The organism is Pseudalkalibacillus sp. Hm43 (assembly GCF_054170705.1).
In genome coordinates, this window is sequence record NZ_CM135129.1 from 2,700,399 (window position 1) to 2,758,069 (window position 57,671).

At 44.8% G+C, this 57,671-nt stretch carries 57 protein-coding genes and 1 riboswitch (2 of these 58 cut by a window edge); of the genes, 44 read left to right on the forward strand and 13 right to left on the reverse strand.

The features are described 5' to 3' along the window. From atpA to ACXQIQ_RS14375, 27 genes are all read left to right on the forward strand, one after another. Positions 1 to 470, forward strand: partial view of a F0F1 ATP synthase subunit alpha gene (atpA, locus tag ACXQIQ_RS14245; protein WP_439301699.1) — the end only. The gene continues 1,039 nt to the left of window position 1, outside the view; only the last 470 of its 1,509 coding nucleotides appear in the window; its start codon lies off the left edge, out of view; its stop codon occupies positions 468 to 470. Positions 471 to 551: 81 nt separating this feature from the next. After that, entirely contained in the window at positions 552 to 1,412 is an 861-nt protein-coding gene (locus ACXQIQ_RS14250; protein ID WP_439301698.1) for a F0F1 ATP synthase subunit gamma, read from the forward strand. Positions 1,413 to 1,475: 63 nt separating this feature from the next. Next, positions 1,476 to 2,879 (forward strand): F0F1 ATP synthase subunit beta, encoded by a 1,404-nt coding sequence (gene atpD / locus ACXQIQ_RS14255; RefSeq protein WP_439301697.1) that lies wholly within the window; start codon positions 1,476 to 1,478, stop codon positions 2,877 to 2,879. Positions 2,880 to 2,905: 26 nt separating this feature from the next. Beyond that, entirely contained in the window at positions 2,906 to 3,310 is a 405-nt protein-coding gene (locus ACXQIQ_RS14260; protein WP_439301696.1) for a F0F1 ATP synthase subunit epsilon, read from the forward strand. Positions 3,311 to 3,638: 328 nt separating this feature from the next. Next, positions 3,639 to 5,249: a gamma-glutamyltransferase family protein gene (locus tag ACXQIQ_RS14265; RefSeq protein WP_439301695.1), complete on the forward strand. Its 1,611-nt coding sequence runs from the start codon at positions 3,639 to 3,641 to the stop codon at positions 5,247 to 5,249. Beyond that, positions 5,243 to 5,830: a chromate transporter gene (locus tag ACXQIQ_RS14270; RefSeq protein WP_439301694.1), complete on the forward strand. Its 588-nt coding sequence runs from the start codon at positions 5,243 to 5,245 to the stop codon at positions 5,828 to 5,830. The genes ACXQIQ_RS14265 and ACXQIQ_RS14270 overlap by 7 nt, the downstream gene beginning before the upstream one ends. Then, complete coding sequence (locus ACXQIQ_RS14275; protein ID WP_439301693.1) at positions 5,830 to 6,357, forward strand: chromate transporter; 528 nt, start codon at positions 5,830 to 5,832, stop codon at positions 6,355 to 6,357. Before ACXQIQ_RS14270 ends, ACXQIQ_RS14275 begins: the two co-directional genes overlap by 1 nt. A 275-nt stretch (positions 6,358 to 6,632) precedes the next feature. Beyond that, positions 6,633 to 7,007, forward strand: coding sequence for an NADH-quinone oxidoreductase subunit A (locus ACXQIQ_RS14280; RefSeq protein ID WP_439301692.1), 375 nt, complete (start codon positions 6,633 to 6,635; stop codon positions 7,005 to 7,007). Further along, positions 6,998 to 7,516, forward strand: coding sequence for a NuoB/complex I 20 kDa subunit family protein (locus ACXQIQ_RS14285; protein WP_439301691.1), 519 nt, complete (start codon positions 6,998 to 7,000; stop codon positions 7,514 to 7,516). Before ACXQIQ_RS14280 ends, ACXQIQ_RS14285 begins: the two co-directional genes overlap by 10 nt. Then, positions 7,513 to 8,733, forward strand: a complete 1,221-nt coding sequence (locus tag ACXQIQ_RS14290) for an NADH-quinone oxidoreductase subunit C (RefSeq protein ID WP_439301690.1) — start codon at positions 7,513 to 7,515, stop codon at positions 8,731 to 8,733. The genes ACXQIQ_RS14285 and ACXQIQ_RS14290 overlap by 4 nt, the downstream gene beginning before the upstream one ends. Before the next feature lie 3 nt (positions 8,734 to 8,736). Continuing rightward, positions 8,737 to 9,837 carry an NADH-quinone oxidoreductase subunit D gene (locus ACXQIQ_RS14295; RefSeq protein ID WP_226547456.1) on the forward strand — a complete coding sequence of 367 codons (1,101 nt, stop codon included), beginning with the start codon at positions 8,737 to 8,739 and terminating at the stop codon, positions 9,835 to 9,837. Beyond that, positions 9,837 to 10,838 (forward strand): NADH-quinone oxidoreductase subunit NuoH, encoded by a 1,002-nt coding sequence (gene nuoH, locus ACXQIQ_RS14300; RefSeq protein WP_439301689.1) that lies wholly within the window; start codon positions 9,837 to 9,839, stop codon positions 10,836 to 10,838. Before ACXQIQ_RS14295 ends, nuoH begins: the two co-directional genes overlap by 1 nt. 13 nt (positions 10,839 to 10,851) lie before the next feature. Further along, positions 10,852 to 11,271 carry an NADH-quinone oxidoreductase subunit NuoI gene (nuoI, locus tag ACXQIQ_RS14305; protein WP_226547454.1) on the forward strand — a complete coding sequence of 140 codons (420 nt, stop codon included), beginning with the start codon at positions 10,852 to 10,854 and terminating at the stop codon, positions 11,269 to 11,271. Continuing rightward, the gene (locus ACXQIQ_RS14310; RefSeq protein ID WP_226547453.1) at positions 11,268 to 11,786 is read left to right on the forward strand and encodes an NADH-quinone oxidoreductase subunit J; all 519 of its coding nucleotides are present in this window, start codon (positions 11,268 to 11,270) and stop codon (positions 11,784 to 11,786) included. Before nuoI ends, ACXQIQ_RS14310 begins: the two co-directional genes overlap by 4 nt. Further along, entirely contained in the window at positions 11,779 to 12,093 is a 315-nt protein-coding gene (nuoK, locus tag ACXQIQ_RS14315; protein WP_439301688.1) for an NADH-quinone oxidoreductase subunit NuoK, read from the forward strand. Before ACXQIQ_RS14310 ends, nuoK begins: the two co-directional genes overlap by 8 nt. A 15-nt stretch (positions 12,094 to 12,108) precedes the next feature. After that, positions 12,109 to 13,971 carry an NADH-quinone oxidoreductase subunit L gene (gene nuoL / locus ACXQIQ_RS14320; RefSeq protein ID WP_439301687.1) on the forward strand — a complete coding sequence of 621 codons (1,863 nt, stop codon included), beginning with the start codon at positions 12,109 to 12,111 and terminating at the stop codon, positions 13,969 to 13,971. Continuing rightward, entirely contained in the window at positions 13,971 to 15,497 is a 1,527-nt protein-coding gene (locus ACXQIQ_RS14325) for a complex I subunit 4 family protein (protein WP_439301686.1), read from the forward strand. The genes nuoL and ACXQIQ_RS14325 overlap by 1 nt, the downstream gene beginning before the upstream one ends. Next, complete coding sequence (gene nuoN / locus ACXQIQ_RS14330) at positions 15,494 to 16,987, forward strand: NADH-quinone oxidoreductase subunit NuoN (protein ID WP_439301685.1); 1,494 nt, start codon at positions 15,494 to 15,496, stop codon at positions 16,985 to 16,987. Before ACXQIQ_RS14325 ends, nuoN begins: the two co-directional genes overlap by 4 nt. 234 nt (positions 16,988 to 17,221) lie before the next feature. Beyond that, positions 17,222 to 17,452 (forward strand): DUF1146 family protein, encoded by a 231-nt coding sequence (locus tag ACXQIQ_RS14335; RefSeq protein ID WP_439301684.1) that lies wholly within the window; start codon positions 17,222 to 17,224, stop codon positions 17,450 to 17,452. A gap of 188 nt (positions 17,453 to 17,640) precedes the next feature. After that, entirely contained in the window at positions 17,641 to 18,390 is a 750-nt protein-coding gene (locus ACXQIQ_RS14340) for a YwmB family TATA-box binding protein (RefSeq protein ID WP_439301683.1), read from the forward strand. A gap of 33 nt (positions 18,391 to 18,423) precedes the next feature. Then, entirely contained in the window at positions 18,424 to 19,746 is a 1,323-nt protein-coding gene (gene murA, locus ACXQIQ_RS14345; RefSeq protein ID WP_439301682.1) for a UDP-N-acetylglucosamine 1-carboxyvinyltransferase, read from the forward strand. Positions 19,747 to 20,313: 567 nt separating this feature from the next. After that, entirely contained in the window at positions 20,314 to 21,345 is a 1,032-nt protein-coding gene (gene spoIID / locus ACXQIQ_RS14350; RefSeq protein WP_439301681.1) for a stage II sporulation protein D, read from the forward strand. Positions 21,346 to 21,658: 313 nt separating this feature from the next. After that, entirely contained in the window at positions 21,659 to 22,477 is an 819-nt protein-coding gene (locus tag ACXQIQ_RS14355) for a peptidoglycan DD-metalloendopeptidase family protein (RefSeq protein WP_439301680.1), read from the forward strand. Between the two features lie 310 nt (positions 22,478 to 22,787). Then, positions 22,788 to 23,588: a hypothetical protein gene (locus tag ACXQIQ_RS14360; RefSeq protein WP_439301679.1), complete on the forward strand. Its 801-nt coding sequence runs from the start codon at positions 22,788 to 22,790 to the stop codon at positions 23,586 to 23,588. A gap of 3 nt (positions 23,589 to 23,591) precedes the next feature. Continuing rightward, a complete protein-coding gene (locus ACXQIQ_RS14365; protein WP_439301678.1) occupies positions 23,592 to 23,972 on the forward strand; it encodes a GntR family transcriptional regulator in 381 nt (126 codons plus the stop codon). Further along, positions 23,972 to 24,661: an ABC transporter ATP-binding protein gene (locus ACXQIQ_RS14370; RefSeq protein WP_439301677.1), complete on the forward strand. Its 690-nt coding sequence runs from the start codon at positions 23,972 to 23,974 to the stop codon at positions 24,659 to 24,661. Before ACXQIQ_RS14365 ends, ACXQIQ_RS14370 begins: the two co-directional genes overlap by 1 nt. 206 nt (positions 24,662 to 24,867) lie before the next feature. After that, positions 24,868 to 25,767, forward strand: a complete 900-nt coding sequence (locus ACXQIQ_RS14375; protein WP_439301676.1) for a DUF1028 domain-containing protein — start codon at positions 24,868 to 24,870, stop codon at positions 25,765 to 25,767. Between the two features lie 18 nt (positions 25,768 to 25,785). On the opposite strand, the gene ACXQIQ_RS14380 is transcribed toward ACXQIQ_RS14375, so the two are convergent. The 3 genes from ACXQIQ_RS14380 to ACXQIQ_RS14390 are packed head-to-tail and all read right to left on the reverse strand — an operon-like array spanning position 25,786 to position 29,043. Continuing rightward, complete coding sequence (locus tag ACXQIQ_RS14380; protein ID WP_439301675.1) at positions 25,786 to 26,655, reverse strand: transglutaminase family protein; 870 nt, start codon at positions 26,653 to 26,655, stop codon at positions 25,786 to 25,788. Beyond that, positions 26,652 to 27,593: an alpha-E domain-containing protein gene (locus ACXQIQ_RS14385; protein WP_439301674.1), complete on the reverse strand. Its 942-nt coding sequence runs from the start codon at positions 27,591 to 27,593 to the stop codon at positions 26,652 to 26,654. The genes ACXQIQ_RS14380 and ACXQIQ_RS14385 overlap by 4 nt, the downstream gene beginning before the upstream one ends. A 19-nt stretch (positions 27,594 to 27,612) precedes the next feature. Further along, positions 27,613 to 29,043: a circularly permuted type 2 ATP-grasp protein gene (locus ACXQIQ_RS14390; RefSeq protein ID WP_226547437.1), complete on the reverse strand. Its 1,431-nt coding sequence runs from the start codon at positions 29,041 to 29,043 to the stop codon at positions 27,613 to 27,615. Between the two features lie 883 nt (positions 29,044 to 29,926). Between ACXQIQ_RS14390 and spoIIID the strand changes: the two genes are divergently transcribed. From spoIIID to ACXQIQ_RS14440, 10 genes are all read left to right on the forward strand, one after another. Then, positions 29,927 to 30,193 (forward strand): sporulation transcriptional regulator SpoIIID, encoded by a 267-nt coding sequence (gene spoIIID, locus ACXQIQ_RS14395; RefSeq protein WP_221567262.1) that lies wholly within the window; start codon positions 29,927 to 29,929, stop codon positions 30,191 to 30,193. Positions 30,194 to 30,341: 148 nt separating this feature from the next. Then, the gene (locus tag ACXQIQ_RS14400; RefSeq protein WP_439301673.1) at positions 30,342 to 31,343 is read left to right on the forward strand and encodes a rod shape-determining protein; all 1,002 of its coding nucleotides are present in this window, start codon (positions 30,342 to 30,344) and stop codon (positions 31,341 to 31,343) included. Positions 31,344 to 31,410: 67 nt separating this feature from the next. Beyond that, positions 31,411 to 32,232, forward strand: a complete 822-nt coding sequence (locus ACXQIQ_RS14405) for a flagellar hook-basal body protein (protein WP_439301672.1) — start codon at positions 31,411 to 31,413, stop codon at positions 32,230 to 32,232. Between the two features lie 27 nt (positions 32,233 to 32,259). Next, a complete protein-coding gene (locus ACXQIQ_RS14410; RefSeq protein ID WP_439301671.1) occupies positions 32,260 to 33,090 on the forward strand; it encodes a flagellar hook-basal body protein in 831 nt (276 codons plus the stop codon). A gap of 22 nt (positions 33,091 to 33,112) precedes the next feature. Further along, positions 33,113 to 33,433, forward strand: a complete 321-nt coding sequence (locus ACXQIQ_RS14415; protein WP_439301670.1) for a DNA-directed RNA polymerase subunit beta — start codon at positions 33,113 to 33,115, stop codon at positions 33,431 to 33,433. A gap of 323 nt (positions 33,434 to 33,756) precedes the next feature. Then, positions 33,757 to 34,344 (forward strand): transposase, encoded by a 588-nt coding sequence (locus tag ACXQIQ_RS14420; RefSeq protein WP_439301669.1) that lies wholly within the window; start codon positions 33,757 to 33,759, stop codon positions 34,342 to 34,344. A gap of 79 nt (positions 34,345 to 34,423) precedes the next feature. Then, positions 34,424 to 34,858, forward strand: a complete 435-nt coding sequence (gene fabZ / locus ACXQIQ_RS14425; protein WP_226547426.1) for a 3-hydroxyacyl-ACP dehydratase FabZ — start codon at positions 34,424 to 34,426, stop codon at positions 34,856 to 34,858. Between the two features lie 27 nt (positions 34,859 to 34,885). Then, positions 34,886 to 35,503: an arylformamidase gene (kynB, locus tag ACXQIQ_RS14430; protein WP_439301668.1), complete on the forward strand. Its 618-nt coding sequence runs from the start codon at positions 34,886 to 34,888 to the stop codon at positions 35,501 to 35,503. A gap of 152 nt (positions 35,504 to 35,655) precedes the next feature. Then, positions 35,656 to 35,814: a hypothetical protein gene (locus ACXQIQ_RS14435; protein WP_439301667.1), complete on the forward strand. Its 159-nt coding sequence runs from the start codon at positions 35,656 to 35,658 to the stop codon at positions 35,812 to 35,814. Positions 35,815 to 36,137: 323 nt separating this feature from the next. Continuing rightward, positions 36,138 to 36,225: riboswitch (cyclic di-GMP riboswitch) on the forward strand. A gap of 129 nt (positions 36,226 to 36,354) precedes the next feature. Next, positions 36,355 to 37,626, forward strand: coding sequence for a hypothetical protein (locus ACXQIQ_RS14440; protein ID WP_439301666.1), 1,272 nt, complete (start codon positions 36,355 to 36,357; stop codon positions 37,624 to 37,626). Positions 37,627 to 37,671: 45 nt separating this feature from the next. Here ACXQIQ_RS14440 and ACXQIQ_RS14445 read toward each other — a convergent pair whose 3' ends face one another. Next, positions 37,672 to 38,205, reverse strand: coding sequence for a DUF2569 domain-containing protein (locus tag ACXQIQ_RS14445; RefSeq protein WP_439301665.1), 534 nt, complete (start codon positions 38,203 to 38,205; stop codon positions 37,672 to 37,674). Positions 38,206 to 38,391: 186 nt separating this feature from the next. Here ACXQIQ_RS14445 and ACXQIQ_RS14450 point away from each other — a divergent pair, with 186 nt between their 5' ends. After that, positions 38,392 to 39,438 (forward strand): acyltransferase, encoded by a 1,047-nt coding sequence (locus ACXQIQ_RS14450; RefSeq protein WP_439301664.1) that lies wholly within the window; start codon positions 38,392 to 38,394, stop codon positions 39,436 to 39,438. Positions 39,439 to 39,445: 7 nt separating this feature from the next. Here ACXQIQ_RS14450 and ACXQIQ_RS14455 read toward each other — a convergent pair whose 3' ends face one another. Further along, the gene (locus tag ACXQIQ_RS14455; protein ID WP_439301663.1) at positions 39,446 to 40,243 is read right to left on the reverse strand and encodes a GNAT family N-acetyltransferase; all 798 of its coding nucleotides are present in this window, start codon (positions 40,241 to 40,243) and stop codon (positions 39,446 to 39,448) included. A gap of 134 nt (positions 40,244 to 40,377) precedes the next feature. On the opposite strand from ACXQIQ_RS14455, the gene ACXQIQ_RS14460 reads away from it, so the two are divergent. Beyond that, entirely contained in the window at positions 40,378 to 42,396 is a 2,019-nt protein-coding gene (locus tag ACXQIQ_RS14460) for a penicillin-binding transpeptidase domain-containing protein (protein ID WP_439301662.1), read from the forward strand. Positions 42,397 to 42,422: 26 nt separating this feature from the next. On the opposite strand, the gene ACXQIQ_RS14465 is transcribed toward ACXQIQ_RS14460, so the two are convergent. The 3 genes from ACXQIQ_RS14465 to ACXQIQ_RS14475 all read right to left on the reverse strand — a co-directional run bounded on the left by ACXQIQ_RS14465 (position 42,423) and on the right by ACXQIQ_RS14475 (position 44,974). Next, positions 42,423 to 43,115, reverse strand: a complete 693-nt coding sequence (locus ACXQIQ_RS14465) for an OmpA/MotB family protein (protein ID WP_439301661.1) — start codon at positions 43,113 to 43,115, stop codon at positions 42,423 to 42,425. A 5-nt stretch (positions 43,116 to 43,120) separates the two neighbouring features. After that, positions 43,121 to 44,692, reverse strand: a complete 1,572-nt coding sequence (locus ACXQIQ_RS14470) for a hypothetical protein (protein ID WP_439301660.1) — start codon at positions 44,690 to 44,692, stop codon at positions 43,121 to 43,123. Positions 44,693 to 44,797: 105 nt separating this feature from the next. Beyond that, positions 44,798 to 44,974: a Spo0E family sporulation regulatory protein-aspartic acid phosphatase gene (locus ACXQIQ_RS14475; RefSeq protein WP_439301659.1), complete on the reverse strand. Its 177-nt coding sequence runs from the start codon at positions 44,972 to 44,974 to the stop codon at positions 44,798 to 44,800. Between the two features lie 260 nt (positions 44,975 to 45,234). Here ACXQIQ_RS14475 and ACXQIQ_RS14480 point away from each other — a divergent pair, with 260 nt between their 5' ends. After that, positions 45,235 to 48,567: a 5'-nucleotidase C-terminal domain-containing protein gene (locus ACXQIQ_RS14480; protein ID WP_439301658.1), complete on the forward strand. Its 3,333-nt coding sequence runs from the start codon at positions 45,235 to 45,237 to the stop codon at positions 48,565 to 48,567. A 232-nt stretch (positions 48,568 to 48,799) separates the two neighbouring features. Beyond that, positions 48,800 to 50,248 (forward strand): phospholipase D family protein, encoded by a 1,449-nt coding sequence (locus tag ACXQIQ_RS14485; RefSeq protein ID WP_439301657.1) that lies wholly within the window; start codon positions 48,800 to 48,802, stop codon positions 50,246 to 50,248. A gap of 65 nt (positions 50,249 to 50,313) precedes the next feature. Here the strand turns inward: ACXQIQ_RS14485 and ACXQIQ_RS14490 are convergent, their stop codons facing one another. From ACXQIQ_RS14490 to ACXQIQ_RS14510, 5 genes are all read right to left on the reverse strand, one after another. Continuing rightward, positions 50,314 to 51,195 carry a diacylglycerol/lipid kinase family protein gene (locus tag ACXQIQ_RS14490; RefSeq protein ID WP_439301656.1) on the reverse strand — a complete coding sequence of 294 codons (882 nt, stop codon included), beginning with the start codon at positions 51,193 to 51,195 and terminating at the stop codon, positions 50,314 to 50,316. A 98-nt stretch (positions 51,196 to 51,293) separates the two neighbouring features. Beyond that, complete coding sequence (locus ACXQIQ_RS14495; protein ID WP_439301655.1) at positions 51,294 to 51,803, reverse strand: hypothetical protein; 510 nt, start codon at positions 51,801 to 51,803, stop codon at positions 51,294 to 51,296. 92 nt (positions 51,804 to 51,895) lie between these two features. Beyond that, positions 51,896 to 52,336 (reverse strand): hypothetical protein, encoded by a 441-nt coding sequence (locus tag ACXQIQ_RS14500; RefSeq protein ID WP_439301654.1) that lies wholly within the window; start codon positions 52,334 to 52,336, stop codon positions 51,896 to 51,898. Positions 52,337 to 52,546: 210 nt separating this feature from the next. Further along, positions 52,547 to 54,061, reverse strand: coding sequence for a cell wall-binding repeat-containing protein (locus ACXQIQ_RS14505; protein ID WP_439301653.1), 1,515 nt, complete (start codon positions 54,059 to 54,061; stop codon positions 52,547 to 52,549). Positions 54,062 to 54,579: 518 nt separating this feature from the next. Continuing rightward, entirely contained in the window at positions 54,580 to 55,527 is a 948-nt protein-coding gene (locus ACXQIQ_RS14510; protein ID WP_439301652.1) for an LCP family glycopolymer transferase, read from the reverse strand. Between the two features lie 140 nt (positions 55,528 to 55,667). On the opposite strand from ACXQIQ_RS14510, the gene ACXQIQ_RS14515 reads away from it, so the two are divergent. The 3 genes from ACXQIQ_RS14515 to ACXQIQ_RS14525 all read left to right on the forward strand — a co-directional run. Continuing rightward, positions 55,668 to 55,952, forward strand: coding sequence for a YhdT family protein (locus ACXQIQ_RS14515; RefSeq protein WP_439301651.1), 285 nt, complete (start codon positions 55,668 to 55,670; stop codon positions 55,950 to 55,952). Then, positions 55,949 to 57,415: a sodium/pantothenate symporter gene (gene panF / locus ACXQIQ_RS14520; RefSeq protein ID WP_439301650.1), complete on the forward strand. Its 1,467-nt coding sequence runs from the start codon at positions 55,949 to 55,951 to the stop codon at positions 57,413 to 57,415. The genes ACXQIQ_RS14515 and panF overlap by 4 nt, the downstream gene beginning before the upstream one ends. A 226-nt stretch (positions 57,416 to 57,641) precedes the next feature. Beyond that, positions 57,642 to 57,671: the beginning of a sigma-70 family RNA polymerase sigma factor gene (locus tag ACXQIQ_RS14525; protein ID WP_439302017.1), read on the forward strand. 498 nt of this gene lie beyond the right edge of the window; only the first 30 of its 528 coding nucleotides appear in the window; the start codon lies at positions 57,642 to 57,644; its stop codon lies beyond the right edge, outside the window.

Here is a 57,671-nt window from a genome sequence, read left to right on the forward strand (position 1 = left end):
ATCTCTTCTTCTCCGGTGTACGTCCAGCGGTAAACGCAGGTCTATCCGTATCCCGTGTTGGAGGATCCGCACAAATCAAAGCGATGAAGAAAGTATCCGGTACGCTACGTCTTGACTTGGCATCTTACCGTGAGCTAGAAGCATTCGCACAATTTGGATCTGACCTTGATAAAGCGACTCAAGCGAAATTGAACCGTGGTGCTCGTACGGTTGAAGTATTGAAGCAAGGCCTTCACAAGCCACTTGCTGTTGAAAAGCAGGTTGCCAGCCTTTATGCGTTGACGCGCGGCTTCTTAGACGATATTCCAGTTGAAGATATCACACGTTTCGAAGCAGAATACCATACTTGGTTAGATCATAACCGTAAGGAATTGCTTGCTGGAATCCGTGAAACTGGAAACCTTCCTGAAGAAGACGACTTCAATAACGCAATCAACGAATTCAAGAAAACGTTCGTTGTATCTGAGTAATTTTTAGATCAACCGACGCTTTCAAACGGATCATAATGGGACGGACACCATTTCGTCCCCTTTATAAAGGTGGTGAAACGAGTGGCATCGTTACGTGATATAAAAACGCGTATTAATTCTACGAAAAAGACGAAACAAATTACGAAAGCGATGGAGATGGTTTCAGCTGCGAAATTGAACCAGGCTGAAAACAATGCGAAATCCTTCGTACCTTACATGGATAAAATCCAAGAGGTCGTATCTGGTATTGCAAGTGGCAGCTCAAATGCCCGTCACCCAATGCTTCAATCTCGACCTGTCAAAAAGACTGGATACCTCGTCATCACTTCAGACCGAGGCCTAGCCGGTCCATACAACAGTAACGTCCTTCGTCACGTGTTCCGTACGATCAAAGAACGACATAAGTCGACTGATGAGTATACGATCATCGTCGTCGGTAAAGTCGGACTCAGCTTCTTCAAAAACCGCAACATGCCTGTCCTTGACAGCATTGTAGGAATTGATGACCAACCTGAATTTGCGGAAATCAAATCCATTGCAAGTGAAGCTGTGAAACGATTCGCGGACGAAGAGTACGATGAGCTGTACATGTACTACAACCATTATGTGAGTGCGATCCAACAGGACCTCACAGAAAAGAAGTTGTTGCCACTTTCTGACATCGCAGGAGAGGAAAAGGCGAAAAGCTCCTATGAATACGAGCCATCTGAAGAAGAAATTCTTGAAGAATTGCTTCCTCAGTATGCGGAAAGCTTGATTTATGGTGCTTTACTGGATGCGAAAGCAAGTGAACATGCTTCTCGTATGACAGCGATGAAGAGTGCGACGGATAATGCAGACGATATTATCGGCAGTCTTACGCTTTCCTACAACCGTGCACGTCAGGCAGCGATCACACAAGAGATCACCGAGATCGTTGGTGGAGCAGCTGCGCTTGAATAGACCTTTCGACCATGTGGTCAGAAACATAAAAGCATCCTCAAAAGGACGTTAGGAGGGAAAAACATGAACAAAGGACGCATCACTCAAGTCATGGGTCCAGTTGTCGACGTACAGTTCGAGAGCGGGAACCTGCCTGAGATTTACAATGCACTTAGAGTCCAAACCACTGAGGGCGAAAAGAACATCGAGTTGACGCTTGAGGTTTCACTTCACCTTGGTGATGATACTGTTCGTACCGTCGCGATGGCTTCCACCGACGGACTCGTAAGAGGAACGGAAGCAATTGATACTGGATCACCGATCTCGGTACCAGTAGGTGACGCAACATTAGGTCGTGTTTTTAACGTATTAGGTGAGAAAATCGACCTTGATGAGGAAATCGGCGCAGACGTACAACGCGATCCGATTCACCGCGAAGCTCCAAAATTCGACCAATTAACAACAAAGACTGAAATCCTTGAAACAGGAATTAAAGTCGTTGACCTTCTTGCACCATACGTTAAGGGTGGTAAGATCGGATTGTTCGGAGGAGCAGGAGTTGGTAAGACGGTATTGATCCAGGAGCTTATCAACAACATCGCTCAAGAGCATGGTGGTATTTCCGTATTCGCAGGTGTTGGAGAGCGTACACGTGAAGGTAATGACCTTTACCACGAAATGACGGATTCCGGCGTTATCAAAAAGACAGCGATGGTATTCGGTCAGATGAACGAACCACCAGGAGCACGTCAACGTGTTGCCCTGACTGGATTGACAATGGCGGAATACTTCCGTGACGAGCAAGGACAAGACGTATTGTTCTTCATCGACAACATCTTCCGTTTCACACAAGCAGGTTCTGAGGTATCAGCCCTACTAGGCCGTATGCCTTCAGCGGTTGGTTACCAGCCGACACTTGCTACTGAAATGGGTCAATTACAGGAGCGTATCACATCTACGAAGAAAGGTTCCGTAACGTCTATCCAGGCGATCTATGTACCTGCCGATGACTACACTGACCCGGCTCCAGCGACGACGTTCGCCCACTTGGATGCAACAACGAACCTTGAGCGTAAGCTTTCTGAAATGGGTATCTACCCAGCGGTTGACCCGCTTGCTTCAACATCTCGTGCACTTGCACCTGAAATCGTTGGAGAAGAGCACTACAACGTTGCGCGTCAAGTACAGCAAACGCTTCAACGTTATAAAGAACTTCAAGACATCATCGCAATCCTTGGTATGGATGAGTTGAGTGACGAAGACAAGATGACGGTATCTCGTGCACGTCGTATCCAGTTCTTCTTATCTCAAAACTTCCACGTTGCTGAACAGTTCACTGGTCAAAAAGGATCTTATGTACCTGTTAAAGAAACGATCAAAGGATTCAAAGAAATTCTTGAAGGTAAGCATGACGATCTTCCTGAAGACGCATTCCGTCTTGTAGGACGTATCGAAGAAGTAGTAGATAAAGCGAAACAAATGGCTTAAAGATATTTGGCCCGAGGAGGGGTTTCATGAAGACATTCGCAGTAAGTGTCGTCACCCCTGATGGCCCTGTGTATGACGAGACAGGCGCAGAAATGGTCAGCGCGAAAGCCACCAGCGGTGAGCTTGGAATCCTGCCAGGCCACGTTCCGCTTGTAGCACCGTTAACCATTAATGCGATCCGCATCAAGAAGGAAAACAATACACAGATCTTGGCTGTTAGTGGTGGATTTATAGAAGTACGACCTGAAAAGGTTACCATTCTTGCTCAAGCTGCTGAGCTTGCGAACGACATCAACGTCGATCGTGCTCAAGCTGCGAAAGAGCGTGCAGAACAACGTCTGCAGAAATCCAAGCAAGAAGGTGTTGATTTTGCGCGTGCAGAGCTTGCTCTGAATCGTGCAGTCAACCGTATCAACATCGCAGGAAAATAAATGAGGAAGACCCTTTCGGAGACGAAAGGGTCTTTTTTCTATTCAGATTATGTAGTAAAAAAAGTGCTGAGTTCCCCAAGTAAGCGTCAAAGTTCCACAAGTTCCCCAAAAAGTTCCCTAAGTCAGCATGAAAGTCCACAAGACGGAAGGAAAGTTCCCCAAGTCTTCCTAAACATACATCTAAAAGGAAGGATTTTTAGGAAAATCCTTTCCAAATTGATTTGTTTCGACCTTTCAAAACAGAATTTTCAGACAAAATAATTGAACGCTCGCTCATTCTCGATATAATGGAAATAACGTGATTTGGAAATGAGAGGATGAAGTACGCATGAATCAGGACTATTTACATAACCCGTATCCATCGCAAAGAATGACGACATTCGCTAAAAAAGGAATGGTTGCGACATCGCAACCACTCGCGGCACAAGCTGGTTTGGATATTTTAAAAAAGGGAGGAAATGCAGTTGATGCGGCGATTGCGACAGCTGCATGCCTGACTGTTGTGGAACCGACCTCCAACGGAATCGGAGGGGATGCTTTTGCACTCGTTTGGATGAAGGGGAAACTGCACGGGCTGAACGCGAGTGGACCGTCTCCAAAGTCGATTTCTATTGAGGGTCTGAAAGAAAAAGGAATGGAGGAGATCCCGAAATTCGGATGGACGCCGGTCACTGTACCAGGTGCACCGAGTGCATGGGCTACTTTATCTGAGCGATTCGGAAACCTTCCGTTAACCGAAGTGCTGGCACCTGCAATCGAGTACGCGGAGAATGGATACCCGGTCTCCCCGACGCTCGGAAAGTTTTGGAAGTCTGCAGCTGACCACTTCAAAAAAGCACTGACGACAGATGAGTTCAAGCACTGGTTCGACACATTCGCACCAGAAGGAAAAGCACCTGAAATCGGTGAAGTGTGGCGCTCGGAAGGCCACGCAGCCACACTGAGAGAAATCGCTGAAACGAAAGCGGAATCTTTTTACCGTGGGAAAATAGCCGATCAAATCGATGCATTCTCGCGAAAATATGATGGCTTCATAAGAAAAGAGGACCTAGCAGACTATGAGCCTGAATGGGTCGATCCGATCGGGGTGGACTACCGAGGATATAAAGTTTGGGAGATTCCTCCGAACGGACAGGGAATCATTGCGCTTATGGCACTCAATATCCTCAAAGGCTATGAGTTTACGAGTCGGGAGGATGCCGATACGTTCCACAAACAGATTGAAGCAATGAAACTTTCATTTACGGACGGTCTCCACTATGTAACAGAAGGAAGGAAGATGGAACGCTCCGTCCAAGGACTATTATCCGATACATATGCTGAAGAACGTCGAAAGCTCATCGGCGAGCAAGCGCTCCAACCAGAACCGGGTGAACCTCCAAAAGGAGGAACGGTTTACCTGGCAACAGCAGACGGTGAAGGCAACATGGTCTCGTTCATACAGAGCAATTACATGGGCTTCGGATCCGGCCTCGTGGTACCGGGTACTGGAATTGCCCTACAAAATAGAGGACACAATTTTTCGATGGATCCGGATCACGATAACCGTTTGGAAGGCGGTAAAAAGACATTCCATACGATCATTCCAGGCTTTCTGACAAAAGGGGACCAGGCTGTCGGACCGTTCGGCGTCATGGGTGGATTCATGCAACCACAAGGACACCTCCAAGTCGCTATGAACACAATCGACTTCCACCTCAACCCGCAAGCGGCACTTGATGCTCCGAGATGGCAATGGATGGAGGATAAAAAAGTACTCGTTGAACCCAACTTCCCGAACCATATTGCTCAAGCGCTCGCTAGAAAAGGGCATCACATCCAGGTTGCACTAGACGGTGGACCTTTCGGACGTGGACAGATCATCTGGCATGACCCTGAAACAGGTGTGCTAGCTGGAGGGACCGAATCCAGGACAGATGGAAGTGTTGCTGCTTGGTAGAAGGAAACGAGGCTACTCAACCAGAAAAGAAGCACAATAAACAACTTGCCTTATTCCTAGCATTTTTCAGAGTAGGCATTTTTGGGTATGGAGGAGGTCCTTCTTCCATCCCTCTTGTTCATAAAGAAGTCGTTGAGCATTATCGTTGGTTTACGGATGACGAATTCGGAGATTTGCTCGCGCTCGGTAACACTCTCCCAGGACCGATCGCCACGAAACTCGCAGGCTACATCGGGTATCGGGTAGCAGGACCAATCGGTATAATTAACGCTGTGTTAGCGACGATTTTACCTTCGATCATTGCGATGATTGCCTTGCTGACGACGCTCAGCATGTACAAAGACAAGCCGTGGGTGCAAGGGATGACGAATGCGGTTGTTCCGGTCGTCGGGTTCATGCTCGCACAGCTCACCTGGCAGTTCACGAAAAAGTCGAAGGAAGGCATGGGATGGACAGTAGCCATCGTGTTTATTGTCATCTCTCTGATTGTGATGGAATTTCTTCATATACACCCTGGAATCTTAATTGCCATCTTACTGCTGTATGCACTTTTTGGCGGTAAAAGAAGGAGGGAGGAGTAATGCTTTATTGGAAAATCTTCCTTGCTTTCTTCATTCCGGGTGTGCTCGGATATGGCGGTGGACCCGCTTCCATTCCGCTCGTTGAAAATGAAGTCGTCGACCGGTATGAATGGATGACGACCGAGGAGTTCAGTGAAGTGCTCGCACTCGGAAATGCACTGCCAGGACCGATTGCTACGAAGATGGCGGGATACATCGGGTACGCCGAGGGCGGTTGGCTAGGAGCTGTGGTCGGTGTTTTCGCAACCGTTGCGCCATCCTTACTTTTGATGATCATCCTGTTAAAAGTATTGATGAAATATAAAGAATCGGAAAAAGTGAAGCGTATGACGATTACCGTACGACCTGCGATTGCGGTGTTGCTTGGGGTGATGGCGTTCCAGTTTTTCCAAAGTTCGTACGCCAACAGCGGAATCTTGCAAACCATCATACTATTGGCTGCGAGTTATCTGACGCTCGTCCGTTTCCGTATCCATCCCGCGATTGTCATCGCAGGGGCGCTCGTTTACGGAGCACTATTTCTATAAAGAGAACCACAGCTTACTGCAGCTGTGGTTTTTTGTGAGGCCAGCGTATCTTTTTTAGGGTCATTCCTCTTTTATATGAAAAAAGAGGTAAAAAAATGAGGAAAATAACCGATACTGAAAAGGGATAAATCCTACGCTTGTATCATTTACTTATTATGGTATTGTTTATTCCACACCGTGTCGACACCCAAAATGGTATTTGGTATAATTGATAACGATTACAATTTTTAAAACTTTCTAACAATAACGTTGAATGACAGATTCGGGAGGTACATATGGAGCTCTATCACCTGTATCAAAACAATTATCTGGTCGTCCTCATGTTCCTGCTTTTAGGGATACTGTTGCCTGTGGTCGCATTGACAGCCGGGAAAATTCTTCGGCCGTCAAAACCGAACAAAGAGAAACAGACAACCTATGAAAGTGGGATAGAGCCCTTTCATCAAAGCTGGGTGCAATATAACGTACGCTATTATATCTTCGCGTTATTGTTCGTCATTTTTGATGTAGAGACCGTCTTCCTATATCCATGGGCTGTGGCCTATGAGAAACTAGGAATTTTTGCATTGATTGAAATGACAATCTTCATTGTGATGCTGTTGATCGGACTCATCTATGCGTGGAAGAAGAAGGTGTTAAAATGGATGTAAGATTACAAGATATCTCCCCGCAAGACCATCAGGAACTCCAGAAAAATGTATTCTTTGTCACGCTCGAACAAGTGAAAGCGTGGGCTCGAAGCAACTCCCTATGGCCCCTCACGTTCGGGTTGGCTTGTTGTGCCATTGAAATGATGGGAACTGGAGCTTCCCACTATGACCTGGACAGATTCGGATCTATATTCCGTACATCACCGCGTCAATCGGACGTGATGATCGTTTCCGGCACGGTTACGAAAAAAATGGCGCCAGTCCTGAAGCGTCTTTATGACCAAATGCCAGAACCGAAGTGGGTCATCGCCATGGGTTCATGCGCGACTGCCGGTGGACCATACATAAAATCGTATGCTGTTGTAAAAGGAGTCGACCAGATCGTACCGGTCGACGTCTATATTCCTGGCTGCCCGCCAAACCCGGCAGCACTCATCTATGGAATTAATAAACTACAAGAAAAAATCCGCTATGAAGCTAAGACAGGAAAGCGGGTGACCGATAAATGAGCGATCAAGACAAACCGTTCTCCGAGATGACGCCAGAAGAGAAGGCGGAAGCGAAGCGTAAAGCCGTGGAAGAGGCGAAACGCAAGGCTGCCGAGAAGAAGGCGGCGAAGGAAGCGGCTGAAACCTCTGAAGCCCCCGCCGAAAAACCTTTTTCTGAAATGACCGAAGAAGAGAAGGCGGAAGCGAAACGAAAAGCCGTCGAAGAAGCAAAGCGCAAGGCTGCAGAAAAGAAGGCAGCGAAGGAAGCGGCTGAAACCTCTGAAGCCCCAGCCGAAAAACCTTTTTCTGAAATGACCGAAGAAGAGAAAGCGGAAGCGAAGCGTAAAGCTGTGGAAGAGGCGAAACGCAAGGCTGCCGAGCGCAAAGCTGCTAAAGAAGCCGAAGAGTCGTCTGCTCAAGCAGACTCACCAGCTGACGAAAAAGCCAAAGCTGCAGCCGCTGCCAAGGCTAAGGCCGCAGCTGCCGCTAAAGCCAAAGCTGCTGCCGCTGCAAAAGCGAAAGCTCAAGCGTCTGGTGGAGCTTCTGACGATGAAAAAGCAAAGGCGATTGCCGCTGCGAAGGCCAAGGCTGCCGCTGCTGCTAAGGCAAAAGCTGCAAAATCCGGTGGCGGAGACGGCGATGACGAAAAAGCGAAAGCAATCGCTGCCGCAAAGGCAAAAGCGAAAGCCGCTGCTGCTGCCAAAGCAAAGCAAGCGTCCGGTGACCAAAAGGAAGAAGCACCGGTCGAAGAAAAGCCATCACCTAATCAACCCCTCCTAGACAAGTACGTCAAGGTCATCCAAGACAATCTTGGCGACGACATCCTAGAAGATTCATATATTAACCGTTTGGCAAAAGATGTGCCAACGCTTGTTGCGAAACATGAAAACTACTATAAATTGGCTGAGTTCATGAAATACAACGAACAGCTCTGTTTTGAATATGTAAGCGAATTGCATGGAACCGATTTTGAGACCCATATGGAAGTCTATACCCATATGTATTCCTTCAAAAACAACCAGCCTGTCGCACTGAAAGTGAAAGTCGATCGGGACAAACCTGAAGTCGCTTCACTTGCACCTCTATGGCCTGGTGCAAACTGGCCGGAGCGGGAAGCGTACGACTTGCTCGGCATTCATTTTACAGGTCATCCGAACTTGACGCGGATCCTGATGCCGGATGATTGGGTCGGCTACCCGATGCGCAAAGACTATGAACCTTACGATGTGGAGGTGTAACCTATGATCCGTACAGAAGAAATGCTCCTCAATGTTGGACCTCAGCATCCGAGTACGCACGGTGTTTTCCGTATTGTCCTGAAAATTGATGGAGAAATCATCAAGGAAGCGAAGCCGGTCATCGGTTACCTCCATCGTGGAACCGAGAAACTAGCAGAAGACCTGCAATATACGCAGATCATCCCTTATACAGACCGGATGGATTACTTATCTGCGATGACGAACAACTACATCATCTGTCATGCGGTAGAGACGATGATGGAGATGGAAATCCCGGAACGCGCGGATTACTTACGTATTCTCGTCATGGAGCTTGGTCGGGTTGCGAGTCACCTCGTCTGGTTCGGTACATATTTACTCGATATCGGGGCGATGAGCCCGTTCCTGTATGCGTTCCGCGAACGTGAAATGATCATCAACATGTTGAACGAAATTTCAGGTGCCCGCCTGACGTTCAACTATATGCGTGTCGGCGGTGTGAAATGGGATGCCCCAGAAGGATGGATCGAGAAAGTCCGTGACTTCGTACCGCACATGCGTAAACAACTAGCAGGTTACCATGACCTGATCAGCGGAAACGAAATCTTCTTGAACCGTGTAAAAGGAGTTGGCTATTACACGAAGGAAGACGCCTTCGCTTATTCCTTGAGTGGCGCAAACCTCCGTTGTACAGGAGTCGATTGGGATCTTCGTAAAAAAGAACCGTATTCACTGTACGACCGATTTGACTTCGATGTTCCGGTCTTCGACGGTGGCGATGCGTGGACACGTTACCAATGCCGAATGGCGGAAATCGAAGAATCGTTGAAGATCGTCGAACAAGCTGTCGAGCAGTTCCCGGCTGAAGGGGACATCATGGCGAAGGTTCCACGGATCATCAAGCCACCGGCGGGAGAAACTTACGTACGAATCGAATCCCCTCGTGGTGAAATTGGTTGTTATATCGCTTCACAAGGCAAAAAAGAGCCATACCGGTTGAAATTCAGAAGACCGTCGTTTTATAACCTGCAAATATTACCGAAGCTGTTGGAAGGCGAAAACATCGCGAACCTCATCACGATCCTTGGCGGCATCGACATTGTACTCGGGGAGGTTGACGGCTGATGATTGAAGAACTGCTTTATTCAGCACCTTCATACTTGAGTACATTGATCTTTTTTGCACTTGGCGCAGGCTTACTGATGATGGTACTCGGATTCGTAACGTACGCCATCTTAGCAGAGCGTAAGGTCATCGGGTTCATGCAGCTCCGTGTCGGACCGAACCGAGTCGGTGGACCGCTTGGACTCCTGCAAACCGTAGCTGACGTTCTGAAGCTTTTATTAAAAGAAGATACCATTCCGAAAGCGGCGGATCGACCGCTATTCATATTGGCACCGATCATCGCTTTTGCACCCGCATTTATGGTGCTTGCGGTCATTCCATTTTCCGAGTCACTCCGATTTTCTGACATCGGAATCGGACTTCTCTACTATATCGCGATTTCTGGAATCTCAACCGTCGGAATCCTGATGGGTGGATGGGCATCGAACAACAAATACGCCTTGCTCGGTGGCATGCGTTCGGCGGCCCAAATGATTTCATATGAAGTACCACTTGTCATGTCGGTCATCGGAATCATCCTGCTGACAGGAAGCTTGAACCTTGTGGAAATCGTTGAAGCGCAACAAAATCTGGCGTACTTGTTCGTCCAGCCACTTGCGTTCTTCATCTTCCTCGTCGCTTCAGTTGCTGAGTTGAACCGTACACCGTTTGACTTACCAGAAGCCGAGTCTGAGCTTGTCGCAGGTTACCATGTCGAGTATTCCGGATTCCGCTGGGCGTTCTTCATGCTCACAGAGTACGTGTACTTGTTTGCAATGGCTTCGATTACGACGATTCTTTTTCTCGGAGGATGGAACCCGGTTCCGTTCCTTGAATTCATACCAGGGGTCATCTGGTTCGCAATCAAATTCAGCATCATCGTGTTTATTATGATCTGGCTCCGTGCGACGTTACCGCGTCTCCGTGCCGATCAGCTCATGTCATTTGGATGGAAAGTACTATTACCGTTAGCCTTGCTCAACATTTTTATCAGCGCGGTGATCAAGGAAATCTGGTTCTAACGGAGGGATTGCAATGAAAGGACTCGTAAAAGGGTTAAAATACACACTGAAAAATTTGACCAAACAGAACGTGACGTATTCGTACCCGGATGAACCGATCGATATGCCAGACCGATTCCGCGGAATCCAGAAGTTTTATCCGGAGAAATGTATCGTTTGTAACCAATGTGCCAACATCTGTCCGACCGATTGCATCGAGCTGACAGGGAAGAAGCACCCTGACCCGAACAAAAAGGGGAAAATCATCGATACGTATGACATCAACTTCGAAATTTGTATCCTTTGCGACTTATGTACAGAGGTTTGCCCGACAGAGGCGATCGTCATGACGAACAATTTCGAGCTTGCGGAATATAGCCGTGATGAGCTGTTCAAAAACCTGGAATGGCTCGATGAAAACGACACGAATGTTCGAAGGGAGAATAAGGCATGAATGGTGAACTGATCTTATTCTTCATCCTCGCGCTCGTCGCGATCGGTAGCGGTGTGCTGATGCTGAACCTGACGAAGGTCGTGCACATGGTCATCGCTCTCGTGTTTACATTTTTATCAATTGCAGGATTATACATCATGCTGTCAGCGGAATTCCTCGCATTCGTGCAAATCCTGATCTACTCGGGCGCAATCACGATCATCATGCTGTTCGGAATCATGCTCACGCGGCATGACGATAAGACGGAGTCGAAAATCGGGCTCCCGAAATTGATTCTGGTGCTTACCGGAATCGGTGTCTTTTTCGCGATCATGTTCTTCCAGATCAATGACTTGAGCTTTGGAGAGCAGGCGACGGAGCTGCATGTTGATAACGCTGAGAAAATCGGTATTGAACTTTATTCAAAATACGTCATTCCATTTGAATTGACATCCGTCCTGTTGTTGGTCGCATTAGTCGGTGCGATTGTACTGGCGAAGCGGGATGATGAAAAGGAGGCGGAGGACAATGAGTAGTGTCCCTTTATCGGTTTATCTTGTCCTTGCTTTAATCCTCTTTTGCATCGGATTGTACGGGGCACTGACGAAACGAAATGCCGTTATCGTCCTGATCTCGATTGAATTGATGCTGAATGCAGTGAATATCAACCTTGTTGCGTTCGCGAAGTATGGTATCAACCCAAGTATCACGGGACAAATTTTTTCCTTGTTTACGATTACCGTCGCAGCTGCTGAAGCAGCGGTAGGACTTGCAATCCTCATTGCACTCTACCGTAACCGCAAGACCGTAAACGTAGATGAGATGGATATATTGAAACGATAAGGAGGAGGCCGAAACATGAATCCCATCATCTGGATCATACCCGCACTACCGCTTCTATCCTTCGTCCTTCTCTTATTGTTTGGTCGTAGGTTGAAAGAAGCGTCCGCACTGGTCGGCTCATTGCTGACTTTCGGTTCGCTCATCCTCTCACTCGTCATTTTCGCAGGGCAGTGGGGTGGAGAATCGGTAAAAGCAACGATGGAATGGCTTGCGATCGGCGATACGGTTCTGACCGTCGGATATCTGGTCAACCCGTTGAATGCCTTGATGCTCGTCATCGTATCGCTTGTCAGCTTTTTAGTACAAGTGTATTCGAAAGGCTATATGCACAAAGATGAAAGGTTTCCGATCTTTTTCGCCTATTTGGGCTTGTTCACATTCGCGATGCTCGGATTGGTCATATCGCCGAACTTGCTTCAGTTGTACATTTTCTGGGAGCTCGTTGGAGTCGGATCGTTCCTATTGATCGGATACTACTTTTATAAAAGAGATGCGCGTGAAGCCGCGAAGAAAGCGTTCATCATGACGCGTATCGGGGACGTCGGCTTGTTCATCGGGATGATTCTCCTGTTCTGGCAAGTCGGAAGCTTCGAGCTTGATGTCATTTTCGATGCCGTATCGGGTGGCGATATATCAGAAGGATGGATCACACTCACAGCCATTCTGATCTTTGTCGGCGCAATCGGAAAATCAGGTCAATTCCCGTTACATACATGGTTACCGGACGCGATGGAAGGTCCGACACCGGTTTCCGCATTGATTCACGCCGCTACGATGGTAGCAGCCGGGGTCTATTTGGTCGCTGCGATGTTCCCGTTGTTCGAAGCATCTGAAACGGCGATGACGACGGTTGCGGTCGTAGGTGGCTTCACCGCGATTTTCGCCGCGACGATCGGTCTTGCTCAAGCGGATATCAAGCGGGTTTTAGCCTATTCAACAGTCAGCCAGTTAGGCTACATGATGCTTGCACTCGGATCATCTGGATATGTCGCAGGAATTTTCCACCTGACGACACATGCCTTTTTCAAAGCATTGCTGTTTCTGGCAGCAGGTAGCGTCATCCACGCGGTACATACCCAAAACATCCACGAGATGGGTGGCTTATGGAAAAAGATGAAATGGACCGCTCCGCTCTTCTTGATTGGAGCGATGGCAATTTCAGGCGTGCCTCTGTTATCCGGATTTTTCAGTAAGGATGAAATCTTAGCTTCGACTTATGCAGATGGTCGTTACGGACTGTTCTGGGTCGCAGTCGTTGCAGCATTCCTGACCGCCTTTTATATGTTCCGACTGTTTTTCCTCGTCTTCACAGGCGAGTCGCGCAGCTCGGATAAGAAACTGAAGGTGCACGAATCTTCTGGCGTGATGGTGTTCCCGATGGTTGTTCTCGGTATTCTTGCGATTGTTGCCGGATATATCAATACACCAATGGCGACCGTGTTAGGAGACTACCTGGCACAAAATCAGTATTTGGACATTCATCACCATGAAACGCACTGGTGGATTCCGGTCGTCGCAACCGGCGTATCGTTGCTCGGTATTTTCATGGCATGGCTCGTCTATGCAAAGAAAAAGGTCGCTCGACTTTCAGAGTCCGCACCGGATTTCCATTACATCTTATTAAATAAATATTTTATCGATGAAACATATGATTATAGCTTTGTTAAAGGAACGAGAGGCTTCAGTTATTTATGGTACTATGTCGATCGGTTCGTCGTTGAAGGCTTAGTCCAGTTGGTTGCTTCAGTGGTCAGCTGGTTCAGTAAAATCGGCTCCAAAGTACACAACGGACAGGTTCAAATTTACGGGTCCGTTGCATTCGCCGGCATGGCGATCCTGTTGCTGATCGTCGCCTGGTTAGGGGGGTACTTGACGTAATGGATTCTATACTTCTATCAGCACTCATTTTCTCCCCGTTACTCGGTATTTTGGTTTTATTATTCGTCCCGAAAACGGATGAAGTTCTTATCAAGTGGATTGGTTTATTGGCAACCCTTTTACCATTAGTATTGGCGTTCTTCGTCTATTTCGGTTTCGACACAGCGAAAGAAACGCTTCAATTCGCTGAACAGTACAAGTGGATCGATTTCAATATTCAGGGACAGCCGAACGGGAATGATTTCACGATCAAGTATGACCTCGGCGTCAATGGATTGTCGGTTGTGTTGATGTTGTTGACGGCGATCGTTTCAACTTTGGCCGCAGCAACGTCGGTTTGGATCAAAGACCAGTGGAAAGGATACTTCATGTTATTCCTTCTCCTCGAGGTAGGAATGCTCGGCGTCTTTGCTTCTCAGAACCTATTGCTCTTCTTCATCTTTTTTGAAATTACGTTGATCCCGACGTTTTTCCTGATTGGAAAATGGGGTTATCTTGATAAGGAAAAGGCCGCTTACAGCTTTTTGATTTATAACGGATTAGGCTCAGCGATCTTGCTGATCGTCTTCATCATTCTGTACATGAAGTCAGGTACGATGAATTTTACGGGGTTATCAGCGTTCCTGAGTCAACCCCCGGAAATGCTCGAACGTTACTATTTAGGTGATAACTTCCGCATGGGACTGTTGATTGCCTTGCTTGTAGCGCTCGGTGTAAAGCTGCCGATTGTACCGCTACATTCGTGGATGCTACAAGTACACGTGCAAGCACCACCATCCATCGTGATGATCCACTCAGGCATCCTTTTGAAAATCGGTGCTTATGGACTGTATCAATTCGGACTCGGTTTCTTCCCGGGTGAATTTGAACAGATCGCATTCTGGATCGCATTGCTCGGCGTCATCAACTTGTTGTACGGCGCATTCATCGCGTTCGTTCAGATTGATTTTAAAAAGGTGCTCGCCTATTCCAGTGTGTCTCACATGGGGATAGTGTTGATCGGACTTGGGAGTTTGACTGAAGCCGGAATCCAGGGTGCGATGTTCCAAGTGATCTCTCACGGATTGATTTCCGCGCTGCTGTTCTTCCTCGTCGGGTTGATATATCAGCGCACGGGCACATCACTCATCACCCATCTCGGTGGGCTGGCGAAGATGATGCCGATTACTGCTGGATTCTTACTTGCTGGAGGATTGGCGTCACTTGGATTGCCGGGTATGTCCGGATTCGTCAGTGAATTCATGGCCTTTTTCGGATTGTTCAAGACGATGCCAGTTTTAGCCGCAATCGGAACACTCGGTATCATCCTGACAGCTGTCTATATTTTACGAGCTGTGTTGACGATCACGTTCGGTGAAACGAAAGAAGCGCTCGGCACGATTAAAGAAGGCCGTTTCGTCGAATGGCTGCCAGCGTTGATTCTCACCTTTTTCATCATCTTAATCGGTGTCTATCCGGCAGTGCTGTCTGATATGTTGCACCTTACGATTGAAGCCATGATGGCAGGTAAGGGGGCGATCACATGACATTAGAAAAATTACTCAGCTACGACTGGGGCATCATGGCTCCGGAATTTACGATTTTGATCGTCGCGACTCTGTTATCGTTGATCGATTTGTTCATGCCGGCCAAGGCTAGCCGCAAACCGCTCGCACTTCTCGGATTGCTTGGTGTCGTGGTGGCGATCGTTTTCGCCGTTTTTCAGATTGGCGAGCCGACAACGTCCATTCTTTTTGACACGTATCGCTTTGATTCATTTGCACTTGCTTTCAAACTGCTGTTCCTTGTTGCGACCGGACTGATCCTAGTACTCGCGATGGATTATGAAGGTGAGCACAACTGGCAGTACCGGGGGGAATTCTTCTACCTCTTATTGACCGCGCTACTCGGTGCGATGATGATGGCGTCCAGTGCCGACTTGATTACCTTGTTTGTAGGGCTCGAGCTACTATCGATTTCCTCTTACATTCTAGCTGGAATAAGGAAGAAGAACTTGCAGTCGAATGAAGCAGCCTTCAAATACGTTGTGAACGGCGGGATTGCCACTGCAATTACATTGTTCGGGATGAGTTATGTATACGGCTTGACCGGTACGACGAATCTATACGGGATAGCAGAAGGATTGACCAGCCCAATCGTTGAGCAGAATAAGTTCTTATTGCTTATGGCGTTCGTCATGCTGCTCGTCGGTCTTTCTTTTAAAATCGCAGCCGCACCGTTCCATATGTGGGCACCGGATGTATATCAAGGTTCACCGACGCCAGTAACGACATTCCTGAGTGTCGTTTCGAAAACGGCTGGCTTTGCGCTCATTTTGAAAATATTCTTGATCAGTTTCTTGTCGGTGCAAGGCTGGCACAATACGGTCGTCCTGGATCTACAGCCTTATATCGCATTTGTAGCGGGCGTGACGATGATCGTTGGAAACGTCATCGCGTTAAGGCAACGGAACATTAAGCGCATGCTCGCTTATTCAAGTATCGCGCACGCAGGTTACGTGCTTGTACCTTTCGTCTCTTTGTCTCTGTTGGTCTTTAAAGCGACTTGGTTCTATCTACTCGCTTACCTATTGATGAACATTGGGGCTTTCGCTGTCATCCAATTTGTGACGGAAAGGGAGAAGTCAGAAGACATGACCGCTTTTTCAGGGTTATATGCACGCTCACCATTTGTAGCTGTGATGATGTCCGTGTTCATCATTTCCTTAGCGGGCTTACCATTTACGGCTGGGTTCATTGGGAAGTTCGGAATCTTCATGAGCGCGCTCGGAACGGGCCACTACGTCCTCGCGTCGGTCATGATTGCGACGACCGTTGTCTCGTACGTGTACTATTTCAACGTGCTTGTGCACATGTATTTCCGAAAAGGAATACTGGAGCGGATTCGCCCTTCAGTCGGCATGCTCATAGTCATGATTGTATGTGCGGTTGGAACGATCGCGTTCGGCGTTTATCCAGCTGCTGCGCTTGAATTTTTCCATAACGGATTCGACATGAGTCAGTTGTTCGTAAAATAAATCGACAGAAGAATGCACTCCAGTAGAATGGGGTGCATTTTTTGTTCGAAATTCACCCTGTCGCTTATGTTACACTCATCAAACGACATCATTTTCGAGGAAATCGTCATATATTGCGTGGGAAATAACAACTATGTAGGACAAAAGGTGTAATTTGTAAAAAGATGCAATATACTGAAGGAAACATAAAGATCTTGTCGAAAAATATAGAGAACCTGAAATGGAGGTCCCTAAATGGAGCCTTTTGGACAACAGTCTTTGTTAAATATCATCGTCAACCTGGTTTTTCTAGCTGTATCATGGTGGGCGATTCAAGGACTTCACATTGAAAAGTTTATAAAGAGTGGAAAAGTGGTACAAGCAAGATTGTTGATGATCTTGCTCACGATTGCACTTGCGTCATTGGTCAGCACATTTTTCATGAATTATTTATCTTGGTCATTGCAACTTCAATACTTGTTTTAACGTCTAATGGAATAAAGGCTTTTGCAAGCAACTTTTTACGAACAAGAGGATCTGTACATAATATGTCGGTTCTTGACTACATCTTCCATGTATGAGTCTCCATCTAAGGGCAAAAATGGTAGTAGAGACGTTGTACAAAAATTCAGCCCTTTTTGTACTCATATCGAACGGGAGAGGTAGTGGGGAAGATGAACCGGAAGCTTACTGTGTTATGGATGACATTGGCGATTTTGCTTGCATGCTTTTCAGGTGCTGAAGCGAAGCAATCCGATTGGACGGATCGAGAGCTTCAGGACATCACACGTGTCATGGCAGAATCTGGGGTATCCATCCAGAACTGGTCATTATATGGTAAAAATGACTTGGGTTTTATATCTGATTTTGTCGGGTATGTATTGTTAGTAGAAAGCCTGCAGGCAAAAACACCAGAGTTTCGGTGGGATGAGGTTGACGAAACAAATGAGCATTGGAAGGTATCCGGATATACCAATAACTCATTTGGATTAACTGAAAAGGTTACCCTGTTTGCTTACCCCCACAAAGGACAGTACATGACGTACATTATCTATGAAGTTATGGGGACAGCATGGGACCCAGAGGAGTGGGACGCTTATAGGCCTATCTATAGGGAGAAAGTCCAATTGCTGATCGGAAAGAATCCTACAATTTATACTTGTGTCAAAGGTGAGAAGAGTGCTACAATGGGTATTGTTTTGCAAAAATTGGCGAAACAACTCGTTCAGTCATTTGACGCAACGATCATCGAATCAATAAACGAAGAGACATTTCTGTCCTTATCAGCATATACTGACGAATGGAAGCAATCCATAGCAACGAAACAACAAGAGATGAACTTACAAATTGGACTTCGAAATAACGGAATAGGCGGAAAGACAACCATTACTATTGGAACACCGATCATAACGACTGAATATTAATATTTATATAAATTGGACGCGGAGGGGAATATCTTGGAAAAAATCATCGTCCGTGGTGGTAGGCGGTTAGAAGGCTCCGTTAAAGTAGAAGGAGCAAAAAATGCCGTACTGCCTGTCATCGCAGCATCTATCTTAGCAAGTAAAGGAACAAGTACAATTTCGGAAGTACCGGCACTTGCCGATGTATATACGATTCAAGAAGTTTTACGTCATTTGAACATTGATGCGGAGTATGGGAACAACCAGATCAAGGTTGACGCATCTAAGACTTTGAAGACGGAAGCACCTTTTGAGTATGTACGTAAAATGAGAGCATCATTCTTAGTCATGGGACCATTGCTTGCTCGAGTCGGAATTGCAAGAATCGCATTGCCAGGCGGCTGTGCAATCGGCTCTCGACCGATCGACCAGCATCTGAAAGGTTTCGAAGCGATGGGTGCCGAAGTGAAGATCGGAAACGGCTTTATCGAAGCGAAAAAAGAAGGACGCTTACAAGGAGCGAAGATCTATTTAGACTTCCCAAGTGTAGGTGCCACTGAAAATATCATGATGGCCGCTGCATTGGCAGAAGGCACAAGTATCATTGAAAACGTCGCGAAAGAACCTGAAATTGTTTGCTTAGCGAACTATTTGAACGCAATGGGAGCAAAAGTTTACGGTGCTGGAACTGGCACACTTCGAGTCGAAGGTGTCGAGGAAATGCACGGAGCGGATCACACTGTCATCGCAGACCGTATTGAAGCAGGAACTTTCATGGTCGCTGCTGCTATTACGGGTGGAGACGTGACGATCACGAACGCTCAACAGGAACACTTGACTCCGTTGGTAGCAAAGCTTGAAGAAATGGGTGTATCTGTTACAGAAACACCTGCAGGCGTACGTATCGTCGGACCTGAAACTTTGAAGCCGGTCGACATCAAGACAATGCCTCACCCTGGATTCCCGACGGATCTCCAGTCTCAGATGATGGCTCTATTGCTTGCTGCGAAAGGCACAAGTGTTATTACTGAAACGGTATTTGAAAACCGCTTCATGCACGTGGAAGAATTCCGCCGCATGAATGGTGATATCAAAATCGAAGGACGCTCAGCAGTCGTGAATGGACCTGCAAAACTGCAAGGTGCAGAAGTTGCTGCGACAGACCTACGAGCAGGAGCTGCATTAATCCTTGCTGGATTGATTGCAGATGGATATACACGAGTGACTGAATTACAGCACTTGGACCGCGGATATGTCGATTTCTCTGGAAAATTAGCCGGACTCGGTGCAGACATTGAACGTGTGAAAGAAGAAACAGAAGAAATTGTGGCTGAACAACAAGAACAAACACTTAACGCAAAGCCAAACATGGCATAATACATGGATTATTAAGAAAAGCCATTCTCCAACTATGGAGGATGGCTTTTTTGCATTAAAGTAGAGAAGAAGTTCGATGAAGTGGTGCCAGGTACCGATTTAGAAGCCAGTTGTACCAGGGGTTTCTGATCGGTACCTGGCACTTGTTGAGGAGTGAGTGGTATCAAGGGTTCCTGATCGGTACCTGGTACAGACTCGGTATTCCAACTGCGTTTGGTTTATATTTTCTGATTTTGGATTATAAATCCCTGAAACGGGTCTATAATTTCTGAATTTGGATTATAATTTTCAAATCAGGCTTATATTTCTTCAAATTGGGTCTATAATCCCGAATCCTTCAATCTATGAAATGAAAAGGCGGCCAAAAGTCGTCTTTTTCCATTAACTATGACTTACGAGGGATTCTTTTTTACATCATCATGTCTTCTAATTAAGTTTACCATTGAATAGTATGGGACATGCTGTTTTTGAACACTGACGGGGGTCGAATCGTGGGTGGCAACGGTTCTAAATGGTTGTCCAAGCCCATAAGCTATACTATAACCCGTCAAATTTGGAGGATTGCCTATGAAGCCTATTCCTAACAAAATGCCATTCTACCTTCTCATCATTGGACTTCTTGCACTCATCATTTTACTGCCAGCCATGATTGTCATGCCATTCGGAAATGAGACGAAGCAGATGAACCAGCCTGTGCAATCAGACCGAGTAACGACAGATGAACCGATTGTCTTGAATTCTGATGTCGACGTTTCGGTTTATAAGACGGCTGCCAAAACCATTGAGACCCTACCACTTGAAGAGTATGTAAAAGGAGTCGTCGCAGCAGAGATGCCAGCTGATTTTGAAATGGAAGCATTGAAAGCCCAGGCATTGACGGCAAGAACGTACATCATCAAGATGCTTTTGAACCCGACCGATATGAACTTACCGGAAGGGGCCGACATCACTGACGCCATCATTCATCAAGTTTATAAAAACGATGCAGATCTTCAAAACATATGGGGCAAGGATTACGATTGGAAAATCAAAAAGATCACACAAGCCGTAAAAGAGACTGAAGGTAAAATCATCACCTACGATGGAAAACCGATTGAAGCGCTGTTTTTCTCAACAAGCAACGGTCAAACGCAAAACTCGGAAGATTACTGGTCAAGCGCTTTCCCGTATTTGAGAAGTGTGGATAGTCCTTGGGATAAAGATTCACCGAAGTATTTCTTCCAACAAGCATTTTCCGTTGGAGAAGTGGAATCCAAATTAAATGTAAAACTTTCTGGAGATGGTCAGATTGGGAAAATCGTCAAACGAACTTCAGGGAATTATATTGATGTAATTGATATTAACGGAAAGAAACTGAGTGGGAAGGATATCCGAGTCAGTCTGAACTTGAAATCCTCTGACTTTACGATTTTGAAAAAGAAGGATCAAGTCATCGTTCAAACCCGTGGGTACGGTCATGGCGTTGGAATGAGCCAATACGGTGCCAACGGAATGGCGCAAGAAGGTAAGGACTACGCAAAGATTGTTCAACACTACTACAACGGAGTCGAAATCACCGACACGAAAGCCTACACAACGAAGCTGACCGCCCAAAAATAAAAATGAAGTGCCAGGTACCGATTGGGAAGCCTTACAGGGCAACAACCACATATTGGTACCTGGCACTGTTTATTTCATCAATGATACCAACGCTTCTCAAAACGTACCAGGTACAGAATAGAAGGTAGCCACCGCTGAAACTTCAGCGGTGGTTTTTATTGTTCTTAAAGCATGGTTCATTTAGAGCGCAAACCATGCGCCACACCAGGCAACCCGTTACTTTCCCCTGTTTGTCGAAAATTTATTCAGGAAAAAATATCCGGAATGTATATATTTTGAAAAATGTGCCAACAATGTTGCTGAGGTGATAACCATGAGAGAAGAAGAAAAACAAAAATCAGTCAATCCTCTTAAAGGTAAGTGGTACAAAAAGAAGCGTTGGGTTTATCCGGCAGTATATCTTGGGTTCGCAGCAGTGATTCTAGCATCTGTCCTTTGGTATCAGAACACGATTGGGGAAAATCTTAAAGAAAAAGCTAACCCGATCGGGTATGAAGATCAAGATTCAGTACCAGTAATGTCAGATGCAGAGGTATTTAAATCTCCAGTCGATGACAAAGCTGTCGAAGTACAAAAGAAGTTCTATGACAGCGCAGCATCAGAAGCAGAACAAGAAGCAGCTCTCGTATTCTATAATAATACCTACTTCCAGAATAAAGGAATCAACTATGCTACTGAGAGCGGCGAACCATTTGAAGTACAAGCAAGTTTAAGTGGTAAAGTCGTAAAAGCAACTCAAGAACCTCTACTTGGATACGTTGTTCACATCGAACACGACAATGGAGTCATGACACACTACTCTAGCCTTGCAGACCTTCAAGTTGAAGAAGGCGACACTGTTAAACAAGGAACTGTTCTAGGAACAGCGGGAATGAACCTTCTTGATAAAGAAGCGAAAGTGCACGTACACTTTGAAGTACGTAAGGATGGCGTAGCCGTCAATCCGGACGCATACTTCAACAAATCCGTCACTGACATTCCTGATCAAAAACAGGACGTCAACAAAACAAACACGGAAGCTGAGGAAAACGCTGATGTAGACCCAGCTGACGAAAATGCGAACGAAACCCAAACCGACGACGCTTCACCACAGGAAAACTCAACTGAGGATGAAGACCAATCAGACGCATAAAACCAAAACTGCGTCAAAACTAAACCAACGATCAAAAGCTCTGGACAAAGTCCAGGGCTTTTCTTTTTGTCTTGCAGTGCCAGGTACCAAAAGTGAACCCGCTTGTATCAAGGAATTTCTTTTGGTACCTGGCACTCTTCTTAAATCCAGCCATACCAACGGTTTAAAATCGGTGCCTGGTACGAGAAGAAAAGTCCCCTTCCATTCCTCCTCCAAAAAATGGTTAATTACCTATTGACTTAGAAATATGTACCAGTGTATTATTTAACTAGTACACTAATACTTCGGTACATTAGGAGGTAACAATTACATGAATGCTTGGTTAAGTTTGACGAAGAAGGAATTGCGTTTAGGGTTTACTGCGTTTCTGGTACCGGTAATCGCATTTATTGTCGTCGCTTCAATTGCTACATTCTTTGGCTATCGTGGAGGTTACACGTGGGAAGTTCTGGCGAGCGTTTCGTTTGGCGCGACTGGAGCGCAAATCGCTTACCTGACTTATTATTTATTGTGGAGTCTCCAATCTGAACGAAAAAAACTGCACCTGTGGCTTCACAATCCACTGCCAGCTTACGCATTGCTTTTAGCAAAAATCGTAGCCGGGCTGATTTCCATGGCAGTAACCACAATCTTCACACTGAGTGTGTTCTTCACTGCAGCAAACCTTTCAGAAAACTTTTCAAAAGGAATTCCATGGTCGGTCATTTACGACAACGCTTGGATTATCGGATTGCATTTCTTTGTGTTCGCACTCGATTTAGCAATTTGGTTCATGTTCTATTGGATGATTTATCTATTATTCACACGCTACATTTCCCCATTCTTAAGTTCGGTGCTCATCATCATCGTCGCCATCGTCACATCCAGTCTTTATGGGTGGTTTACAGACTCGTGGCTCTATCAAAAGCTGACGATGTGGGGAAAAATCAATGTATCTGAATTAATAAAGTTTCCAGAGTTCAAAACTGACATCGGTCCAGATGGCGGCGAATTTACGAGCGAAATGAGTAACATGAGCGCTTATGCTGGTGAATACGTATTTGGAATTGCGATTGCTCTGATCTTGTTCTCCATCACTGCTTGGATGCTGGACCGAAAAGTTGAGGTGTAAACGATGACAGACATTTTTCAATCCACTCAACCGATCTACAGTCAATTGGCGGATCGGATCAACCGGCAAATTTTACGAGGAGAATTGAAACCTGGAGACAAACTCCCTTCGGTTCGGGATTTGGCGCTGCAGGTCAACGTGAATCCAAATACAGTCCAACGAACATATCGAGAGCTGGAGGGGATGGAAATCGTGGAATCGAAGCGAGGTCAAGGAACGTTTGTAACAGAGAACCAAGACATCCTGAACACGATGAGAGAAAGACTCAAGCAAGATGAAATCTCTCAGTTTGTAAAAGGAATGCATGAGATGGGATACACGGATGAAGAGATTGAAGCGGGACTGCAACATTTTCTCCATGATCAGAAAGGAGACCAGACATAATGATTCAACTGAACAATGTAACGAAAAAATATTTATCTAAAGTCGCATTGCAAGATGTGAACCTTGAACTGGAAAAAGGGAAGATCATCGGACTGATCGGTGAAAATGGAAGCGGAAAATCGACAACGATGAAATTGATCGCAGGTCTGACGCAACCTTCCAAAGGCTCCGTAACTGTGAATGGAGTAGTAGCGACGAGACGTATCGCGAGCCAGGTCTCTTACTTGTCGGAACTCGATGAATATTATGGTTTCTACAATGTCGGGCAAACGATTGATTTCTTCGCTTCACAGTTTGAAGACTTCAATATGGAAAAAGCGGAAGAGGTCCGAACATTCATGAAGCTCGACCGCAATGCGAAGCTGAAGCACTTGTCCAAAGGAAACCGTGGACGACTGAAAATTGTATTGACCCTAGCCCGTGAAGTACCAGTGATCTTAATGGATGAACCGTTATCCGGCCTCGATCCAATGGTCCGAGACTCGATTGTAAAAGGACTAATCTCATTTATCGATTTGGAAAAACAGCTTGTACTGATTACAACACACGAAATTCGAGAACTTGAAATGGTGCTCGACGAAGTCATTGCCATAAAAGATGGAGACATCATCGGCCACCACAACGTCGAACAGCTCCGCATCGACAACGGACTCAGCATCGTCGAATGGATGACCAAAGTATACGAATAAAAACTAGTGCCAGGTACAGAAAATGAACCCAGTAGTATCAAGGGATTTCAATCGGTACCTGGCACTGTTTATGATTCTAGTAATACCAAGGGTTTTACATCAGTACCTGGTACAAAGTTCTATGAATGTGTCAGGCTCTGAAAAAAGGGGTATGGGGTGGGTGTCGAGAATTATGTGGGTAATGAAAAGGAGGGAGAGTTGTCGTTATGTACACAGGTAAGATTCCAAAGGATTTAGTAGCGACCTTTTCGATCGTTGGTTATGACCCGGAAACAGAGGAACTTGGTATTGCTGTTCAATCGAAGTTCATTGGTGTCGGTTCTGTTGTACCGTGGGCGAAGGCTGGTGTTGGAGCGGTTGCGACACAGTCGTTTGCGAACACTTCTTACGGATCTAAAGGACTCGAACACATGGCATCTGGAAAATCGGCTGAAGAGGCCATTCAGCTCTTAACGGAAAAAGATGAGGAACGGGAGCTTCGTCAAGTCGGGATCGTTGATGCAAAAGGAAATGCAGCGACCTTCACCGGAACGAAGTGCTACGATTGGGCAGGCGGAAGAACAGGCGCGAACTACGCCGCGCAAGGAAACATCCTCGTCAACCAGGAAACGGTCGAGCAAATGGGGAAGACGTTCGAAACAACGGAAGGAACCTTAGCAGAGCGGCTACTCAAAGCGCTCAACGCTGGTCAACATGCCGGTGGCGACAGTCGTGGAAAGCAATCGGCAGCTCTTTTAGTCGTAAAAGAAAAGGGCGGATACGGTGGATACAACGACCGTGCCATCGACCTCCGAGTAGATGACCACCCTGAACCGATCTCAGAATTGATTCGGCTCCATGAGCTTCACCAGCTTTATTTTTCACGTTCAAAAGAAGAAAAGATCACGAAAATCGAAGGTAACGTTTACCGAAATCTTACGTTCGAGCTGGAGCGGCTCGGTTTCCTTGAACGAAGCGACGAGCATAATGAGGATGCGGTTTTCGACGCTCTCCGCGTCTACATCCACCAGGAGAACTTCGAAGAACGCGAACAAAAACGAGGCTATATCGATTTAGAAATACTCGAATACCTACAAAGAGGACACGAAAAAAGCGTGAGGGTGTGAGCCCTTACGCTTTATCTTTTACTCAACCAATGCATTTTCCTCCAGCGCATGTACGCTGACTTTCACTTCGAGTTTTTGAACACCACCATGGTAAACGCCTTTCAACGGTACGATATCGGAATAATCCCGACCCACGGCGATTCGGATATGCTGATCTTTTGCCAGCACATTGTTCGTCGGATCGAATCCGACCCATCCCGCTGTCGGAAGCTTTACCTCGACCCACGCGTGAGTTGCGGCATCTCCACGCATGGCGGAATTTTCACCGATATACAGATAACCACTTACATAACGTGCTGGAATCCCGCGGTATCGGCACAGCGCCAACATGAGATGCGTATAGTCCTGACAGACCCCGACTTTCTCTTCTAAAGCCTCAGCGGCTGTCGTATTCACTGTCGTGCGGCCCGGCTCATACGTGAAAGTATCGTAAATGTACTTATTCACCATTTTTACATAATCGAACGGATTCGCCGCCTCATTCCATAACGGAGCGGTCACTTCTTCACAAATCTCAGCGGGAAGCGTCGTATAATTCGTCGTCATCAGAAATTCCGCATATTGCTGGCGGAACCCTGGAGAAAACAGCGCATCGTTCATCTGAGAACTGAACGTGTACGCCTCCTTGAACGCATACGGATCGATCATCACTTCAGACGTCGTCACGAGGAGAAGCTCATCATGGTCTTCCCAAGCATAGAATGTCTCGACATGATTGCCCCAATAGTCATAATGGACGTAAGAAGGGACATCAGGCGTAATTTCCTTTATAAAAGAGATGCATTCCTGCTTCAAGTCATCAATCGGCTTCAATCGGAACTGATTGATGCTCTGGCTCACTGGGTGCTCATATGTGTAGTGCGTATGCTGGGTGACCCGATATTTCATACACCGACTTCTCCTAAGTAGTAGGTTTTGTTAATCAAGCGCCCAAGCTGGAAGCAGTTGGACTGAAACTCTTGTAAAAACTCATGAATATCTTCGGTGATGACGTCAACGACCGAACGCGACTTGAAGTTGTGCCTCATTTTCGCGATCAGCTCATGCAAGTCTTCCGAGTAGTGCTCGATTTTCCCGTTCTCAAGCTCTTGGAAAACCTGGTACACTTGCTCGACGCAATACTTGATCGAGCGCGGGAAGGCATCGTCGAACAGAAGGAATTCGATGACACGCTCACCAGTAATGAACGGATGGTGTTTTTTCAAGTAAGCTTCGTGCCCACTCACTGATTGCAACACAGCGAACCAGTGACGGTACAACGACGGATCGTTATGCTCAACATTTTCAGATCGGTAATAGAAGATGTTCAAAATACGAGACGTTTTCTCCGCGCGCTCGATGAACTTCGCCATTTTGATAAAAAGATAAGCTTCATCGAATGAGAGCGTCGCCTCGACCATCCCCTGAAACAAGGCGGAGTTGCGGATGATCATCTGATAAAAATCATCGATCGTTTCTGCCGACCAGTTCTCATACTTGTATTGTTTTACCTCCCAATAGAAGGCGTTGATCATTTCCCAAAGCTCCTGCGGGATGATTTCACGAATCGCACGTGCATCCTCACGGGCTAATTTTACACAGTTCAAGATTGAGTTCGGGTTATCATTCGAAAACGACATGAAGTCCATGACCGACTTCGCGTCATAACGGTCATAGCGCACCTCGAAATCATCGTTCGCTCCGATAATCGAAATGAGCTCGTCCCAATGGTTTTCCTTATGTTCAATACTTCCGATCAGACGCACAGAGATCAAGCGGGCCGTATTCTCTGCACGCTCGATATTCCGTGACATCCAATACAATGAATTCGATACTCTACTTAGCATGTATGCTTGTCCCTCCTCGTTATTCGGTCATCACCCATGTATCTTTTCCGCCGCCGCCTTGTGATGAGTTGACGACCATCGAACCTTCCTTCAAAGCCACTCGCGTCAAACCGCCAGGGAAGACGTGCGGCTGCTCGCCATTGAAAATGAACGCACGGATGTCGATGTGACAGCCCGAGAATTTTTCCCCACGGAAAACAGGTAATCGGGAAAGCTTGATCATCGGCTGTGCGATGTAGTTTCCTGGGTTTTTCTCGATTTGTCGGCGATACGCCTCGCGCTCTTCTTCTGACGCGTGCGGTCCAATCAGTAGGTTATACCCGCCTGAACCGTCCGTCTGTTTGACGACAAGTTGGTCGAGGTTTTCCAGTACATATTTCCGTTGTTCTTCATCTCGTAAAAAGTAAGTCTCCACATTCTTGATGATCGGCTCCTCACCGAGGTAGTAGCGGATCATCGTTGGTACATAATGATAGATCGCTTTGTCGTCGGCTACGCCGTTTCCGATGCCGTTGCAGATGGTCACATTCCCAGCACGGTACGCATCAATCAAGCCGGCAACACCAAGCATGGAATCCGGACGGAACTCAAGCGGATCGAGGAAATCGTCATCAATACGGCGATAGACGACGTCGACGCGTTTCAGGCCACGGGTCGTTTTCATGTACACAACACGATCGCGTACGAGAAGATCCCGGCCTTCAACGAGCTCAATGCCAAGCTGCTGCGCTATGAAACTATGATCGAAATAAGCAGAGTTATAAATTCCTGGTGTGAGGAGTACAATGTTAGGGTTGCTGACCCCGTTCGGTGCAACGGATGATAGGGCGTCATGGATGTGAGTGAACTGGTCTTCTAGAGATTGAACGTCATAGTCTTGGAAAAAGTCAGGGAAAATGTGCCGCATGACGTAGCGGTTTTGGAACACGTACGAAAGTCCTGACGGATTCCGCAAGTTATCTTCAAGCACACGGAATTCACCGTTGTCGTCCTTGACGAGATCGATCCCTGCCATGAAAATGTGATTTCTTCTTGGAACTTTGATTTTCGTAACTTGAGGATAAAAGTGGTTGCATGTGACGACGAGTTCACGAGGGATGAGCCCGTCTTTCAGGATTTGCTGGCCATTGTATACGTCATCTAAAAAGAGATTCAAAGCTTTGACTCTCTGAATCAAGCCTTTCTCGAGGTTCTTCCATTCATCCTTCGGAATGATGTTCGGAACGAAATCGAATGGAATCGTCCGCTCCGTGCCTTGATTGTCATTGTAGACGGTAAACGTGATCCCCTGTCTGAGGAAGTTTTGCTGCGCCGCTTCATGACGAATTTTCAATTCATCTTCGGGAAGGTCCGACAAACGATCGTAAAGCGTTTGATAATGGCTGCGCGGCCTTCCTTTTTCCTGGAGCATTTCATCAAAGAATGATTCCGTTTCATACGTCTTAAACATTCAATGTCCCCTTCCCATCATTTTTAGTTTGAAAATTCTAACACTTTTAGCGTACACCATAGAATCCCCGTTATCAAGGCAATATAAACACTAATACTGTCGAAAAAAGAAGGATATCCAAAATAAATCACCATCGATGTTTTTCCCTGTCACTGGAGGTGGTTTTTTGGAGGTAACTCAATCAGCTTGAACGTCCACAAGCTCTTATTGCAATATATAGGATTTTCAGTGAAAATCCTTTCCTTATGAGTGAAAGTCGCGAATTTTTACGGTAGTAAGAAGGTGCCGACTTCCACAAGTTGAGGGCAAAGTTCCACAAGTGAGCAGCAAAGTTCCACAAGTAGGCATAAAAGTTCCCCAAGTCAAAGCAAAAGTTCCACAAGTCACCCCGATTCCCAAACGATAATGTAGGATTTTTCATGAAAAATCCTTTCTTTATTGAATAAAATCCTCTTGAAGGCTGTTTCTGTATAGAAAACGATGAAGTATCTCTCGAATTAAACCTCAATTCCACGTCGGTACCAGGTACCATCACAAAATCCACATCTGATGCGCTTCCAAAACAGTGCCAGGCACCGATGACAATTCCGCACCGCACAAGGCTTGAAGATCGGTGCCTGGCACGGCCTGCAGCACCGCCAGTGATACAACCAAAACAAATTCCCTTGTCCCACTTGACTTTTAGGTATATAACCTCGTTCCGAATAATAAAATGTTACAAAACGAACATTAGGGGAACGCGATGAGAAGTCTAAGTAAAGCTGCGTGCGAGCTTAGCAGGTCATTTCATTCTTAAGGAAACGATGACAATTTAACATTTCGCAGCCTAGATATTGAAGTCTCATATCGCACCTCTTACATCCAATTTAGGGAGGCGAGTGGTGTGCACGATTACATCAAAGAACGAACCATCAAGATAGGCAGGTATATCGTGGAGACAAGAAAAACCGTTCGTATGATCGCGAAAGAATTCGGTGTTTCTAAAAGTACTGTCCACAAGGATTTGACGGAACGATTACCTGAAATCAACCCGGAGCTGGCCAACAGTGTCAAAGAGATTCTGGAGTACCACAAATCGGTACGACATCTTCGTGGTGGGGAAGCGACTCGGGAAAAATACAAGAAATCAACTGAAAAGGTGGTCAACTGATTTCTGGGTAGTGATTATGCACTATTTTTTGACAAATTCTGTCCCTATTCAACACATTCTATGGTAAACTGTACAGTGGATGAACTACATAAATTTAACAAAACATACTAACTATAGAACTAGTGTATAAAATAGGGGGATTTACCGGATGTTTTCAAGGGATGTCGGAATTGACCTGGGTACTGCGAACGTACTCATTTATGTGAAGGGACGTGGAATCGTCCTCGATGAACCATCCGTCGTTGCCATCGATAAGAACACGGATCGGGTCATCGAAGTAGGAGAAGAAGCACGGAGAATGGTTGGCCGGACTCCTGGAAATATCGTTGCCACACGACCTTTGAAAGACGGCGTCATCGCTGACTTTGAAGTGACCGAAGCAATGCTCAAATATTTCCTCGATAAGATCAACGTGAGGGGGCTGGTAGGCAAACCGAGAATCTTGATCTGTACCCCGACGAACATCACGACAGTTGAGCAAAAAGCGATTCGTGAAGCTGCACATAAGAGCGGAGCGAAGCACGTCTTTCTTGAAGAGGAACCGAAAGTTGCTGCTATTGGAGCTGGAATGGATATTTTCCAGCCGTACGGTAACATGGTCGTTGACATAGGCGGTGGAACAACTGATGTTGCCGTACTTTCCATGGGCGATATCGTCACCGCCTCTTCGATTAAGGTCGCAGGGGACAAGTTCGATCAAGACATCCTTCAATACATCAAACAGAATTATAAGCTGTTGATCGGTGATCGGACTGCAGAAAGCATCAAACATGAAGTTGCAACGGTCTTTCCAGGATCTCGGGACGAAGAAATGGACATCCGTGGTCGTGACTTGATCAGCGGACTGCCACGCAACATCACGATCCGTTCTTCTGAAATTGAAGAATCATTACGGGAATCCATCCACTCGGTTGTTATGACGGCGAAAAGTGTTCTTGAAAAAACACCACCTGAACTTTCAGCAGACATTATCGATCGTGGCATTATCCTCACTGGTGGTGGGGCACTTTTGCATGGAATCGATCAATTGTTCTCTGAAGAACTTAAGGTACCTGTGCATGTAGCTGATGACCCGATGACTTGTGTCGCAAGAGGGACAGGGTTGATGCTTGAGCATATAGACAAGCTCCCTAAGCAGAAGTTATCCTGATCCGCCCTGAATCTATCAACCATTTTTCAATCAATAGATTATGTAAAAATTTTAGGAGGAGAGCAGCATGTTTCGTGGATTTTACACAGCCGCTTCCGGAATGATCAGCCAGCAAAGACGTCAGGACATGTTAACGAACAATCTAGCAAATGCTAATACGCCTGGGTATAAAGCCGATCAGGCTTCGCTGCGCGCGTTCCCGCAAATGCTATTGAGCCGACTTGGAGAAACGAACATAGCCGGAAATTCAGTTCCGACGAAAAAACAGGTCGGGACGTTGGCGACTGCCGTTTATATGCAAGAGATGACGCCTAAATTCCGTCAGGGAGACATTCAAGAAACGGGCAACCGCCTGGATGTTGCCCTCCTCCAGGGTGCCGTGCCGACGGACGAGGAAACCGGTGCACAAGGATCGCTCTTTTTTACTGTACGAAATGAAGCGGGTGAGCTTCGCATGACCCGTAACGGCAATTTTTCCTTGGATGCAAACGGCAATCTCGTCACATCCAATGGTGACTTCGTGCTCGATACGAACGGCAATCCGATCCAGGTCGACAGCACTGATTTTACAATGGATACGAACGGGTTCATTCCTCAAGCGAACGCACAAGTGAACGTAGCGCTTGTCGAGAATCCGAATCTACTAGAAAAAGAAGGCAACGGACTTTTTCGTCTGGAAAATGAAGAAGCACTTGTCGCTGCAAACGGAAACCCGGAAGTTTCCTATCAGCTTAAGCAAGGTTTCGTAGAACGCTCTAACGTTGATGTCGAGCAGACGATGGTAGAAATGTTGAACGCTTATCGTACATTTGAAGCGAATCAGAAAGTTTTACAGGCATATGACCGGACGATGGAAAAATCTTCGAACGAAATCGGACGACTAGGGTAAAACTAGCGCGTATCAGGGGGTAGAAAGATGAACCGATCGATGATCACCGCATCCGTATCAATGGGACAGCTGCAGCGACAACTGGACACGATTTCAAATAACCTTTCGAACAGTAATACATATGGGTTTAAACGCCGCGATGTGCAATTCTCGGATCTACTCACGCAAGAGATGAACAGTCAGACGAATCCGAACCGCGAAGTAGGCCGATTGACGCCAGATAATATCCGGTTAGGCAATGGAGCAAGAGTTGCTGGGACCGTGTTGCGAATGGAGCAGGGGACGGTCGTTCAGACGGGTCGATCACTCGATTTAGCCTTGCTGGACCCTAGTATGATGTTCCAAGTACGAAAAACTCTTGAAAATGGCGACGAAATCATTGAATATACTAGAGAAGGGTCTTTTTATGTGACACCTGTTCAAGGGAACCCGAACCAACTGCAATTGACCGCTGGTAATGGGGACCGATTGGTAGGCGAAAATGGCCGCCCGATCACTGTGCCGGCTGGATTCGAGTCTTTCAATATCGGGTCTGATGGCTCCGTACGAGCGACAATGCCAGATGGTACGACGGTGAATGCAGGTCAGCTTTCTTTAGTAGAAATCATCCGACCGCAGCTGTTAGAATCTACAGGTGACAACCACTATCGTGTCGAACGTGATACCGAGTTGGGACAAGCACTCGCCCTGGTAGAAGGTAGAGATGGAATTGTTCAGCAAGGCGCATTGGAACAATCCAATGTCGATGTTTCACACGAAATGACACAACTCTTAACGACGCAACGTTCCTATCAAATGAATGCTAAAGCTGTAACGATGGGCGATCAGATGATGGGACTTGTGAATTCGATTCGATAAGTAAGAGGTATAAGGAGTTAATATGGTTCAAAATCATTCAGAATCCAACAACAACGAACAATCGACATCGCGTGAGGAATATAAAGCCAACAAAAAGAAGCAGGGATCTTCTCCTAAAGACGCTTCTAAAAGAGAAGAGATGAAGAGAGACGAGATGACGAAGCTTCGAGAACGAATCGTACCGATCTGGCTTCGCTTGATCATCGTTCTTCTGTTGTTCGCACTGTGTCTGGGAGCGGGACTCGCTGTAGGATACGGTGTCATCGGTGATGGAAACTGGACAGATGTCTTCTCGAAAAGCACCTGGCAGCACATCGTCGACCTTGTGAAGAAGGATCAATAGAATATATAGGATAACCCGGTTAAACGCCTATCCGCGTCCAACCGGGTTTTTGTTTGGAAGGGCAGTGCCAGGCACCGAATGAGAAGCCTTGGTACCACTGACTTCCTTTTCGGTGCCTGGCACCATCTCCAAACCCGTGTCTACCAAGGGTTCCGAATCAGTACCTGGTACCGTGTCGAAATTTCGAACTCCCATTTAATTGGAAGTAACGGTATAATGGGATTATCCCTTCATTCAACTTGGTTTGATTTCGTTCAACATTCCTCAACACACATCCACCCAGTCCTTTTCAAATCTACTAAATCTATTTAGGAGTGATGCATTTGCCTCGCCAACCTCGCGTTTGGTATCCCGGTGCTGAGTACCACATCACCACCCGCGGTAACCGAAAGACCCCGCTTTTCTATGACTCGCAAGACCGCCACATCTACTTGAAATACCTCTCCGAAACCCGCACACAATACCCCTTCGATTTATATGCATACTGCCTCATGACAAATCACATCCACCTGCAACTGAAATCTCACGACACCCACATCCAGCTAATCATGCAAAAGCTGAATTACCGCTACGCCACTTACTTCAATCGGAAGTATGATTACGTCGGACACTTGTTCCAGGGGCGTTATTTTTCCAATCTAATCGGTTCGCCTGCCTACCAGCTCGACGTCAGCAAATATATCCACTTGAATCCGGTCAAAGCGGATCTCGTCACACAGCCTTCAAACTATGATTGGAGCAGCTATCGCACCTACACTGAATTTGAGCGGAGAGCACCCGTCAACCCGTATCCAGTCCTCTCACAATTTCCATACCCACAGAACATTGAATACCAGAAGTTCGTCGAAAATGACCCAGCCGCATCCATCAACGGCAACAACCTTACCGAAGAGATCTTACTCCCTACGTAATCCACCTTCACGGATTTCTTTTTCCAAAACGATTTATGCTATCATAAGGAAAAAGAGTGTTAACCATAGGAGGATACATATGTTGAACATTGACGAAATCAAAGAAATTATCCCGCACCGCTATCCATTTTTGCTTGTAGATAAGATTTTAGAAGTGGAAGAAGGGAAGCACGCAATCGGAGTGAAAAACGTGTCTGCAAATGAAGAATTTTTCAACGGACATTTCCCTGAATACCCTGTCATGCCAGGTGTTCTGATTGTAGAAGCACTCGCTCAAGTCGGGGCTGTTGCGTTATTGAAAAAAGAAGAAAACCGTGGACGTCTCGCCTTCTTTGCAGGAATCGACAACTGCCGCTTCAAGCGTCAAGTCCGCCCTGGAGACCAGCTACGCCTCGAAGTGGAACTGACTCGAGTTCGTGGTTCGATGGGTAAAGGAAAAGCGACGGCGACTGTAGACGGAGAAGTCGCATGTGAAACGGAAATCATGTTTGCGCTAGGTAAAAAAGAAGACTAAGAAAGCGGGAAGAGGGGGAGTTTGGAGATGAAGATTTGGGATATTTCTCAACCGTTGAAAGAAGGCGTGCCTACATGGCCGGGAGATACGCCTTTTTCATTCAAGCTGAATTGGACGAAAGCCGAAACCGGATCTGTTAATGTCGGAAGCGTCACCTTCAGCACGCATACAGGAACGCATGTGGATGCACCGTTTCATTTTGATGATGACGGCAAAAAGATGCTGGACCTAAAGCCCGACCTCTATGTCGGTGATGCGCTCGTCGTCCACTTAGAAGGACGAGAATCAATCACACCGGAAGATTTACAAAACTATGATCTGAGCGAAGTGGAGCGGGTGTTGATCAAGACGGCCTCATGGAAAGATCGAACGAAATTTCCAGAGTCGATTACGTATCTGTCACCTGAACTTGCTCCATTTTTAAAAGAAAACGGAATTCGATTGATTGGCGTGGATGTACCATCCGTCGATCAAGTCGACTCCAAAGATTTGCCAGCACATCACAGCTTGCTCGACCACAACATTCATATCTTGGAAAGCGTCATGTTGGACGATGTAGAAGAGGGGATTTACGAGCTGATTGCACTGCCACTTCCATTAGCCGAATCCGACGCGAGCCCAGTGAGGGCAATACTTCGTAGGTGATTATTAAGCCAGTGTTAGCGAGATGTAAACATCGTTAGAGTTGTGTATTCATTCAGTAAATTCTAACAAATATCGCAAAAAATTTACTATAGTGTAGTTAACCGGGAAACAAGCCGGTCAAAAACTTTTGCGATATAAGGAGTGGATTGAACGTGAAGAAAAGTTTTCTCGCTAAACTAGGCTCTGCACTACTCGCAATTATGTTAATTACAGCTTGTAATGGAACGGAAGAAGAACCAGCTAACGAAGAACCAGCAAACGAAGAACAAGAAACCAACACTGAAGACGGAGAGTCTGAAGAAGGTTCTTGATCATATTATTTTGTAAAATTGAATAGTAGGCACACGACCTACCTCCCTCACCCTCACATTTGGAGCTGCCCCGAGCAGCTCTCTTTTTTTTGTGAGTAAAAAAGACGGTACCAGGCACCGATTAGGAAGCCAATGGTACCAACGCTTCTCAATCGGTGCCTGACACCACCCTTCAAATTACCTATTTCATATTGCTTATAAGAGTGGAAATATCATGCGGGATTGCCATTTCTGATAGAAAACACCTATAAATTATCAGAAAAAATAGGAAGATAGAACTTCGAAGAATGGTGTCGAATTGTTGTATACTAAAACCATTGAAGAGCAGATAAAGGCAAAGCTATCGAAAGGTAGTGACGCAAAGCTAAAGGGACTAACGGTGAACCCCACCTATGTCAGCCAGTTGCCTAGGACCGATCAGTCATACATAAGAAGGATTAAAGCTAGCATAGGTCAACAAGGCAAATTACAAGAGTACAGGATTCTGTAACTCTCGTAGTCTGCTTTTTTTATGAAAAATAAACGAAAGGAATGAAGCAAATGATGAAGAAATGGATTGCAGTACTAAGCGCAGCTTCTCTACTACTATTCGGAACCTCACCAGCAGCGTTCGCAAACACAAATGAGTCTACTCCAAAAGTTGAGATGAAAGACAGTACATCCACTACGGAAGAACCAACAACTGAAGAAAACAATGAGGAATCCACAACAGAAGAAAGTAATGAGAAAGAAGAAACTAACGAAGACGAAGCTACAGAAGATGAGGAATCAGAAGAAGCAGAAGAAGAGCCGTCCCTATTACCAGGTGACTTCTTCTATTTCGTAAAAACAATGATTGAAAATGTACGGCTTGCAGTAGCTTCTGACGACTTTGAAGAAGCAAAGATCTTAGCTGATATTGCATCTAAGAGAATTGCTGAAGCTAATGCTCTTTTTGCTGCTGGTGAAACTGAGCTAGCTGAGAAGACGCTTGAAGAAGCAATTAAAGCACAAGAAGCAGCTCTTGAAAAATCAGAAAGTAACGAAGAGTCTTCTGAAGAAACAGAAGAAGGAACAGAAGAGTCTGAGGAAGGTTCTGAAGAAGAGGAATCTTCCGAAGGTGACGAAGAGTCCACTGAAGGTGAACAAGAGTCTGAAGAAGGAACAGAAGAAGAGGAAGAGTCCACTGAAGAAGAGGAAGAAGATTCCGATATGGACGAACTCCAATCGAAACTTTCTCAAAACATTAACGCATTGCTAATGGCATTAGCGCTTGTTGAGAACCCTCAAGCTCAAGAGTCTCTTATGAAAAATATCCAAAAAGCATTCGCAAAATTGGATAAAAAGATTGCAAAACTAGAAGAAAAGCACAACAAAAAAGAAGATATGGATGAAGAAGAGTCAGAAGAGGAAGAGTCTGACGAAAATGAATCAGAATCCGTTGAAGAGGAAGCAAATGAGGACGAGGAGTCCGAAGATGAGGATAAAGACGATGAAGAAATAGCTGCTAAGAAAGCAGAAAAAGCAAAACAAAAAGCTGAAAAGAAAGCTCAAAAAGAACGAGAAAAAGCAGCCAAGAAACAAGAAAGAGCTGAAAAGAAGCAAGAAAAGCAAAAAGAAAGAGCGGAAAAGAAACAAGAGAGAGCTGAGAAAAAGCAAGAGAAGCGCGAAAAGCAAAAGCGTGACCGAGACGACGATGATGATCGTGAAAAAGAGCGTAAACGCGACCGAGACAAAGATCGCGATGACGATGATGAAGAAGATGAAGACGACGATGATGACCAAGACAACGATGATGACGAAGACGATGATGATGAAGAGGACGACGATTAATCGTTCCGTTGAGAAAGGAGACTGCCACGAGGCGGTCTCCTTTTTTTATAACGTCAAATTGTTACTCGCAACCGTCTTTTCCTTAGGACCACTGACAAAAGTCGCTTTTACTCTTTTTGACCTCATCAGATAAGGAATCCATATGATACTTAATAACAGCGCTCCAGCTTGCTGTCGATACGACTGGTTTTGGATATATTGCAATGTATCAGCTGTAATAGGTAGTGTACCGAAAATCCAATTCGTAATGAATCCATCAGCGACTGCAAAAACCGTCATGGCAATCAGAAAAGAAATCATAAACCTCGGAAAAAGAGAACTCCTCGTTAACAACAGCCACAGACCAACCAAGGAAAGAATGATCAACAGAAGATCCACACCAACACCCATCCAAAAAGCAGGTTCAAACCAGGTGTGATAGAGGGGATTACCACTTTCCGTCAATAAACTCCAAGCGGGTGTATTGTAAACGGTCCAATACGTTTGATACAAAGAATAGAGCCGAATGACCGGGACTAACAGAAGACCAAAGACAATGAGGATCAACCATCCACCAATACCTTCATGCTTAGACCCCATAAGGAATCTCCTTTCCTCTTAATAAGTTATAAATACCCTTCCCATAGTTACTTCAATCCAATTTTTTGAAAACCTTTAATTCGTTACCATAAATTACAAAAACAAATATAGACAACAAACATATGTCCGGACCGAATGAATTACTTAGTTAATTCAACTAAGGAAAGGTAAAAGGTGGAGAAGACAATGGCAGCTCAAACAACACGAAAATTCTTCGAAGAGATCCATTTTTTACGTGCATTTGCCTGTTTAGGTGTTATTTTAGTTCATGTGAGCGCAAGCTATGACACATGGTTCATATACATGTTTAATCAATTAGGCCGATTCGGAACACCAACATTCGCGTTGATTAGTGGATTCCTTTTGTTCCACCAAGTGAAATATAAAGGATTTGATTCGCAAAAATTCATTAAATCCAGGTTTACGAAGATTGTCGTACCATTCATAGTGTGGAGCATATTTTACTTTTTGCTGGGTCTCATACTGTGGAAATCGTTTCCTGATTTAGAAGTATTGATCAAAAGGTTCTTATTTGGTGATTCTTTTTATCACTTATATTTCATGGTGATTGTGATTCAGTTTTATCTCTTTTTCCCTTTAATGCAGCTCATTCGTACAAAAAAAGCCTGGATGATTGCCTTACTTGTATCATTTATCGTGACTTTTTTCTGTCTATATCATAAACAAATACCAATAGATGGACCTGTTGGAACATTCGTTAATGATCCCATCTTTTTATTTAAGTGGATTTTCTATTTTATATTTGGAGGGTTTTTAGCATTTTATTGGGAGCAAATCCTGCAATTTACGAAAAATAAAGGTCTTCTAATCCTGATCATAATTGCAGTTTATGCATTTACGATTTATGAATATCATATTGTAGGTGCAATAAGTTCGAGACGAGTTTCGAATTTAGTGAACATCCCATTGCTCACTATAGCTTGTATTGGACTTATTCCATTATTAAAACAGATGAAATTCCTTTACAATCCATTGAAGGTAATTGGTACTTTCTCAATGGGGATCTATCTCGTCCACCCTTTTGTGCTTATTATTTTAAAAGAGCTCATTCCTGAAGGGGTTTGGGCTGCTCCTGAAAGCTTCCCGGTGATCACATTGATGGTTCTAATCATTTCAGTTGCGATTGTACAAGCGATTCGAATGTTATCATTCGTACAATATATTGTCCCAGTGCCACAAATGAAGCCACGCAGACAGGAAGCAATCAGCTGACTCAAAATTATGAGTCAGCTTTATTTGTCTTCTTATATACTTCATAACTCCCGATCTCTTCAAACCCTAACTTTCGTAAAATCGGTTCAGAGTTATCCTTCCGAGCCTGGGTAACGATATACTTAGAACCGTTTTGTGCGGCAAGCTCCATTCTCTTTGTTAAAAGCGAATGATAAATACCTTGCTTCCTGTACTCCGGTAAAACACCTGTCCCGGCCAAATACATTGCTACGCCATCTGAGCTGAACCGATACCCGGCATATCCAACAGGTTTGTCCCCATGCATAGCAATCAGGAAACCTCCCCGTTTGTTTTCAGTCTTTAAATAACCATACCGTTGCTTCACCAAATGTTCTTTCGTAGCATCATCATGTCCCCAAACTTCTGCACTGACATCCACATAGTGCTGAACATCTTCCACCGTTTCCACTACCCGAACTTGGTAGGGGATAGGCTTAGGTTTAAGGTCATCTTTTATTGGTAAGATCAGTCCATAATAAGTATCTTCGTATGTCAGACCGCGTTCCAAAAGCAACTCTTCAAGACTTTCAGGCTTCGAATCAGGCCCAATCCACCATGAAAAAGGCTTTCCATCGTAAAACTGAAGCACTTCATCCAACAAAGCTGCAACTTCTTCCGTCGATTCAGCTTCAAATTTCGCCACTTTGTTCGATAAGATACTTGAGGACCCTTCCGTCTTATACATGAGAAGATCATCACGTTCTACAAATTCAACAGATTCCGGGATATGTTCATAATCCCACATGACTCCGCGGACATATTTCCAAAGTTGTACATTCATCATAGGTGCACCTCATATACATCAACATTAGCGAAACTTTTTCAGAAAACGAACGTCTATCTGAATAAGGTCGCTTTTACTCATTATTCCATCTCAATCAAAGGATTCCTTCAACCATGTACAGAAAGGAGAACAATATGATACGAAAAACCATTATTTTTATCGGACTAATTTTACTCTTAACGGCATGTTCTGAAAAACCGAAACCTGAAACGACATTTGAAAGATACATGAAAGCTTGGGAGCAGCAAGACTTTAAGAAAATGTACAGTCTCTTAACAGATGAATCGCAAAAGAACATAACGGAAGCAGATTTCGTTGAACGCTATACCAAAATATATGAGGATATTAAAGCCGAGAACTTGAAGGTTACATATAAGCTCCCTGAAGAAGAGCAAGACTACGAAGAGGAAGACACACCTCAGTTCGACTTTAATGTAAAAATGAATACGATCGCAGGACTTCTTGAAATCAATCACAAGACAACATTAGCATTCGAAAAAGAAGAAGATAATGACCACTGGGGAATAAAATGGGATACCTCCATGATATACCCGGGTATGAAAGAAGAAGATAAACTCTCTCTTGAAATACAGAAGCCAGTGCGCGGAGAAATCTATGATACCAACGGAGAAGGACTTGCAATCAATGGAATTGTACAGGAAGTCGGTCTAGTTCCAGGCTGGATGAAAGAGGATAGAGTGGAAGTAAAGAAAAGGCTATCTGAATTACTTGAAATGCCTGTCGAGGAAATCAACGCAAAGCTTGAGCAATCTTGGGTGAAAGAAGATTCATTTGTTCCACTCAAGAAAATCCCTAATGACGACCGTGCAAAAATAGACGCAATCCGACCGCTTAATGGAACCAAGTTTGTTGAAAAAGAAGGTAGAGTTTATCCATATAAAGGAGCAGCAGCTCACCTGACCGGCTACATCGGAAAAGTGACAGCAGCCGATTTGGAAAAGAAACAGAACGAGGGCTATACTGCAAACGATTGGATTGGAAGAAGAGGACTTGAACAAGTCCTTGAAAAGGAATTACGTGGTGAAGTAGGAGCGGAAATTTTCATTGTAGATCAAGAAAATGTCCGCCAAGATCTACTTGCCAAAAAAGAACCTGTTGACGGGAAAGACTTTACCCTCACAATTGATGTGTCGGTCCAATCCGTATTATTCCACCAGATGAATAAGGATGCCGGAACAGCTTCAGCCATCAATCCAACAACGGGTGAGGTGCTTGCATTAGTCAGTACACCAGCTTTCGACCCGAATGATTTCGTAAATGGGATTTCTACTGAAAAATATTCGAAACTGGAAAAGAACCCACTCAAACCATTAACGAACCGGTTCACCAAAACCTATGCGCCAGGGTCTGCCTTTAAGCCGGTCACTGCTGCAATCGGGTTAAAAACCGGAGCGATTGATCCTGCTGAAGAAAAAGCAATTCCCGCAAACAACCAATGGAAGAAGGATTCGTGGGGTAACTATTATGTCACAAGAGTGGATAGCCCTGATACAGCTGTGAACCTGCAAGATGCGCTCGTTCGCTCTGACAATATTTATTTTGCAATGTCGGTGCTCGATATTGGAGAAGAAGCCTTTTTACAAGAAACGAAGAACTTTGGCTTTGATGAAAAAATTCCGTTTCCTTATCCGATTCCAGCCTCCCAAATTGCGAATGAGGATGGTATCAAAAATGAAATACAGCTCGTTGATTCCAGTTATGGTCAAGGGCAGGTCGAGATGAGTGCCTTGCATCTGGGACTCAGCTATACACCGATTGTGACGAAGGGTTCTTTGTTAAAACCAAGTCTGTTCAAAGAAACAGAAAAACAAACGTGGAAAGAAAATGTCATCAGCGAAGAGACGGCAAATAGAATCACAAATGACTTAATACAAGTGATTGAAAGTCCGAACGGTACAGCTCCAGAGGCAAAGATTAATGGACTGCGTTTAGCTGGTAAAACTGGAACGGCAGAACTGAAAGCATCAAAAGAAGAAAAAGGGAAGGAAAACGGTTGGTTCGTTGCCTGGAATACGGAGAATCCATCCCTACTTGTGTCAATGATGATTGAAGATGTGAAGGATCGAAGAGGAAGCCATTATGTAACACCAAAAGTGAAAGAGGTATTCCAAAGTTTATATCCAAACCAATAAAGAAGAGGCTGCTCCTGGCAGCCTCTCTAATATTCATTAACAATCCCTTTCAGCTTACTTTGCCACTTTTCATCATCCAAAATGATCTGGAAGGAGATGCGTCGGTTTTTCTGAAGTGAGGCATCTGAACTTCCTTCTTCAATCGGCTTATATTCGGAATACCCAGTAGCAGCAACATATTGCGCATACTTCGGATCCTTGAACTTCGGATTCGCTTCTTGCATGTATTTTACAACGGAAACAGCCCGCTCTGTCGACAGGGACCAGTTGTCATAAGGGACGGAGTCGGTGTGTCCCTCGATCAGAATAATGTACAAGTAGCGGCTCAGCTCTTGCTCGTCGATGATCTGCACCAGGGCATCCGACAGCTGAGCAAGCACCTTTTTTCCGGACGCACTGATCTCCGCACTTCCCGTATCGAATAATATGTTCCCCTCAACGGAAATCGTATTGTTCGGTCCCCGAATGATCTTATCCTTCCCGACGTTCTCTTCTAAACGCTTTTCAATCAAGTCTGATATGTGTTGCTTCACATCAGCCACCTTCGCCAATTCATGCCGTACTTCCGTCTGCTCATATGCGTTGTAGATGCTTTGGATGTAAGCGATGATTGCTATGAACAGCATAACGAGCACCATCATCGCCATCATATCGGTGAATGACGGCCAAAAGTAACCCTGGACACCTTCTTCTTCGTTGTTCCATCTCCTTTTTCGCATGGCGATCACCGTTGATTCGAATCATGAATCGTGATCCGACGTGGCTGATCATAGCCATCACGGTCATAGCGTGCATTGGCTGATTGAACGGTCGCATCAAGCAACCGCTGCAACACATGATAGACATCCCCGAAATATTGATGCGTCTGTTTGAACTCACGGGAAAGATTCTGATACACCGAATCGAGCGCACGGATGAGCTCACGCATTTCCTGATCTCTTCCGTTATCATGCCGGGAATTACGTTCACGCTCAAACATATGTCCAAGCTGATCGATGAAATCACGCTTAAACGTTTCAATCGTCGAGTACCAAGCCTTTTCTAAATGCTGAACGGAAGCGGCAAATGTGTCATTGGCGCGACCGTATTGCTCCGTTTTATCCTGATACCGGTAAAACCACTCGTCGTTCTGCTGCGCCATCCGCCGCTCAAAATCCTCCTGTTTCGTTTCATACCTGGAAAGGACTGTCTCTACACCGCCGATCAACGAGCGTCCGAGTTCTTCGGTTTTCTTTTGCGACTCCTCGATCATCCGGTCGGAATGCTTCATGACCTGTTCCATCCGCTTTTGCCCCTGGTCCAGCTGTTCACTTGTTCGTTTGTACTGCTTTTCAAAGCCGGAAACATGTTCACCGAGCTTTCCCAGCCCTTTATCGACGGAATGCTGGACGGTTTCTAGCTTTACAATCGTATCGGAAAAACGATCGCCGAACTGCACGAGCACATCCGTACTGTTTTTAAACTGTTCGGTGTGATCCCGCTGTGCGGACAGGATGCCTTTCACATCTTCCATTGCACCCTCGAGTCCCGCAGTGAAACCGACCATCTTCGTGCTAAAATCTCCGATACTTTCCTGGAAGCTTTCCTGAACCTTCGTCACAAGGCGGTCCAGCAACCGTTCAAGAGAGTCCTTCGGCTTTTCGTTCTGCAATTGCTCCTGGACGACATGATCCAGCACACCTTCTGCTTCCGAAATGACCCGGTCTTGAAGATAAGCGAGTGACGTTCCGCCTGTCAGAAAACCTGACTGAACGAGGGATAAACAGAGGGAGCTGCCGATTCCCGCGATACTCGTCACAAATGCGATGCTCATCCCTCTAAACGGTTCAGAAATCGCGGTTACGATGGATGAAACGGACAAATTCGAACCACCGGGCTGATTCCCGATATTCACGAGCGTATCCTGCATCGCCATGATCGCAATCGTCAAACCGACGAACGTACCGAGCACCCCGACGATGATGGCAAGAGAGGGGAGTCCATGGATGAGGCGGATGATATTGCCCGTTGGTACTCTGAGTAGCCCCATCACCCGAATTGGCTGCTTCATCAAGTGTTTTTCCACAAGGACCGGGCTGTTTACATTCGCTACGCCGGAGAGGTGATACGTGCGGTATTCCTCGATCGCATCGTTCATCCACTTCGAGCTCCGTCCAGACTGGAGTGAAGCGGCATCCATATGGCCAAGCTCTTTTAACCAGTCCGCCATTTTTAGACGAGCTTGCATATTTCCTATTACACCGAACATCGTAATGAAACCGATGATGCACATGACAATAATCGTGACGTTTTCCAAGCTGCATTCCCCCTTGACATGTCTACTCACAGTCTATGAAAGACAACCAGGGAACTTGCCCACAAATAAAAAAACCCATTGCTAAAATAACAATGAGCTTGTACATCAATTTTTAAGTTTTGTTTTTTGGATCATATTCAGCTTTTCATCAAGCTGCTGACTGATCTGGACAATCATCGGATCGGAGTAACTATCAATCTTTTTACTATATTCATACATCAACTTTTGCAGCGAATAAACTTCATCTTTTTCTTCAATTCTACTAGATAGGATTTTGTTCATGAGAGCCTCCGTAATCAGACATCTATCAATCTCGTAGGAATAATTTTACAATAATGTTGATTCGTTGTAAATAGTAAATTAGCCAAATGGGCCTATTTATCTAAATTATGGATATAAGACATCAAACATGGTTGTCAGACCTATTTATGGTAAGCAGGGATGGTTTTTTCAGATATTTACAAAAAATACATTTCAACTTAATGAAAGTCTAGTAAAGTGAGAAATGGTGTTTCCAAAACTATTAATGGGAGGTTTATCATATGCATCATTTGCTCATGAAAAAGTGTACAACCTTTATGGTTGTAATTGCGATGTTGGTCGCGTTGCTTCCAGCTGGAATGGCGCAAGCGGCTACAACGTCGATCTCTGACGCAAAGATCATGACAGGACAGACCGTCACGGTTGAAGGCATTGTGACAGCTGATTTTACAGGCAGCAATCTATCGGCATACATACAAGACGAGACAGCAGGAATTAACGTATTTTCTTTCAATGAAAATCTAGTAGATTTACAAGAAGGTCAACAAATCCAGGTTACAGGTGAAATTAAAACATATAACGGTTTAACAGAGATCGTACCTGGTACAGTTGAAATCCTTTCCAGCGGAAATGCGCTTCCTGCACCACAAGCTACGAATCTCGAAACGCTTTACACGGATCAAGCGGAGCCGCTAGAAGGCTCTCTTGTAAACGTGAGAGGCTATATCCAGTCCATTCCTAGTAACACGGCAGGAAGCGGCTACAATATTTCATTCATCGATGATAGTTTACAAGGTGTAACGCTCCGAGTGGAAACGGCAACTGGCATCGATGTTGCATCTCTCCAAGAAGGCAAGTGGTACGACGTGACGGCGATCGTCGGCCAGTACAATGACTATCAACTTTTACCGAGAAAAATGGAAGACTTCAAGCTGGTAGAGCCACAACCACCAGCACCAAAACCGAAAGAATCTTATGAAGCGACAATCGACCGCGTCGTTGATGGAGATACGGTCCATGTAACCGATCCAATCTTAGGATCTACGAAAATCCGAATGCTTTCCATTGATACGCCAGAAACGAATTACAACGGTGAGTCCCAAGGCTATCATGCAGAAGCCGCGACAGAAGAACTGCAGCGTCTGCTCCCAGCTGGTACAAAGATTACGGTTGAAGTCGGCGAACAGCCTTTAGATGACTACGGCCGCTTGCTCGGTCACATCCACAAGGGCGAGATGGACGTGAACAAGGAAATGGTTCGTCTCGGGCGCGCAGTCCCTTACTTCATCTACCCGAACCTGAAGCATTTTGAAGCATATCATGCAGCTGCGAAAGAAGCGATTGAAAACGGCAGCGGGATGTGGGACCCAGCCAATCCAATTGCCGAATTACCTTACGAGTTCCGTTTCAATAAACGTGGCGGACCGGACAAGTTCGTCGGCGACTATTTTACAAAAGAATATGTCGCTCCTGAAAAATGGGAGGACATCCCGATCGAGAACCGTGTCTTTTTCTTTGAAGAGCAAGATGCCATTGATGCAGGCTATACGAAGAGTGACAGCGGTACAGGAGATCTGATTAAGGTACAATTGCTCGGACTTAACGACTTACATGGAAAAATTGATGTAACGAAGCGCGATGGAGACCAATCCTATGGACGCATCGATTACTTAGCTACTTACTTGAAAGAACGCGAAGCGACGAACCCGAACACGTTGACCGTACATGCTGGAGACATGGTCGGCGCAAGCTCTCCGGTGTCCGCGCTTTTACAGGACGAGCCAACAGTTGAGCTAATGGAAGCGGTCGGCTTTGACGTTGGAGTTGCTGGAAACCACGAGTTTGACGAAGGTGTCGATGAAATGCTTCGCCTCGTGAACGGTGGAACGCATCCAGACGGACTTGCAGACTACGATGGAATGGACTTCCCGCTTTTAGGAGCGAATGTCGAGTATAAAGATACAGGCGAGAATGTCCTTGATCCGTATAAAATTTTTGAAATCGGCGGCACGAAGATCGGTTTTATCGGAGTGGTGACGGAAGACACGCCGAGCATGGTCATCCCGGATGGCATTCAGAATGTCCGTTTTACAGATGAAGCAGAAGCGGTGAATCAATACGTACCTGAATTGCAGGCACAAGGCGTTGAAGCGATCGTTGTCCTCGCACATGAACCGGTTGATATGAATGGTGATGTCGCGACAGGCGAAGCGGCAGAGCTTGCGAATAACATCAACGACGCAGTAGACGTCATTTTTGCAGGGCATAACCATGTAAAAGTGAACACTGTTGTTGATAACAAGCTGATCGTTCAATCTTGGGAATACGGCATGGCGTTCTCTGATGTTGATCTTGAAATCGACCCAGTCACGCATGATATTGTAAAAAAATCAGCTGAAATCGTAGACGTTGTACAAAACGGCGTAACACCAGACGCTGAAGTAACAGCTCAACTTGATGAGTACCTAGACATCGTCGGACCTAAGCTGAGTGAAGTCGTTGGAGAAGCAGCGATTGCAATTGAAGGCGGATACTCTGAAAAAGGTCTCGTCGGGGACAATGCACTCGGAAACCTAATTGCAGAAGGCATGCGCACAGAAATGAGTGCCGACTTTGCATTAATGAACGGCGGAGGAATTCGTGACGACCTCGATGCAGGAGAAATCACTTGGGGTGAGCTGTACAACATCCAGCCATTCGGCAATACGTTGGTAAAAATTGAGCTCACCGGTGAAGATGTACGCCACGTATTGAACACACAATTCCATCCAACATACGGACCAGACTTGAGTATTGCAGGATTCCGTTACACATGGAATGAAGAGACGAACGAAGTCGTTGATCTGTACTTGCCAGATGGCACAGAAGTCGATCCAGCAGCAACGTATACGGTCGTCGTGAACAGTTACATGTATCCACACGGAACAGACCGTTACCGCCTGGATGAACTTGGAGCAAACCCGGTTCAAGGACCAACGGACTTGGATGCAACAGTGGATTACATCGAGAGCTTTGGAGAACCGATCGAAGCCTATCCTGACGGACGAATCAGTAGCGATTACGTTGCCCCAACTACGACTGTGACTCGTCAAACTGGCAATGGTGAAGACGATGACGATGATGAAAACGTCACGTACATGGTTGAAGCGACAGACGGCGAGGGTGTAGGAGTATTAAAAACCGTTTACCGAGTAAACAACGGTGAATGGAAGGTACTCGAAGGAAACACACTCACGTTCTCAGAAGAACGATACGATGACGATGAAAGACACCAAGTCGACATCCGATCCATCGACCAAAACTTCAACAAAGAAGTCATCCAAACATTCTACTTTGGGGAAGAAGAGGACGATTCCGATATGGGTGAAAATTTGGAAGAACTTCGCGAAGTGATTGAAGAAGGAGCAGAGGAAGGGAAGTTCAAGAACCACGGAATCTCCCAATCCATGCTCTCTAAAATCGACTCTATCGAAAACGAACAAAATGTAGAAAAACAAATTAAGAAACTTGAAAAACTCCAAAGCTGGATCGAGAAGAAGAGCGGAAAACATATCGACTCTGAACTAGCTGAAGAATTAATTGAAACAATCGAAGACATCCTAGAAGAAGACTAATCATTGAAGTGCCAGGCAACCCACAGTAGAGGGTGCCTGGCACTTTTTTTGACCCCATGGGAGAGTAAGGACGCTATTCGGTACCAGGTACCATTTTGAAACCGTTGGGAGAGTAGGGAGGAATTTTGGTACCTGGCACCAAGTAAGTGTCGCGAGCTTGATTTTGGGGAATAAATAGGTTTAATAGATACTGTTTAGATCAACCAATAGATATAGAAATGGGGAGTTGTCGTTGAAAAAGATTCAGTTTAAGAAGAAAACAGTGGTATGGAGCTTAGTTTGGGCTCTCCTTCTAATTTACATAGTGACGATGATTTATCATACGTACAAGCCCCTTCCAGAGGGGATTTCTTACGAAAGTGAAGTCTATCAGGTAGATGACGTGAAGTTCTATTATGATCTGACCTATAAAAAAGGCGATCAGTTGAATCATGAGCTCAACATTTTCAATCGAATCAATGAAATCATTTCCGAAGCGGAAGAGTTCATCGTGATCGACATGTTCATGTTCAACGGCTACCATGACAAGAAAAAAGAGTTCCCACCCATCAGTGAGAATCTGGCTGAAGCGATCATCGAAAAGAAAAAGCAGAACCCAGACATCAAGGTTGTCTTCATCTCAGACGAAATCAATACTGGTTACCGATCTTATGAATCTAAATTGTTATCCACGCTTGAGGACCATGGGGTAGAAGTTGTTTACACGAATTTGAATCGACTGCGTGATTCCACACCGCTATACTCCGGTGCATGGCGGATGTTTTTCCAATGGTTCGGTCAGAAGGGTGACGGCTGGATCATGAATCCGTTTGCGAGCACAGCTCCAGAATTGACAGCTCGATCGTACTTGAAACTTTTAAATGTAAAAGCGAACCATCGTAAGATTGTCGCGACAGACAAAACGGCGCTGGTATCAACCGCAAACCCACATGACGCATCCGGTTATCATGGAAATGTTGCATTTGAAATCAAAGGACCGATCATACAAGAAATCATCCAAGCGGAGCAAGCAGCAGTGAACATGTCAGAAGAGGGCGTTGAACTTCCAAAATACGAACCGAAACCGGACGCCAATCCTAATGAAGGCCAGTACAAACTGCAATATTTTACAGAGGGGAAAGCGCACAAGCATATCGTTGAAGCGATTGAGAAAACGTTGCCCGGACAGAAAATCCGCCTCGGTATGTTCTACATTGCTGACCGATCGGTAATTGAACCACTCATCAAAGCATCAAAACGAGGAGTGGATGTGCAAATCATACTCGACCCCAACCAGGTGGCATTCGGTAACAAGAAAACCGGTCTACCAAACATCCCTGTAGCAACCGAAATGGTAGAGGATTCAGGGGGCAAGGTCGACGTCAGATGGTACAACACGACCATGGAGCAGTATCACACGAAAATGCTCTATATAAAGGGTAAAAAGGAATCCACCATCATCGCAGGCTCTGCTAACTACACGAAGCGGAACTTGGAAGCCTTCAACCTCGAAGCGGACCTGCAAATTCAGGGACCGAACGATTCTGAAGTGGTGCAAGAGGTAGACGCATACTTCGAACGACTTTGGACGAACGACGGAGGAAAGTACACCGTCGATTTTAATGAATATACAGGTACGCTCACCTTCCTGCAAAGAGGGGTTTATGCGGTGCAGAAGTTCCTGCGACTCACAACATACTAATAAAACACCATAAAAAAAGTCCTTCATCAAAATCGATGAAGGACTTTTCAACATGTACGACAAAGTCAAGGAACGTAAATATCTAAATGTCTCGGTAAAATCTCGATCTTTAGTGGAAGCAAGTCTCCTTCTTCTCCATCAATATTGGAGTGCAGTTTCTCGCTAGACGAAATCTCTAACCGTGAAGTGCTGATGTACTCGACTTCATCGTCTTCCACATGCTTTCCTCTAATCAACTCAGTCACGATCTTGATGAACTTTGGTAATGCAATATCGTGCACTACGAGGCACTTCAGCTTCCCGTCATCCACCTCCGCATCGGGTGCAAGCTTTTCAAAGCCTCCAACTGAATTTGTCAACGCCGCTAAAACAAGCAATGCATCGCCTTTCCATTCACCGTGATCATGTTTGAGGTGGATATCATATGCTTTTTTAGAGCTCAGCGTTTTAAGGCCTTCCAACATATATGCAAGTGGTCCGAGCATCGTTTTCTGTTTCGGTGATACCTCATATGTAGCTTCTGCGATAGCTCCAACCGCTGCAATATTCATAAAGTAACCATCATTCACTTTCCCGATATCGACAGCACGTGTTTCGCCTTGCTGGATCAATCCTAATGCATCTTCAAATTTCGTAGGGATGTGTAAAGCCCGCGCGAAATCGTTCACCGTACCCATCGGGATGATCCCGAACTTTGGACAATGCTTTTGATCCGCCAAACCATTGACCGTTTCGTTCAACGTCCCATCCCCACCCATGGAAACAACCACATCAAATGCTTCTTCACAAGAAGTTCTTGCAAACTCCATTGCATCGAGCTGTTTCTTTGTCAGCTTAACAATGACATCATAACCTTTATTCCGAAGCACTTCCTCAACTTTATGCTGATTAGCCTCAGCCTCTTCCTTACCAGAAGACGGGTTTACAATAATCATGGCCTTCTTCATTACATTAATCACCTCACGATACCACATTTACACACACCACAAATATACCCCTTAATGGACCTAGTCAATCTTAATGAAGTTTGAAGGGTAATAAATATTTAGAGGTTTTGTTTTCCTTTAGTATCAATCATTTTTGGTACTAGATATTCAAAGAGTAATAGTATTGAAGGTACACTAGTTGATATAAGTACTGTAAATTCTAAACTAATTGACATTAAAATACATATAAGTGAGAGCAGAAACATACGGTAAAGAAATAATCCTACTAAACTATAGAATTGATTATCTCCTACAAAATATTTTAAGATAGTTATTATAACATTATCTACTGTGAGATTAGAAAGAACTAGAGCCACACCCATTATGATAAGCTCTGTTTTAGAGATATCTATCTTGAATAACGAAGAAACCAAGCTTGCAGATCCAGTAACAACCACAATTAATGCCGTAATAGTGATGGTAATAATCAAAGAGAGAATACTTGAAACAAATATTGTCATCGGTATTCTCACATTATTATTTTCTTTTCTTTCAGATTTGTAAATAAAGATAAAAAATAATGGGAGTATAATAAAGAATATAATCATTGCTGTTATGAAGAGTTCCATAGTAATCCTCCGATATTGAAAGAGAGTAGACAACCAATAAGGCTAAGTCCACTCTCTCCAAATCATATTTACATATAAGTATACTATTTCATTTATAAGAAAAAACAAACAAATTTAGCGATGTTCCTAGCATCTGATGGTGGAATACCAGCTTTAACTAGTCCTAAAGTTACTCCTGTCTCAGTAAAATTGTTAATTTCTTCAATGACATTTGCGGCTTTATTTCCGTATTTTGCTATCGATTTACTTGAACTCTGTGCCCACCGATAAGGAATTTTCTTTATTAAATTACTTAGTGCGAATCCCCCATGACGAACAGCTAGGACGACGGCTTTTTTACCAATAGAAACCCAAATTTGAGGCTCAGCTTCTTTTCCGGGACTTGGACCCTTAATAGGTGCAGGGGCTTTAATTTTAGTAACAGTACTCGGTGTTGTAGTTTTTGAATATGCGCTTGCATAAGTTGGTGTAACAGTTGCGATGACCATTACAGTCAAAGCAAAAACAGTAATGAACTTGAACCAGTTTTTCATTTTTCTTCACCTCTAGATTAATTTTTTTTATCTAGAATAAAGTTACACAACAAAATATCCCAAGTAAATACATAATATGTAATAAATTGTAAAACAGGAACATTAGTCTATTTATCATTTTTAGTTAATTAGTACACTTGACCCTGGTAAAAAAATAGAAGATGCTATAAGCATGTAGTTTGTAGCATCTTCTATAAATATTACATGAATCTATCTCAAGTATTCTTCCAAGACCTTGTTGTTGGCTTTCATATAACGAGCTACTGATTCACCCACATAACGTAAGTGCCATGGTTCATACTTGTAGCCTGTTACATCTTCTTCACCCTCAGGGTAACGGATAATAAATCCGAATCGATGTGCATTCCGTTCAACCCAACGGCCTTCTTCCGTATCACCAAACTCTTCAACCAACTGATAATTAACTGCAGGACTCGTCACGTCCATTGCAAGTCCAGTTTGATGTTCACTGTGCCCAGGTTCTGCACTTACACGATCGGCATAGTCTTCACCATATTCTCGAGTGTAATAGCGGTGAATTTCTTGTTGACGTTCATATGAGCGATAACCTGATTGAGCATATAATTCCATACCATCGTTCCAGGCTGCATCAAATAAACGTTCTAAATGTCCTTCTGCAATTGAGTTCATCAAACGCTTATTGTCATTCTCTGAAACATTCGGAGAGAAGCGTACATTTGGTTCTACTAATCTCTCTGGCTCGTAACTTGCAGGGATATTTCTTCTTTTATTAACAAGTAGTAATTGAATTGGATTTGCAAGCTCTGTATCAACATACTGATCAATAGCATTGTATCCACCGAATACAGTAAAGTTATTTAGCCCTCTGTCATCAACATACAATTTCGTAGGGTTCGGTACATAATTTTTTTCTGCTAAAAGAATCGGGTCATTTGTTTTCGCCGCTAAAATGGAGCCAGTCAAGGCGTCTGCAAAATCATACCCCGTTGCTACATACGCTTCGTCCGCATCTCCCATTTGGAAGACTTCTAGAATTTCTTTCGATGTTTCAAAACGATCTCCACCAGCTAATCTTTCAGCTCCATTGAAATCGTTTGCAACGCTTTCTGAAATAACGCCATGACCACCTAGAATATAGGACTTATTAAACCGATCTTTAAATTGATTTACTGCAGACGGAATTTCATTCGTTCTTGTTAACAAGATTGGGAATCCTTGTCTAGCTGCGTAAGGTGCTGCGGAAAGGGCATCAGGATAATTACCTCCATAAGCCACTACTGCAGTATCACTTGAACCTAGTTCTCTAGCAATCTCTACAGACGTTTCGTATCGATTTTTACCTGATATACGCTTGGTTTCAAGACCCATTGAGTTTAATTCAGATTCAATTCTAGAGGAAAGTGCTGCTTCTCCACCGAGTAAAATCACTCGATTCGCTTCTAATCGCTCAATCTCATCTTTTGTGACCTGTGTTAAATAATCATTATCTGTCAATAATATTGGAGCATCTTCTTGATAAGCAAGGGGTGCTCCAGCAATCGCATCAGGGAATTCATATCCCCTTGCGAGAACTACCGTGTTTGAGCCATCAGGCCATCCGTTTTGAGAAATTTCTACGGCAGTCTCATATCTGTTTTCACCTGAAATCCGATCCATATGTATAGCTGAGGCGGATTTTGGTATCGTTAATATCAACAACAGTGCTAAACCTATGACAACCAGAAAAAGTCCCTTGTTTTTCAACCCAAAGATAGTACCCCTCCTAAAAGTTTTATTACAGAACATTTCCCATATATACCCAAAACTCAAACTATGTTTTTAATGAAAATGAAACAAAAATTTTATATTTTGATAATAAAGTGTAATGATAAGTATCCCGAATAGGAAGAAGGGTTCTTTGTGGTAAAATAAGGATAGACAGTGTGTCTAGGGGGCTTTAAAGGTGTGGGATATTAAGGTATTGGATCTTATCGTTATGATTAGTTCATTTTTAATAAATACGTTTATCACTATTTTCTTTGCTCTATTATTTGCCTGGGGCTTTGTTAATGAGTTTTTATATTATTTATGGTTGGCCATCAGTATAGGTAGTACATTTTATTTCGCATTTTTTTCTAAACAAATATTTATGTTCAAATGCCTTTTCCACACTGTATTTATATTCCTCATTGGTATTTTTTTATCGTTCTTGGCATCAATATTTTATTATGTATAGAAAAAAGACTCGTCATCAACGAGTCTTTTGTTATGAATGCTTTTCTTTAAGCTGCTTCATCACTTTCAGAAGCGGTACTTTTAATATTCAAATGTTCTTTTAATCTATCGCTGATTTTATTACGCTCTTCCTCTGGAACGATGTAATAGAAGATTTCATTAATATAAGTTTCTTGAGCTTCCACTTCAAACGTTTCTAATTCTTTTCTAGCCTCTTTATAATTCGATTGGATATCTTTCATTTCAGAGAACGTGATGTTTGTTTTTACATTTTCACTAATAACATTCAGCACATCATCAAACTTTGTAATGGAAGAAGCTCGAGCCCCTTTGTCAATGACGGCCTTGATCACCTGGCGTTGACGCTCGTTACGTCCTAGATCGCCTTTTGGATCTTGCTTTCTCATCCGAACATACGCAAGAGCTTCCTTACCTGAATCCAGCTTAATTTCACCTTGTGGGAACGAGTATCCTCCATATGAAAAAGTTAAACCATTATCAACGGTCACCCCGCCAACCGCATCAACAATATCCTGGAAGGACTCCATATTCACTTGAACGTAATAATTGATAGGGATGTCCAAGAAGTTCTCAACCGTTTCAACTGCCATTTTCGTGCCGCCAAAGGCATAAGCATGATTGATTTTATCGTCAAAATCCATCCCTATGATTTCTGTACGTGTATCCCTCGGGATATTGAACATGATCATGGACTCTTCCTTTGGATTTACAGTCATGACAATCATTGTATCTGAACGTCCCTGATCGTTTTCACGTTCATCGACTCCCATCAATAAAATTGAGATGGGTTCAGGAGCTTCTTTATCATTTACTTTCGGTTTCGGAACCGCCTTTTCACGTTCTGGATCAATCGGTTCGTGAATGTTCTCAGCTGTATCTTTCACCGAATCATATAAATAGTAGGCATACCCAGCAACTCCAATCACAGCAATCCCAACTACGATGACCAATGCCCAAATAAACTTTTTCAACATAAATAGCCTCGCTTCTCTTTGTCTTATAATGCAATTATACAGTAAGCTTGGCTTGAACCAAATCATTTTAAAGATCGAGTTTAAACGTTAGGTTTGGTAAAATAGGACAAAACTTCAAAAATTGATTTGAGGGATACAATATGGACGAAAAAAGGTTCAAAGAGGATCCTCGTTTCCGTATAGCGAACCGTGAAGCGTTATTCGGTATTGGATTAGCGATCCTCAATTTCATCTGGTGGTTTGCTTTCGCGTATGGTTTAGGGCGAAAGGATCCAGAAGAATATACATACATATTTGGCTTTCCTGCGTGGTTCTTTTACAGCTGTATCGGTGGATTCGTCTTATTTTCTCTGCTCGTCATTGTAATGGTTAAATTTTACTTTACAGAGGTGCCATTCGAGGACCGAAGGGAGGAGTCTGAATGAATTGGGAAGTCATCATTCCACTCTTTGGTTTTCTCTTGGTGGTGTTTTTAATAGGAACCTATGCATCTAAACATATACAAAAAGCGCCTGACTTCCTACAAGAATACTTCCTTGGAAGCCGCCAGCTCAACGGGTTCGTTTTAGCGTTAACGATGGTAGCAACCTTTGGTAGTGCGAGCAGTTTTGTGGGAGGACCTGGCGTAGCCTATAACCTGGGACTTGGTTGGGTTCTACTGGCTATGTCGCAACTCGTGACCGGTTACTTCACTTTATCCGTTTTAGGTAAAAAGTTTGCCATTGTTGCTCGTAAAATCAATGCAGTTACACTGATCGATTTTCTAAAAGAAAGATACCAAAGCAAATGGGTTGTACTCCTTTCCGCATTCAGCATCGTCATCTTCCTTTTCAGTGCCATGGCAGCACAATGGGTTGGGGGGGCAAGGCTGATTGAAAGCTTTACAGGACTCTCTTATACGACTGCTCTTTTCATATTTGCGGCTTCTGTCCTCGTTTATGTTGTGATAGGGGGATTCCGAGCAGTCGCCATAACTGATAGCCTGCAGGGAATCGTCATGTTTATCGGAACATTACTATTGCTTATCGGAACAGTCATTGCAGGCGGAGGGCTCTCCAACATCATGACAGAGCTCACCTTAGAAAACCCTGACCTTGTATCCCCTTTCGGAGCAGATCGTTCACTCACTCCCTTGTTTGTGTCTTCCTTCTGGATACTAGTAGGGATAGGAGTCGTCGGTCTACCACAGGTCTCGGTAAGAGCCATGTCCTATCGGGATTCCAAAGCGATGCACAAAGCGATGATTATCGGAACGATTGTCGTAGGTTTCATCATGCTTGGTATGCATTTGATCGGTGTGTTCGCCCGTGTCGTCATACCTGGAGTAGAAGTAGGGGATAAGGTAATGCCACTAGTGGCACTTGAAGTCTTGCCCGGCTGGCTTGCTGGTATCGTCCTTGCAGCACCAATGGCAGCCGTTATGTCCACTGTGGATTCATTACTACTTCTAGTCAGTTCAGCTGTTATCAAGGACGTTTATGTGAACTATGTAAAACCAACAGCTTCACAGCGTCAGGTCAAAACAATCAGCATTTCAGTGACAGCTGCTATCGGAATTCTCGTATTCCTAATGGCAGTAAACCCGCCGGATCTATTAATCTGGTTGAATCTGTTTGCCTTTGGAGGGTTGGAAGCCGCCTTCATATGGCCGGTCGTTCTTGGCCTCTATTGGAAAAAAGGAAACGCCTACGGAGCCTTCACTTCGATGATTGTCGGAGTCGGTTCATACATGCTCTTACACCTGAACGCACCTAATTTGTTAGGCATGCACACAGTTGTGGTGCCAATCGTCCTATCCTTCTTTGGATATGTAATTGCTAGTCTCGCAACCCAGCAAAAAAACAACATCACGCAACAACAAATCATCCAACGCTTCTGGGGCATTTGACCTATGGTGCCAGGCACTGTTTAAGAATCCTTGTTACACATGGACTTCCTAACAGTGCCTGGCACTTTCGCGTTTAATCAAACGTTTGATTGAGAATGTAAAAGATTTGTCGAGTATATACTTCGAACGATATTTATAGTAATTCCATTATTTTGAATCCTTTTCTACATAAATTACGTCTCAGTGTTAGAAAAAGGGGGAGGGAGCTGTTTGGACCTTGGCAAATATGAACCAGAGTGAAAGCATGGATTGCTCA

What these genes read in the sequence shown, in the direction of transcription:
- atpD (WP_439301697.1), top strand. Translation starts at nt 1,476, where the DNA reads ATGAACAAAGGACGCATCACTCAAGTCATGGGTCCAGTTGTCGACGTA.
- ACXQIQ_RS14260 (WP_439301696.1), top strand. Translation starts at nt 2,906, where the DNA reads ATGAAGACATTCGCAGTAAGTGTCGTCACCCCTGATGGCCCTGTGTAT.
- ACXQIQ_RS14265 (WP_439301695.1), top strand. Translation starts at nt 3,639, where the DNA reads ATGAATCAGGACTATTTACATAACCCGTATCCATCGCAAAGAATGACG.
- ACXQIQ_RS14275 (WP_439301693.1), top strand. Translation starts at nt 5,830, where the DNA reads ATGCTTTATTGGAAAATCTTCCTTGCTTTCTTCATTCCGGGTGTGCTC.
- ACXQIQ_RS14280 (WP_439301692.1), top strand. Translation starts at nt 6,633, where the DNA reads ATGGAGCTCTATCACCTGTATCAAAACAATTATCTGGTCGTCCTCATG.
- ACXQIQ_RS14285 (WP_439301691.1), top strand. Translation starts at nt 6,998, where the DNA reads ATGGATGTAAGATTACAAGATATCTCCCCGCAAGACCATCAGGAACTC.
- ACXQIQ_RS14290 (WP_439301690.1), top strand. Translation starts at nt 7,513, where the DNA reads ATGAGCGATCAAGACAAACCGTTCTCCGAGATGACGCCAGAAGAGAAG.
- ACXQIQ_RS14295 (WP_226547456.1), top strand. Translation starts at nt 8,737, where the DNA reads ATGATCCGTACAGAAGAAATGCTCCTCAATGTTGGACCTCAGCATCCG.
- nuoH (WP_439301689.1), top strand. Translation starts at nt 9,837, where the DNA reads ATGATTGAAGAACTGCTTTATTCAGCACCTTCATACTTGAGTACATTG.
- nuoI (WP_226547454.1), top strand. Translation starts at nt 10,852, where the DNA reads ATGAAAGGACTCGTAAAAGGGTTAAAATACACACTGAAAAATTTGACC.
- ACXQIQ_RS14310 (WP_226547453.1), top strand. Translation starts at nt 11,268, where the DNA reads ATGAATGGTGAACTGATCTTATTCTTCATCCTCGCGCTCGTCGCGATC.
- nuoK (WP_439301688.1), top strand. Translation starts at nt 11,779, where the DNA reads ATGAGTAGTGTCCCTTTATCGGTTTATCTTGTCCTTGCTTTAATCCTC.
- nuoL (WP_439301687.1), top strand. Translation starts at nt 12,109, where the DNA reads ATGAATCCCATCATCTGGATCATACCCGCACTACCGCTTCTATCCTTC.
- ACXQIQ_RS14325 (WP_439301686.1), top strand. Translation starts at nt 13,971, where the DNA reads ATGGATTCTATACTTCTATCAGCACTCATTTTCTCCCCGTTACTCGGT.
- nuoN (WP_439301685.1), top strand. Translation starts at nt 15,494, where the DNA reads ATGACATTAGAAAAATTACTCAGCTACGACTGGGGCATCATGGCTCCG.
- ACXQIQ_RS14335 (WP_439301684.1), top strand. Translation starts at nt 17,222, where the DNA reads ATGGAGCCTTTTGGACAACAGTCTTTGTTAAATATCATCGTCAACCTG.
- ACXQIQ_RS14340 (WP_439301683.1), top strand. Translation starts at nt 17,641, where the DNA reads ATGAACCGGAAGCTTACTGTGTTATGGATGACATTGGCGATTTTGCTT.
- spoIID (WP_439301681.1), top strand. Translation starts at nt 20,314, where the DNA reads ATGAAGCCTATTCCTAACAAAATGCCATTCTACCTTCTCATCATTGGA.
- ACXQIQ_RS14355 (WP_439301680.1), top strand. Translation starts at nt 21,659, where the DNA reads ATGAGAGAAGAAGAAAAACAAAAATCAGTCAATCCTCTTAAAGGTAAG.
- ACXQIQ_RS14360 (WP_439301679.1), top strand. Translation starts at nt 22,788, where the DNA reads ATGAATGCTTGGTTAAGTTTGACGAAGAAGGAATTGCGTTTAGGGTTT.
- ACXQIQ_RS14365 (WP_439301678.1), top strand. Translation starts at nt 23,592, where the DNA reads ATGACAGACATTTTTCAATCCACTCAACCGATCTACAGTCAATTGGCG.
- ACXQIQ_RS14370 (WP_439301677.1), top strand. Translation starts at nt 23,972, where the DNA reads ATGATTCAACTGAACAATGTAACGAAAAAATATTTATCTAAAGTCGCA.
- ACXQIQ_RS14375 (WP_439301676.1), top strand. Translation starts at nt 24,868, where the DNA reads ATGTACACAGGTAAGATTCCAAAGGATTTAGTAGCGACCTTTTCGATC.
- ACXQIQ_RS14380 (WP_439301675.1), bottom strand. Translation starts at nt 26,655, where the DNA reads ATGAAATATCGGGTCACCCAGCATACGCACTACACATATGAGCACCCA.
- ACXQIQ_RS14385 (WP_439301674.1), bottom strand. Translation starts at nt 27,593, where the DNA reads ATGCTAAGTAGAGTATCGAATTCATTGTATTGGATGTCACGGAATATC.
- ACXQIQ_RS14390 (WP_226547437.1), bottom strand. Translation starts at nt 29,043, where the DNA reads ATGTTTAAGACGTATGAAACGGAATCATTCTTTGATGAAATGCTCCAG.
- ACXQIQ_RS14400 (WP_439301673.1), top strand. Translation starts at nt 30,342, where the DNA reads ATGTTTTCAAGGGATGTCGGAATTGACCTGGGTACTGCGAACGTACTC.
- ACXQIQ_RS14405 (WP_439301672.1), top strand. Translation starts at nt 31,411, where the DNA reads ATGTTTCGTGGATTTTACACAGCCGCTTCCGGAATGATCAGCCAGCAA.
- ACXQIQ_RS14410 (WP_439301671.1), top strand. Translation starts at nt 32,260, where the DNA reads ATGAACCGATCGATGATCACCGCATCCGTATCAATGGGACAGCTGCAG.
- ACXQIQ_RS14415 (WP_439301670.1), top strand. Translation starts at nt 33,113, where the DNA reads ATGGTTCAAAATCATTCAGAATCCAACAACAACGAACAATCGACATCG.
- fabZ (WP_226547426.1), top strand. Translation starts at nt 34,424, where the DNA reads ATGTTGAACATTGACGAAATCAAAGAAATTATCCCGCACCGCTATCCA.
- kynB (WP_439301668.1), top strand. Translation starts at nt 34,886, where the DNA reads ATGAAGATTTGGGATATTTCTCAACCGTTGAAAGAAGGCGTGCCTACA.
- ACXQIQ_RS14440 (WP_439301666.1), top strand. Translation starts at nt 36,355, where the DNA reads ATGATGAAGAAATGGATTGCAGTACTAAGCGCAGCTTCTCTACTACTA.
- ACXQIQ_RS14445 (WP_439301665.1), bottom strand. Translation starts at nt 38,205, where the DNA reads ATGGGGTCTAAGCATGAAGGTATTGGTGGATGGTTGATCCTCATTGTC.
- ACXQIQ_RS14450 (WP_439301664.1), top strand. Translation starts at nt 38,392, where the DNA reads ATGGCAGCTCAAACAACACGAAAATTCTTCGAAGAGATCCATTTTTTA.
- ACXQIQ_RS14455 (WP_439301663.1), bottom strand. Translation starts at nt 40,243, where the DNA reads ATGATGAATGTACAACTTTGGAAATATGTCCGCGGAGTCATGTGGGAT.
- ACXQIQ_RS14460 (WP_439301662.1), top strand. Translation starts at nt 40,378, where the DNA reads ATGATACGAAAAACCATTATTTTTATCGGACTAATTTTACTCTTAACG.
- ACXQIQ_RS14465 (WP_439301661.1), bottom strand. Translation starts at nt 43,115, where the DNA reads ATGCGAAAAAGGAGATGGAACAACGAAGAAGAAGGTGTCCAGGGTTAC.
- ACXQIQ_RS14475 (WP_439301659.1), bottom strand. Translation starts at nt 44,974, where the DNA reads ATGAACAAAATCCTATCTAGTAGAATTGAAGAAAAAGATGAAGTTTAT.
- ACXQIQ_RS14480 (WP_439301658.1), top strand. Translation starts at nt 45,235, where the DNA reads ATGCATCATTTGCTCATGAAAAAGTGTACAACCTTTATGGTTGTAATT.
- ACXQIQ_RS14490 (WP_439301656.1), bottom strand. Translation starts at nt 51,195, where the DNA reads ATGAAGAAGGCCATGATTATTGTAAACCCGTCTTCTGGTAAGGAAGAG.
- ACXQIQ_RS14495 (WP_439301655.1), bottom strand. Translation starts at nt 51,803, where the DNA reads ATGGAACTCTTCATAACAGCAATGATTATATTCTTTATTATACTCCCA.
- ACXQIQ_RS14500 (WP_439301654.1), bottom strand. Translation starts at nt 52,336, where the DNA reads ATGAAAAACTGGTTCAAGTTCATTACTGTTTTTGCTTTGACTGTAATG.
- ACXQIQ_RS14510 (WP_439301652.1), bottom strand. Translation starts at nt 55,527, where the DNA reads ATGTTGAAAAAGTTTATTTGGGCATTGGTCATCGTAGTTGGGATTGCT.
- ACXQIQ_RS14515 (WP_439301651.1), top strand. Translation starts at nt 55,668, where the DNA reads ATGGACGAAAAAAGGTTCAAAGAGGATCCTCGTTTCCGTATAGCGAAC.
- panF (WP_439301650.1), top strand. Translation starts at nt 55,949, where the DNA reads ATGAATTGGGAAGTCATCATTCCACTCTTTGGTTTTCTCTTGGTGGTG.